This window comes from Bacillus sp. XB1 (assembly GCF_053557995.1).
Genome location: NZ_JBNRIL010000001.1, coordinates 289006 through 346306, shown reverse-complemented (window position 1 = coordinate 346306; position 57301 = coordinate 289006). Strand labels below are relative to the sequence as shown.

Genomic DNA, 57301 nt, shown 5'->3' with positions numbered 1-57301 from the left:
TTGAGCGTAGCGCTTTTAATACTTCAATTGTATCATCATAGTTTCGAACATCATCTTCAAAACCTAGGTTCAGATTAGCTTCTACTGTATCTAACCCATTTTCTTGCAAGAGGTACGTCATAGCTTTACTAAACAAGCCAATTCCTCTTCCTTCATGATTCGCTAAGTAAAATAAAGCACCTGAACCATGTTCTGTAATCATTTGTAAAGACTGCTTTAATTGGAATCCACAGTCACAACGTTTACTACCAAAGATATCACCGGTGTGACAAATACTATGCATACGAATTAGGGCATCTTCAGAATTCTCAAAATCACCATATACAAGTACACTAGATTGCTGCATATCAGCTAAATTAATAGATGAGAGTTTTTCGATAATTCCTTCTACACTATTTGTAACCTCACTACATTGTAACCAAGAATACCATTGAAAAACTTTAGTCTCCCCATATAAATTAATTGGCAATTTGATAGGGCCTACTAAATAAATATCCTTTCCATCTTGATGTATAAATTGAATTTTATCTTCTAACATATGAATTGTATCTGTTGTAACCATTAGGTACCTCCTAGTATAGAGAATCTCTAAAATTCTCTTCCATTGTTATATTTTTTATTGTTTAACTTACACAACGTAAGTGTTTTTACAGATGCTATTCTTTTTTCTCTCAGCTTATATGCAATATGTATCATTACAACTTTGGCCATTTAAAGAAAAGAGTTTTAGTTACATAAAACAACTTAGTTATTTTATGTAAGTGAGTATACATTCGTAATCAATTTACGTCAAGTAATTAATTATAAAAACATTTGTTACTAATAGTAAGATGTTATATAATTTATTTTAGGAGGTGAAGGAAAATGAATGATTCTACATTATGCCCTCGCTTTGAAAAAGGAATGAAATTTTTTAGTCAACGATGGACAGCACTAATTATTTACCAACTTTTTTCTGGATCTCAGCGCTTTTGTACACTTGAATCTTCTCTTCCTGTTAGCGGAAGATTACTTTCAGAAAGATTGAAAGAATTAGAACTAGAAGGAATTGTCGAACGTAAAGTCTTTCCTGAGACACCAGTTCGTATAGAATATTCTTTAACTCAAAAAGGATTTGCTTTAGAAGCTATTATTCGCGGAATAGAAGAATGGTCACAGGAATGGATAGAACTTGAGGAATAACATAAAAGCTTTTTCGTATATAGTTTTAAGTAATCAAATTACAGATACCTATTATTAAAACGCTAATTTTTCAAGCATTTATGAAAAGCTAGCGTTTTTTAATAAATAAAATGTAAGAAATAAAGCAAGGTGATCAAAACGATCACCTTGTTCCCTTACAGATTAAAATAGTGTTTTAAAATCTTTTATTCATACATACTCGATTAATAAAAAAAACGAATAAGCTTTTTTATTAATAAACAGTTTTATTTTTACAATACAGTTAGCTTCCCCTGCTATTTGCGGACAGTAAGACCACCACTGATTAAATTTCTATTTTATTACATTCGAATATTACTTATGAAATTTCACACGCTCTTCAAGTGGTTGGAATTCTTTTTCACCTGGTGCAGCTGTTGGATTACCAAATGGCATTTGTGCAATTAGTTTCCAATTAGCAGGGACATTCCATTCTTGTTTTACCTCATCGTCAATTAATGGATTATAATGTTGTAATGATGCCCCTAATCCCTCTGCTTCTAAACCTGTCCACACGACTAATTGGTGCATACCTGATGCTTGGTGTGACCAAATTGGGAAGTTTTCAGCATATGCAGCAAACTTTTCTTGAAGCGATTTAACGATAGCCTCATCTTCAAAGAATAATACTGTTCCATAACCAGCTTTAAAAGAATCCATTTTTTGTTGCGTTCCTGAAAAGTCTCCATCTCCAACTACTTTTCTTAATGTTTTAGTGGTAATATCCCATAATTTATCATGAGCTTCACCAAATAATACAACTAATCGTGCAGTTTGAGAATTGAAAGCGGATGGAGTATATTTCACAGCAAACTCCACGATTTCTTTAATTTTTTCATCCGATACTTGTACCTCTTTATTAATCCCATAGTAAGTACGTCTTTCTTTCAGTGCAGTATAGAAATTTTTTGTCATAATTCCGTTCCTCCTAAGTTTTAATATTCTTCAAAATGATACATCTCGAAGATAGTATGCGTTTAAATGAGTTCATTTTTGAATCATTGAACTTCCTAGCACCCATTGCCAGTCATTCTAAATCTAAACACACTGCTTCCTTCAGTTTTCCTAAAAAAAGCCTTATAACATCATTCATAAAATCTAATCATCATTCGGTACTATTTTACCCATTCTCTATTCATGTATCCTGCTTGTTTCATATTTACACAAATATGAAATGTAGCTACTTTAATCACCAAATTTCACATTAATTTAGAGCATCTTCAATTACAGCAATTTCGCTCACTCGAACAAAACGATGCAATTTAAAGAACATTGCAAAATTAAGTACTACCTGTAAAAGAACCCTCTTAGCCGACTATAAGAAAAAATAATAAAAAGCCAAAAACGAACAATAATATGTTCATTCTTGGCTTTTACTTAACCATCACATTTATTTTTACTATTGCTTCAAATGATTTTTAACTGCCCTTATTACCAATTCGTGATCTTCTTCTGGTGGTAATCCTGAAACTGTTATCATTCCAATAACCCCTACGTTTTTTATTCTGATAGGAAAACATCCACCAAACGCAGCGTATTCTGAAGTATCTAAAAGATATTTTTCATTATAGGAGACCCCAGTTATTTCACTTTGTATCTGCATATAATACGAGCTACGATCATGCAGGGAAACGACTCGTTTTTTACGCTCAATCCATTTCGTATTTTCCTCATTTGTCCCTGTCATCTTGAAATGAAATAATTGCACACCATTTTTCGTTATATCAACAGCAATCAATTTCCCCTCTTGCTTTGCTGTTTCAACGATAAATAAACCTAGTTGCAAGGCATCTTCATTTGTAAAAGAGGAAAATTGAAGTGTTTCCTCCTCTTTTAAAATTTGTTTACTTATTTCATTCAAATTTGAAGTACTCATATCTTTAACCTCCATAATTGTTTTATGCCACACCGACATTTTTTCGAAATTATTAGGCCATATAATACAACCTTTTAATCAATCTGATTCTAAATAAACTACTGTAACATCTTTGATAACTAGTAGTACCGTAAAGCTTGTTTTCTTCTTACTGGTGCTATTATGAATGACATTCAAAGTTATAAAAAGTACTATTCTACTTATCCCTATCTTACAGAGACTATTATGAAATATATTTAACATCTTAAAAATGTATGTACTAAAGAATAATATTTTTAATCACTAACTTTTTTGATCAATCGTTATAATCCAATTTCATCAAAATTTTTATCAATTATTACACTATCCAACAATAGGAGGAAACAAAGATGGATGAAAGTATATCCAAAAGCTGAAAAGCAGTTGAGTCCCTTGAGGGAATAGTTATAATTCACTACGTATAGAAATAGACATACAAAAACGCCATCCTTTCCTATAATTCTAAAGAAAGAATAGCGTATTCTTTTCAAAAATGAGTTCTTTTATTGAGAAACTTTGATTCTATATCATACATAAAAGGGCAACCAGTGCTAAAACAGCTGGAAATCCTTGTTTCACAATAATCGATTTATTAGATGTGAAACCTCCGAAAATAGCTGCTATCACCACACAAATCACGAAAAATAATTGGACCATATAACCAATTGGATTGAGCCCAAGTACAAGTCCCCAAATGAGACCAGCCGCTAAAAATCCATTATATAAACCTTGGTTTGCAAACATAATGGCTACGTTTCGATCTCCTTCTAAATGCTTCGGTAATTTGAAAGCACGTTTCGCTACTTTTGAATCAATAAAAAACATTTCAAGGATCATGATAAGCAAATGTTCTAATGCTACGATCCCGACTAAAATAGCTGCGATTATTTCCACACTATTCTGCCCCCTACACTCTCTATTCTTTAATATTCTCTACATTTTTTTGCATCTGTAATAGAACATGAATAAGTATTTTTCGTTCTTCTCCACTGATATTTACGAACATTTCCTTCATAAAATGTTCCTTTTCTTTCTTGTTAAAATATTAATTGATGTATCAATTATTGATACATCAATTAATATACATCTCTCTTTTTATTTTTGCAAGTTTTTTTGCTCAATTGGTTTTATTTTGTTCCAGCAACTTTAAACCAATTCAAAACATCAGTTCGCATTTCTAGAAATCATAATTACTTTAAGTTCATTCTGACAATCATATTTAACTACATATATAAAAGAATTGAGTTATATCTCCATCAATTTATAAAAATTAATTTTTTCTAAAAACAGATACTTTACGTTTTTTATAGTAATAAAAATCATTTTTGTTTCAGAGGCAATCCATTTTGTTAGCTTGATGGGCATAGGATAGCACCCAGATGACGAACCAATTATCTTTCAAGAAGACAGCTAGAAAACTGGATTTGGTACAGGAGTTGCCTACTTCCCCGATTCAGATGGTACTAATTTAGAGCTAATTGCTCCAAAAGGTCCATTTAGACGTGAATAGTTAAAATAAATTAATACCGAAACAGCCACCTTCTGCCTGGAAGGTGGCTGTTTCAAGTTGATAGAATGACTAAAAAAGGACAAACTCTCCAATGTGAGAAGTTTGTCCAAAAAGTTTTTCGTGTTAACTATTTTTACACTAATAGCAATAATAGTGAATTAGAATAATGATTTAATACTTGCTAAGACAGTAAGTACACCTACAATAATAACAAATACGTTACTCATTTTCCCTTTGTATTTAGCTAGTACTGGAACTTTTTGAATCGCATACATCGGTAATAGACATAAGATAGCAGCAACTAATGGACCGCTTAGAGAATCAATAAGTCCAAGAATACTTGGATTTGTATAAGCAACAAACCAGCATGATAATACAACAAAAGTAAGGATTACTGTCTTAATTGTTTTTTCTTCAATATCTTTTCCACGTGATTTACCGAACTTAATAATCATGTCACGCATTACTTCAAATGCTCCGATATAATGGCCAAGGAAAGACTTTGTAATAGCCACAAAAGCAATAATTGGAGCTGCAATAGTGATTACAGGCGAATTAAGCTCATTAGCAAGATATGAAAGAATTGATAAGTTTTGTTCTTTTGCCATTTTTATATCATCTGGAGTCAAGCTCAATGCGCTACTCCAAACGAAGAACATAACAACAGCGAATGTCATGATATAACAAACCTTTTGTATTTGCGCACATTTAGCATCAGTGGCTTCGATTCCATACGTAGCTCTCTGTTTCACAACAAATGATGAAATCATAGGTGAATGATTAAATGAGAATACGATGATTGGTAGAATCATCAATATCGTCCCAAAATAGCCTGTTCCTGTTGAAGCAGTTGAAACAGCTGAAAAACTAAGCATTGACGTATTCCACTGTGGAATTAAAGATATTGCGATAAAAAGTAGAGAAACTATGAAAGGATACACTAACATACTCATTACCTTTACAGTAATATCTTGACCAAAATTTAGTATAGCGATAAGACCAAGAACTAATACAAGTGATAAAATAGCCCTTGGAGGTTCTGGCATGTGCAATTGATGCACGATAAAACTACTTGCAGTATTTGTAAGCGCAACCGAATACATTAGTACGATTGTATAAATTGAACCGAAATATACGATGTTAAAAATGATACTCGCTTTATTTCCGAAATACTCTCTAATTGTACCTGTGATCCCCTCATCAGCAGAATTAGAAGCGTATATCATTTTAGCAAGCGCCCTATGTGAGTAATACATAACTGGATATGCAAGTAATGTAATTAGTAGTAAAGATAATAAACCACCTGAACCTGCATTAATCGGTAAAAAGAGCACCCCTGCTCCAATTGCAGTTCCAAATAGACTGAGTGCCCATGTAGTATCCTGCTTATGCCACTTTTTCGGATCTGCATATTGCTCATTTTTTCGTGCGGTATTTTCAGCTTGAACTTCTATTTTCTTTGCAGTATTCCCGTTCATATAATAACTCCCCCTTGTATCTATTCCTACATCTCTCTTTACACCTAACAAATATTCCCTTTTCGGAAAATGAATTCCTTACAAGTTGCCCCACTTTGTATGTCCTTCATCATAATGAATCCAAATTGAAACATTCGCTAGTTAGCGTCCTAATATAATTGTTAGCGTTCACAAAAAAGTTTACTCGTAATATCCGCTCTTTATATAAAGACCTCTTAAGAGAACAATATAGAATAGACTTCATAAATACGTTGCAACATTTCTAATAACAGTGTATTACTTTAATGGTTTCTCTTTTTTACTTTTAACAGTAATTTTAGCTAAACCGGCCTCTCTTCATTTGCGAGGCATTTCTTTCTCAATTCTATACATTACCTTCATAACTTCGGTAGCACTGATGATATTGCTTACACAAGCCACTGAAGCACATTACATACATTTCGCCTCTAATCACACACCTTTCTTACTAGTAATCGCATTTTTTATATTTTCTCCAGAGATAATAAAATTTCTCTCGACGCCCTCATTATAACGTGTATATTTATAAAATTAATATTTTTATATTTTCAGAAATATTAAAGTGGAATAATTTTATATGGATAATATTTTACAGTTAGCATGTAGCCATTGTTTTTATCGCTTAAAGCTGAATTAGTTAGTAAAAAAATACAATAATACATTGTTTTTCTAGGTTACTCATTATAAAGATACTTATATCCCCTTTATCAAAAAATTTCATTTTAAACACAAAAGATATTCTAATAAATAATTAATGTAGGTAAAAAGAAAAAATTCCAAAATAAAAAAAAGCCAAATTTTAGGATATATATTATTAATATTGAATTCATATACATTTTAAAAAGATACACTGAGTAAAAAACAAAAAAGCTGCCCCATATGGACAGCTCATTTACATAATTATCGTTATCAGGAATATCTCTATGTTTGTAGTGAATCGTTTTTACATCATTTCCTTTTATGCGAAAAGTAATTGTGTCCTCTCCATAAGGCGGATTGTGTGCACCCTCAAAAGTTTAAATTTTAAAATCCCTCATTAACTAGCTCTTTTATCGAGTTTAATTTTGAAGAAAGCTCGATAAACCATTCTTCATCCCCTGTTAATAATGCAAGATCTATAAGATAAAGGATTTGTTCCTTATTTATTACCTTTGATTCAGGGAGTTTGTTAACGTGTTTACTAAAGAGTAAAATCGCTTCGTTTATTGTGTACTGGCCGTCACGTTTCACAATACTAACTGTAACTATATCCTCTACATCATCAAGTGATACAATATAACCAACTATTAATTCACCTTCATTTGATATTCCACGAACCCAATCTCCTACTTTTAAAACATGATTATTATTTGACATCATACCGTTTCACCTTCCTATAAATATTTTTTGTGACGATAAAAAAGATATAAAAACAATTATACTGTAATATTTTTCATTACATTTAAGTGTTAAGAACTCACGGCTATATAATAATTAAGCCGCTTAACGCTCTTGATTGATAAGGTCAACAACTTCTTTCATTGTATAATTCTTTAAGTATTCACCTAGATGCTCTTCAGCACCTAAGAAAATAGCGAAAAGAACTTTTCGCATGTTCGAACCTACAACACACTGATTGTTTGATTCTGGACACTTCGGCTGCAAAGCACCTTCAGAGGTTATCTGATAAATATGCCAAAGATTAATTTCATCTAAATCGCGAGCGAAAATAAAACCGCCACCAGTCCCCTCTTTCGATTGTATAAACTTATGTTTTTTTAACAAACTTAGTACTTTGCGAATGCGTACTGGATGTACACCTGCACTTTCTGAAATAGCATTACTTGTTGACATCCGATCTGGCTGTAAAGCTAAATAAGTTAAACTGTGTATGGCCAAGGTAAAGTCGCTGTTCATGATTTTCCTCCTACGATCAAAAATATTGTTTCTCATATATTAACTGTAGCCATAAATATTACAGATAGGTTAGAACGTTAAAACATATAGAATACTTCTTGCCATAAAAAATTAATTCTCTTATATTCTATCCGGTCCCACCTATATCTGATAACTTCATTTAGCTTTTTAAGTTGAAAATAAAATTAAACACTCCACTGTTTCTTCACTTGTTCTTCTGCCAACTGTTTAATTTTTGTCCAAATCGTATCTTTACTCACAATAACATTTGTTTGATAATTTCTATCATTATAATTAACTGTAACACATACTTCAATCATCTTCTGCTTCCTCCTTTCAAAAAACTTTTTCTAAAAATACTACTTATTAATTGGCCAATTTTTGCAATTCAATGTTCAAAAACGTTCGAACGCTACGTGGTAAAAATTTACGAATTTCTTCCTCATTAAAACCAATCTGCAATCTTTTCTCGTCCAGCATAATTGGGCGTCGTAACATTAGTGGATGCTCAATTATTAATGTATAAAATTCATTTAGCGAGAGCTCATCAATATTTATATTTAAGTCCTGAAAAGTTTTGGATCTAGTTGAAATAATTTCAGTAGCCCCCTCTTCAGTTAAACGAAGAATCGATTTAAGCTCATCAACTGTCATAGAATTTGATACGATGTTTTTTTCAATATAATCAATTTGATGCTCTTCAAGCCATGCTTTCGCTTTTCGGCATGAGGCACAGCTTGCTGTTGTATATAGAATTACCATATTTAACTCACTCCTTTAATGTTATGAAACGTACATTTTAAACATCGGTTATTGAAATGTATTAAAAAAAATTACAGTTTAGAATCAAATACAAGCAATATTATTTATTCGAGAATATTTAATTTATCTACATTTTACAGACGATAACAACTCACTTCTAAAAACTATACTGTAATTTTAAACTTTACAGTTCTATAAATCAAATGTTAAGTCTTGGATTCATTCTATTAACGTATAATAGGAGCAGTTGAGACAATACTTGCCTCAACCGATTTTTATATCTCTTTATAATTTTTTGCAGTAATGACTGTTTCAAACTCAAAGGTTTCGGGTAGATGATCTGCATAAGAATATTCAAAAGTTCGTCCATCCGTTAAATAAGCTACTTGTTCAACTCGCATTAGGAAATCCTGATTTGTTAAGTTCATAAACTGCTTTTCCCTATCATCTGGGCGAATTCCTTTAACCCTGACAACAGATGTCCCTACTTCAAGACCAAGTTTATTTTGAATATGTGAGTATATCGACTCCTCTAAAACAGAAGCCTCAACACCTGGGATAACCGAAATTGGCATCCATGTATGCTCCATAATCGTCGGAATGCTGTGAATGATGCGGAGGCGAATGATTTTATAGACGAAATCACCGATTGAAACTCCCAATTTCTCAGCAACTACTTCATCAGCCCCAACAATCGCAAACTCGATAATTTTACTTTCTACCTCACTGCCGTATACAGCTTTCGTACCCGTTAAAGTTTGAATCATTCGTGCCTTTTCCTGTTGACGCCAATCTTGCACCACTGTTCCACTTCCGCGCCGGCGGATGATATAGCCCTCTCTAACTAATAGATCCAGCGCTTTCTTAATAGTAAGGGCTGAAACACCAAATTCTTCAGCAAGGACGGGGCTACTCGGAATTTTTTCGTTGATTTTATATTCACCGTCTAAAATTTGCTGTTTAATCTTTTGATAAATGCCGAGGTATTTTACTTGTGTTGATCCGCTTGCCATTTCCATACCTCCTTTATACTGCAAACTCTCTTCTATTCATTCAAATGTAAAGCCTCAAGTTTGTAAACTGAAGGTGATGGGGCAGCAAATCCATTTTCTAAGATTTCAATATTCGTTACCGCTTCTTCGTCTTTCACAAGTTTTGGTGCACCATTTATAATTGTTTCATACGCGGCATCATAGAAACGACCGTAATCACCAAGTGGCGTTTTAATTTGTTTTTCAATCCAGTCACCATTTGCATTACGATACTTAGCAACTCCATAGTACATCGGTGAATCTTCACCAAACCCTGCACTCTCAGGCATAATCCCCGCTTTCAAATCATTTTCCTGCTGATCTTCACCATATTTAATAAATGATCCATTTGTTCCATGGACGATAAAGCGTGGATAATCTTTTGCTACGACATGGTTCGTTTTCAGCTTAATCTTCAACTGATTTCCGTAATGTAAACCAACATCGAAATAATTATCAACCGCACCTTCCATTTCATTATTACGAATATCGTATGTCACCGTATCTGGACGGCCGAATAGTGAAATCATACGGTCCATCGTATGAATACCTAAACTATAAAATGAACCTTCTTCTTTTGGAGCTTCATGAGTGATTGAACCAGGACGGAAATAATCAATATGTGATTCAATCTCAATAATATCACCAAGGAATCCTTGTTCAACTACTTGCTTCACAGCTAAAAAATCACCATCAAAACGGCGGTTTTGATAAGGCATAACTACTACACCTTTTTCTCGTCCTAAAGCTAATAATTCTTTCGCATGTTCCACTGTATCGCAAAATGGTTTTTCAACGATAACTGACTTTCCAGCAAGTATAACTTTTTTCGCTAATTCGTAATGCGTATGTGCTGGCGTACAGACCGTCACCACTTGAATTTCCTTGTCATTCAACAATTCGTCCAAATCAGTAGTGAAGTAAACACCTTTTTCCTTATATGGAGCCGCTAATTTTTCATTTATTTGACGTACAAAAATCGTTTTTATTTTTATATTATTACGCGTGTTTACATAAGGTAAGTGATAGCGGTTAGCTGACTTTCCAAATCCAATAAAGCCCATTGTTAATGTCATATTTTTCAACTTCCTTGCTCATAAATTTTCGTTTCTATATTTATTATATAATTTAATTATTAAAAGTATATAGTTTTAACTTTATAATTATATATTAAATAAAAAATCCACGATAAAATTCGTTCTCACTATAAGTTATGGACCTATAAAGTGAAACTTTAATCAGTGGGGCGATTTATTCTCTACTGATTATTTACCCGTAAATACCGGGATGAAAAGGAGCGTAATGAACATGGCATATACTACTATATCTATGGAAATTTTCGGATCAACTGAACAAGTATGGCAATTAATCGGAGGTTTCAACTCCCTTCCAGACTGGTTACCTTATATACCTAGCAGTAAATTAACTGAAGGCGGTCGTGTACGTCATCTAGCTAATCCAGATGGTGAAACAATTATAGAACGCTTAGAAGTATTCAATGATAAGGAACGCTACTACACGTATTCAATCATGAATGCACCGTTCCCGGTCACTAATTATTTATCTACAATCCAAGTTAAAGAAGGTACTGAAAGTAACACATCGTTAGTAGAGTGGTCTGGTACGTTCACTCCTGTTGCGGTTAGTGATGAAGAGGCAATAAATCTGTTTCATGGTATATACAGCGATGGACTGAAAGCATTGCAGCAAGCATTTCTAGATTGATTCATGTAATTGATTGAGACGAAAAAGTTAATTAACAGTCAAACATTCGACTTTGTGGTTAAGTTCATTATGAAAGATAAACAAATACAAATTTCATGCCTGCTTGTTAATGACAAGAAATAAAAAATACTACCTCCAAATGGAAGGTAGTATTTTTTTATTAATCAGGAAAAACAATTAATCCCTCTTCTTTTTCCTCCTGTTTTAAATCTTCTTCTGGGAATGTTACAGTTGAATTTTTATCCCCTGTTTTTTTTGTTTCTTCACCTGGAAATACCATAGAATCATTGGTAGTCAAATCACTATGAAAACCAAGGTTAGACAAAATCGCTTTTAAATCTGGTAAAACCCCTATTTTATCAGATGATGGGTCATTAGACTTTGTGCCTGTATTAGGATTACTTAAAATTGCTCTCAATTCTTTTGGTGTATATGCCTTACCTAAATGTTCTTTAGCAATCCCTTGAATTGATACAGCAGCCCCAGCGATTATAGGCGAAGCGCTAGAAGTACCACGGAAATTAGAAGTATAACGATTCATTATACTCTGATCTGTAACTTTTTGTCCTTTACTATTTTGATTTTGATATGTATCTAATGTGTCAACATACTCTCCCCAACCATATACATCAATTCTACTACCATAGTTAGAGAAACCTAAACGTTTATGAGGAACTCTTGCAGTAGATGCTCCAACTATAATAGCTCCTGAATCTTTAAAGTCTGGACTATTTCGATTTAAAATCTGTTTACCATTACGGTCTTTAAATTCATCTAAATCAATCCCACCATTACCAGCTGCTTCTACAATAATAATGCCTTTATCTGTACCTTTGCGAATTGCGTTAAATATACTCGGGTATACTTCTACTGGTAAAGGGTCATCTCCATATCCATCATATTTAAAGGATTCCTCTATTAATAAAACATCTCCAGCCTGTAAAGAATCTACGGCACTTAAAATAGCATCTCTTACATCGATTCTCCCATTATCTCGGATCACTGAAATTACTTTTGCCTTTGCTTTTGGTGCAATCCCAATGTTCCCAATCCGATTGTCAGCTGCAGAAACAACACCTAGAACTGAAGTACCATGAGAAAGATCATTACTCATTTTTCCAGACATAAATTCAATATTTTGACCGACTAAATCTTCATGATTTAATAACCAGCCTTCTTCCAAATCTACAAAAGTTGCTCCTTGACCATCTCCTCCTTTAATTCCCCAAGCATAAGGAGCATTAATTCCTAAAGGTGCCTCTTCAAGATATCCCTGTCTCGAAAATCTAGGTTCATCATAAGGATTGACTGATAATACAGGCAATCTCGAGCTAGTTGTTGTATTTATACTCTTATTAGAACGAACTAGTATTTTACTAGAATTGTCATTAGCAGCATATACTGTATTTGTTACAAATGTCGTACCTACCCCAGCAAAAGTTGTAATTGCAAGTGATGATATCAACATACCTTTAAAATTTTTCATCTTTCCACCTCTAGTTTTCTATTAGAATTAACATATTTAATAATGTGTATGAACCGAAAAGCTTTTTATCTTATTATAAAAATTAATAGATTTTTATAACTTTTTGATTTACATAAAAACTCCTTTCATTCTTGTAATTCAATGTGTATATTTCAAAATAACAAACTAACTGTAACTATTATAGTTACACCTTTATTGATTTTCAACTACGAAATATAAATTTTTAAAAATAAATTTATATTACTTTAAAACAGAGCTAACCTTTTACGCATATAAAAAAACAAAATATCTGTGCAAATTACAGCGGTGAATAAGTTTATAGACTGCAAAAAAACAAGAAAAAGCAAAACACTAAGTGCTTTGCTCCTTATAAAATTCCTTTTAACTTTTCACCAATTAACCTCGCTACATACTCATAGCCTTCTGGTCCAAAGTGTAATCCATCTTTTTCACCATTTTCTACAAATCTTTTATAATCCCGTTCTTGAATCATTTCAGCGAATACGTTTAGAAAATAACTTCCTGTTTCCCTCGCCACTTTCTCCACCACGTCTGCATACTGACCAAGCACTCTATTTGTTCTATTACGCTGTCTTTCTTCATCAACTGGTGCAGGACTAATCAGTAGTACTTTATCTGATGAAATATGGTTCACAATCTTCTCTAAGTTTTCTTTATATGCTTGTAATGACACTTGAGAAAAAGAAACTGCATCATTCGTACCAAGAAAAACTGTTACGAAATCTGGTTTATATGATATTACATCTTCTTCAATCCTATTTAACGCATCGAATGTATTATCCCCTGGAACACCTGCATTCACTACTTTCCACTTCGGAAACATCTCTTGCAAACGTGGTGTTAATCTCGGCATTCCATCAAAAAATGTTTCATCAGCTGTAATACTATCTCCAAAGCATACTAACGTTTTCATTAAGCTACTCTCCTTTTACGTATGAAACAACTTTCCTTCTATTGCTTTTATATATCTTTCAGCAGAACGTTCAACTGCCTCATCTGCATTTTCTTTTACTACTCGATGAAAAGCATTGTATAAACGATTAAACTGTAACGGCTTCACTCGGTTCACCATTTCTTCCACTTTTCTCGCTGGTAATGGAATTAAGTTTGGATAGCTATACATAAAACTTACCCACCGCTCATCCGCTACAACTTGAATAATATCACCTGTTAACAAAATCCCTTTTCCATCATTACCTTCTTCCCAATGCAATACAGAACCACCACTAAAATGTCCTCCAAGACGATGTACAGTAATCCCATCCGCTAATTGTAAAGACTCACCAGACCAATAAATAATACGACTACTTGGGCGCATCACCCATTCTTTATCATCTTCATGTATATAAATTGGTACATCAAATGTCTCTGCCCATTCTACTTGCGTTGAATAATAATGAGGATGAGACAATGCAATCGCATCTAATCCACCAAGCTCTTTTATTTTCGCAATTGTCGTTTCATCTAAATACGTAATACAGTCCCATAGTAAACGATATGACTCTGTTTTCACTATAAATGCCGTTTGACCGATCGCAAATCCTGGTTTTGTCGTAATACTATAAAGTCCATTTTCCTCTTCGATTATTACATTTTTATATGTATCATCTGTTTGCAAATTTTCTAAAGTCGTCCAAGACTGCCCTTTCGGATTCACATACTGCCTTTCTTCATCACAAATATGACAACTCACCGGTTCATCTACACTCGCTGCATACTGCACGCCACACGTTGTACAAACGAAATTTTTCATCATAATTTCCCCTATCCCTATATTTTTATTAAGCTGATTTTTGTTGATAATGATCTACTTTTTTATTTTCAATTAATAAACTTATAAAAGTAAGTAAATAGGCAACTGTAACCGATAATGGAATTACAGTAAATCCTTTTTGGCTTCTGCAACATTCATCTCACTATCTCCCCCAAAATATTTGTACTAAAAAGTCACCTCAACCTCACCCATCCAATAACGCCAAGCTGCTAAATAATCTTCTAAATCTTTCGGGTGGCGCCGTAAACATGTATCTATACGCAAATATAATCCTATGACTATTTCTTCATATAAATCACGGTCATTTTTATGAAATACACATTGTTTCATCGCATAACCAATCGTTTCTTTTGTTAAATCTTCCGGAGTTAAACAGAACGCATAAATTAAATCATATATAGGATCTCCTAACACTGGTAAAGGATCAATTACACCGTGCAGTTTATTCTCTTGAAATATAAAATTATGAAATCCAAGATCACCATGCAATAAAAATGGCTGATTTATTCCAGTCCCCCTACTTGGACTATTTGCTAACTTAAAAACCGTTCTATACTCTTCCTCACTTATGTAACGTCTTACATTTTCATGAGCTTCCATCACATTTGTCGTTAAAAATTCATTCCAAGATTGAACTGGGTTTTCTTTCCACCCCCAGCCATCAATCTCTGTAGCTACTTCATACTTATTGATAACTTCCTTTACAAGTTTACTAAGAACACTCCGTTTATGGCCTAGTTTGCAAGAAGTTGTGCCCTCAAGGAATGAGTAAACAATATAGCGATTTAAAGGTTCCTTATATAAAAGCTTTGGAAATAATTCGTCCTTTTTATAAAACTGAAGAAAATAAGCTTCTTCACGTATGACATCCGATTCATTCAACTTTATAACGTATTGTTCATCTAACAAATATATAGTACTTGTCGTTCCCCCGTTTAATGCTTTTACGCTATTTGGATAATGTGAAATAACTTTTTCCTTAACTAGTTGTGCAGTGATTATTGAAATGTCCATTCTCTCACCCTTCAACTCCGAATATTTCCTTAATTCAAAAGACAACTTTACTATTATTTGACAAACATAAAGGAATTCCTCCTGAAAATCTTAATATAACAAAAAATAATTTTATTTCATTTCAGCTGATTCCTTCAATATTCCATCATAAAGTTCATTCCATTTATGGTAATGCGATGTGATTTCTTCACTCCAAATGATCTTCATTTAATCTAGTAATTTCTATTGAATTATCTCTTTCTTTTAACTTAAGAACCAAACTTTCTACACCAAACACTTCTGTAAACGTATGACTACCTACAATTAAATTAATTCCTTTAAATTTCGCATGTTGCACTGTATATAATGTTTTTTCACCTGTTATGTACGTGTCACATCCTTTTTCTAATGCACGTTCAATCAAATTTGTATTATTTCCTGCACCGGTTAAGATTGCAATCCGTTTTACTGGTTTATCGTGATTTCTCCAGCTCTTCACTTTCTCTTCCATTTTTTCTTCAAGTTTTCCAACTAAGTTTGAAAAAGGAATGGCTTCTTTATATTCTCCTATTCCTGGTAGTTCTTCTTCCTCATAGGTTGAATATTCCAGTATTGTATCTATCCTAATTTCGTTAAATAACGATGTACACGTGCCAAACTTTACAAAATCTAACGGCAAATGAATCCAAAAATGATTCATTTCATATTGCTTCAATTTCTCAATACAAGCCTCTTCCATACCAAATAAAAAACTCCACGGCGCATGATGTGTAACTATCATATCGACTCCATTTCGATACGCTTCTTCAATAGTTTCTAACGTTAAATTTGTTGTGTAACCGATTTTGTGAAATTCATCTTTACTTATATAAGTAAAACCATATTCATCATCGCCATATTTATGAAGATGCTCTCCAAATAGTGATGTTATATGTTCATTAAATTGCTTTATATTCATTTTTATTTCTCCTTTCATTTACTTTTATATTTCATAAATAAGGAAATACTAAATTACAACGTTACATACATATAGGAGGACAATATGAAACCTGAATTTTTAAAAGCTGTACATGATGCAATCGGAAATGTCGAACACATTCATATAGAGGAAAGCGGTGCTGACAGCTTACTTATTCATCATGATGATGCACAGCAGTTACAACAAGTTGCTAAGGCGTTAGAAAATAATAATTTCCGCTCCGCTTTAAGAACAACTGGAAATGCTTCGTACATTGAAGTATTGAACAGATAATGAAAGTCCGGATGTATTCCGGGCTTTCTTTTTATCCCGCTATTCACCGGGCAGTAAGACCCCCACTGATTAAAGTTTCACTTTATATTGAAACTTCAAACTCTTTCACATACACCGCTGTTCCAGCAATATCTATTTGTAACTTCTCGTTTTCTATCCCTTTCGTTACATAAACAGTTACACGACCATCTTTATTTATTTCCTGTCCTTGCTCAACGATTAAACTCAATTCATGTTCAAAACCTTTCTCTAAATACTCCGCATAATACGCTCCCATTACACCTGAAGCTGTTCCTGTCACTGGATCTTCAATCGTCCCAGCGTAAGCTGATGAAAAATGACGGCCGTGCATTTGTGCTAGTTCATCATAAGTTTCTAGACAAATTGGGTGAATAGAAGCATTAGGTATTTCTTTTAATACTGATGGAAATGCAGCATTATTAGGTTTCATTCTCTCACATGCATTAAGATTTTTAATCGGTACAATTACAGTCCAATTACCAGTACTTCCATATACAATCGGTAAACTTACATCTAAATCATTTATTTCTAAACCGATACTATGAGCTAATTCTTCTGTTGAACCTGTAAATTCTTTAAACTGAGGTGCTGCCTGTCTCATTTTAATAAAGGTTTCTCCATTTTCATTTACACCTATTTGTATCGGTAAAATCCCAGCCTTCGTTTCAATCGTAAGGTTACTTTTCTCTTCTAATAAACCTTTTTCGCGCAAGGCAAATATCGACCCTACTGTCCCATGACCACATAAATCCATTTCAAAACCAGGTGTAAAATAGCGCATTCTTATATCTCCTACTTCTGAGGAAAGAACAAAAGTTGTTTCGTTATATCCAACTTTTTCAGCAATAATTTGCATTTCCTCTTCCGTTAATCCATCTGCTTCTAATACAATACCTGCTGGATTTCCCTTATTTGGTTTATTCGTAAATGCGTCGTAATGAAATACGTTTATAGTCTTCATTTTCTTTTCCCCTTATTTGTCCATTTCTTTATTTTTATAATCAATAAGAAAATCGATCTAACCAACTTTCATAATCAGCTTTTTGAAATGGACGGATAATGAGTCTATCCGTCTCTACTTCTAATAACGATAGCTTCATTTAATTTCATCCCTCGAAATATTAATTGAATTTTCTTTATTATCTTACACAAAATACAAAATCTAGTAAATCATTATGTTTTTGATACATAAAAACCCAGTCATGCTTTATACATAACTGGGTTCTCCATCGTTTCATAATTTTCTATTTCACAAGAACTGCATCTCGTAATTCCCTCTTCAACACTTTTCCTAAAGCGTTTTTCGGTAACTCATCTATGAATACTACTTCTGGTATTTTATAGCTTGCTAATTTCTCTTTACAATACTGAAGAATACTTTCTTCTGTTAATGTTGTTTCGCCATCCTTCACAATGTAAGCTCTTGGAACTTCTCCCCAAAAGTCATCTGGAACTCCAACTACTGCAACTTCTAAAACACCATGTATTTCATGAATAACATCTTCTACCTGATCTGGATATACGTTGTCACCACCGCGTATAATAACGTCTTTATATCTTCCCATAATATGCAGGAATCCATCATCATCTATCATGCCAGCATCGCCCATGTTAAACCAGTTATCTTTTACTACCTTCTTTGTTGCCTTTTCATTATTCCAATATCCTTTAAACATGTATGGACTTTTCACATGAATCTCTCCAACTTCATTTGTTGTTAGTTCATGTCCTGTTTCCGGGTGAACAATTTTCACCTCTACATTTTTCAAGGTCTTTCCTACAGAAGACATCTTTTCTTTTCCCATCATTGGATGCCATGAGGTTACAACCCAACCTTCTGTACTACCATAGCCTTGCACCATATATATGCCTTTTTCCATATATTTTTGAATGAGTGTTTCTGGCACTTTTGTACCACCGCTTTGTGCTACTTTAAAGGTTGAAATGTTACGTTCTTTTTTATTTAGTTCATCAAGCATGTAACTATAAACGGCTGGGAAAGCAAGCATCGTAGTAATTTTCTCTTCTTCAATCTTATCCCAAATAAGAGCAGGATTCGAATCAGCTAAGAAGATCATCGTAACGCCATGATAAATACAATTTAAAATAGAAAGCACGCCACTCATATGAAACAATGGATGCACAGATAAAAAGCGTTCACCTGCTGGGATTTCTCTTTGTCCCGCAATTTCAGCAAAATAATGATGTAAGTTTTTATGTCCAATTACACATGCTTTTGCCTGTCCAGTCGTTCCTGATGTAAACAAGTAAATGGCATCGCCTTCTTCATGAACTTCTACGTTCGGTTCTGTCGTTGGCTGTTTTTGCAACTCTAATTCAAATGAACCAAAGCCTTCTTTTGTTGTTTGAATTACATAAGGAATTTCTTTAACAGCATCAACCTTTAATAACACTTCACTAAATTCTTCATCAATAACTAACACTTTTAATTTCGCTTCTTTTACAATCGTTTCTAATTCATAAACAGTCAGCTGATGATTTAGCGGAATAAATACCGCTCCAATTTTTAAACTTGCCATCATAACGCTTGGAAATGGGTGATTATTTTTGCATAGTATTCCTATACGATCTCCTCTTTGCACACCATTATGTAACAAATAATGTGCAAACTGATTTACTCGTTCATTATATTGCTGAAACGAATATCTTTTCTTCCCCCCTACAAGCGCTTCCAAATTTGGTGATTGCATTGCTCTTTTTTGTAGTAATTTTTGCATCGTTCTCAAGTAAAACTCCCCTTTATATATGTTAGGTTTTTTATTTTACCAGATTAACTATTAATTTACTAAAGATTACACTTAGTGAATATAAAAAGAATATAAAATAGCCATTTACTTTACAAGTAAATGGCTATTTTTCATTATATATTAGAATACTTCTTGTTCATCACATATTGCACATACTCAGGTGCACTTTTATCAATCTCTTCATCACTTAGTTTATATTCTGCACCATATAAATAAAAGGAAGGTATAAATTCCATACCTGTGTATAAGCATGTAGCTTGGAATGGTTTCGTCAACTCATCCATTGTAATTCCACTATTTTCATAGTCTTTTTCTAATCCACCTATAGAAATAGCTACACCAAATTCTTTCCCCTTCACTTTATCTCCTTTAGATCCGTACGCAAATCCATATGTTAATACATCATCGAACCATTTTTTTAATAATGGTGGTGAGCTGTACCAGTAAAGCGGAAATTGAAATATATATCTGTCATGTTCTACTAATAACTTTTGCTCTTCTTCAATATTAAACTCCCAATTCGGTGCCACTTTATACAATTCATGCACCGTAATTTCATCCGAATATTTCTCAAGTTCTTCAATCCATCTTTTATTAATTTTTGATTTTTCAATATCAGGATGTGCTACAATTACAAGTGTTTTCATCTTTTTTCATCCCCTTTATAAATTATTCAACCCTTTACGTATTAGTATGAATGAGTCACATATAATTGAAAAGTACGTACTTTAAAGTGCTATAGGAACCTTAAAGTACCTGTGGAGGTGTTATATGAATCAAAATGATAATTGCCCAATTGCAACAACACTCGATGTAATCGGTGGAAAATGGAAAGTTCATATTTTATGTATTTTGTCGGATGGAAAAATGCGAACAAATGAAATTAAACGAGAAATCCCAAACATTACACAAAAGGTTCTTACACAACAACTTCGGCAACTTGAAGCTGATGGGATTATCTATCGTACCGTATATCAAGAAGTTCCACCAAAGGTTGAGTACACACTAAGTGAATATGGAAAATCTTTAATGCAAATAATGGATAATCTGTTTGAATGGGGAAAAGATCATCAGATTAAAAGATTACATGACTAAAAAAGCACTATATACTTTGTTTCATCCTCTACGTTCATATTTTTTATTTCTATAAAGTTTATTTTCATCATTTTTTAGCTAACTTGTTTTCTTAGATTGATGGACGTGACCCCACATCCATCAATCTAAAAAGATACAATTAGAAAAATGAGATTTCTATAAAGTTTCGCATATAAACACTACTTCCGCCTTATTAAACGCTCGCTCTACTTTTTCTAATCTCAATTGTACGTAAGCTATAAAGAAGCACCCCTAAACCGAGAATTTTTTCATTATTAGACACATTAGAACCTAAGGTAATAGTAGGTACATTTAAACCCATGAACCTTTCACTCCATTCTATAGGCATATAAAAAGATACTCCTTAAAAATAAAAAACGCTATTCTCTCTGTAAAATCATAGAAAAGAATAGCGCTTTTTATTTTGAAATAGAAATCATCATTTAAACTAAACATGCTAATATTGATTTTGTGCGATTGTCAGTTACCTCATAATAAATTTCTAATCCTTTCCGAGTACCTGTAACCATTTTAGCAGCTTTTAGTTTAGATAAATGTTGACTAATTGTACTTTGAGGCATTTGTAAATCCCCATACATTGTTGTTACATTAGTAGGACCTTTTGCAAGCATTATTTTTACTAAAGATAGACGAACTGGATGCGCCAATACCTTTAACACCTCAGCGATTTCTTGAAACATTTCTTTTTTTTCTTTCATCTTATTTCTCCCCTTTTATATACATATTTATGTTATCCATATATATAATTCGAAGGTATATACGTTTTTGTGTCCGTCATTTTAAAAAAATATAAAAAAACTTTAATCCGAAACTAAAGGATTAGCTTAACATAATGTCTCACCATTAATGATGAATAGGAATCTCATTATAGAAGCAGCAGTTTTTATACTACAACTCTACATTCAACTAACTAAAACCAATGAAAAAAAGAGCAGATAGTCTGCTCTTTTATGATGCCTCCTTATGTTCCGTGGAATGTTTAACACTCCCCAGTCTCTTTAGTTTATTCCACCCTACCGCTACTCCTCGAAGCGATGAGAATATAGATTTAATGACAACATAAGTCATAAATTGGCGATAAATAAAACGTTGTAAAATTAACCATGCCAATGGTTTTGGGTTCTCTTCCTCTAATTTAAATGCGAACAGAGAAGCGAGAAGATCCATTATAAAGAAAACAAGATAAAATCCTAAAACTTTTAGCGGATTACTACTAAATAGTCCTATAATCATTAATATATCTGCAAAAGGAGCAATGAATTGCAGCACATATTGGAATAACCACATATTAGGCAGTGCAATAAATCCTAATGTTTTATGCTTTGGATTACATAACGCTTTTCGATGTTTCCAAAGACATTGAAGTGTACCATATGACCAACGATACCGCTGTTTAATGAGACTTTTCACATCTTCAGGTGATTCCGTAAAAGCATGCGCTTTTTCTTCATATACAATTCTATGCCCTTGACGTAAAAATGTAATAGTAAGATCCGTATCTTCTGCTAACGTATCTTCGCTTAAATATCCAGATTCAACTACATTCTTTTTGCGCCACGCCCCAATAGCTCCTGGAACTACTGTAATACAATTTAACTCATCAAAAGCTCTACGTTCTAAATTAAACCCTGTAATGTACTCAACATGTTGCCAAGTAGTTAACAAATTCCGTCTATTCCCCACTTTGACATTACCTGAAACTGCAGCTACATTCTGATTTTCAAAGTGTCTAACCATTAGAGAAATGGCGTCTTGCGCAATAATAGTATCCGCATCTAAAGTGACAATGATTTCTCCTCGCGATTGTTGAAACCCTAGGTTCATTGCCGATGATTTCCCGCCGTTTTCTTTCTGAATGAAACGAACTTTAGGGTGTTTATAAAATGTTTCTTTCATTACTTTTGACGTACCATCTGTCGATCCGTCATCCACAACAATAACTTCAAATTCTCTATAATTACTATCCAAAATTGAGTGAATTGTCTTGGCTATCACCTTTTCTTCATTATATGCTGCTATGACAACACTAACAAAAGGTTGATAGGACGAATTAATATAGCGAGATAACGTTTTTCTTTTCTGCTTCCATGCAAAATAAATTAAGAATAAAAATCGAAAAATCCCTAATCCAATAGCAATATAAAAAATAGTTGTTAATATATGCTTAAAGTATCCTGCCCCTGAAAAGACAGCTTTATTGTAAAGCAAATATTGCTTCCCCTCAGAAGAAACAGGAGGCATGATTTCATCTCGTTCTTTATTCATTAAATCTGAAATTGTTACAAAACTATATCCATGCTTTTTTAGGTCTTTAATAATAATTGGGAGCGCCTCTACTGTATGTGTACGGTTCCCTCCCGCATCATGGAGAAGAATAATATTTCCCTCTCCCTTATAAATGGGATTAAGAGCACGCTTTACTAATTCATTTGTTGATGGTATTGCCCAGTCTTCGGGATCAACTTTTTCCGCTACCATTGTATAGTTCATATTTTGTGCACGTAAAATAGGCAATATTTCATTTGATGAATCCGGGTTAGCATCCGCTTCATATGGCGGTCTAAATAAAATCGTAGAATGTCCAGTTACTTCCTGAATTAAACGTTGCGTCGTATTAAGTTCTACTTTCGTTCGTAGTAAAGACGTATCTGCTATGTTAGGATGCTTGAAAGTATGATTGCCAATTTCATGCCCTTCATCGTATATTCTTTTTACAATACTAGTATTTAGTTGCGCGTTTTCACCAAGTACAAAAAAAGCAGCTTTTATTTGATTCTCTTTTAATATATCTAATATTTCTGGCGTATATTTCGGGTCTGGTCCATCATCAAATGTTAATACTACTTGTTTCCCATTTGGTTTTCCATATCGTTGCACTTCATATGCAGATGGTAAGGATTGATATACTTCATCTGTAATATAATCATCTTTGCCTACTTTAAAATCTCTCAATCCATTTTTTCTTTCATTCTCAATCTGTAAAATTTCACCTTGTCCAGAATAATTCACTTCATCTAAACTACTGATTTTATGTAATACATTAGGATTTTTTTGTACCTCAATAGGATTTTTTAAAACTTTCCATATTGTAGGATCTTCTGCTCCTAATCTCCATAGCGCAAACCCCTTTGCATGATTGTCCATTGCGATTTTCACTTGATTATAAAGAGTAACACCGTCTAAGAACCAAGCAGTATGTTCTTTCTCTCCTGTTTTATATCTAAAATACGGATTTCCACTCACCTTATCCCATTGAATTTTTATATTTGAATCATGAGCCATTGCCATAACTTCTGAGAAAGTCATAGACTTTGCAGCTTCTTTACTATTTACTTCCCAATCATATCCATAGTTACCGAAAGCAACTATAAGTTTATTAGACGGAATATTCAGTTCTTTCAATGTATGTTGGAACCATTTATTTGAAGCAATTGGTCCTGGTTCCCCGGCTCCATAGTGCTCATCGTACATCATTACAATCATTCGATCTATTATTTTTGCTAACGCACTATAATCAAAAGCCTTATCATTAGCTGGAACATCTTGTGTAACGAGCAAATCATGTTCATGAAATTCCTTAGTAAGTTCTTTCATAAAATTTGTTAAGTTTTCTTTATCACTTTCAGGTACGGACTCAAAGTCAATATTAATACCTGAAAACTGACTCTTTTTAACTTCGCTTACTAAATTATTAATAAATTTCGTCTTCACATCATTCGGCGAATTCAGTAACTTATGGATAAGCTCACTATCAGGGCCAGAAGCTTTTTCTGTATAGTTAGTAAGTAACGGCATAATCTTCACATGATTTTTTTTTGCTAGTTTTACAATCTCAGGTTTTATCTCACTTCTAATCGTTAAATCTGCTTTTAAATGATACCACTCTGGTACTAACGTAGTTAATGAATCGATATTTTCTTTTAAAGAAGCGGTACTATTTTCATCCCAGTTTACATAAAAACCATACACTTCTTTAGGATGTTTACTATCCTTCGGCGGATTCACCAAATTTTTATTATCCTTCGTTTCGGTATTTGGGTTAAATTCTTCCTTCTTTAACTGCTGATCACTAAGTTTTTGATTAATTGGTACAAGTTTAGTATCTTGTTGTACAGCGGTATTCATATTTGGAATTTCTGGTGTTGAAAAAATACTTTGAAAGAAAAAATAAAATACAACACTTACACTAACTATTGAGATACATAGAAACCAAATAAAGGCTATGTTTCTCCTTCCTTTCGGATCATAAAAAACAGGTTTTTCTTTATCTTGTTGAATGTTTTTCTCCATTATATTTTTCACATACTCCTTCTTAATAGAACTATAGAATATTAAAGTGCAACTTTAATCAGTGGGGGTTTTGTTCACCCCCCACTAATCATCAGCCCTCACCAATCGGGCTGCCCAGCAAATAGCGGAATAAATCCTTTTAGCTTTGAAATGAATCTCTCACTTCCATATTCTATTGATTCTTCTTTTCATTCCCTTGCTGGTGGCCTCTATTTTCTTGTTGAGACCCCCTACCATTGTTCCCTTGCTCGTTTCCGTCATTTTCTTTCTGGGATCCTCTTCCATTGTTCCCTTGCTGATTCCCATTATTTCCTTGTTGAGGATTTCTTCCATTGTTCCCTTGCCCATTTCCATTATTCCCTTGTTGAGACCCTCTTCCATTGTTCCCTTGCTCGTTTTCGTTATTTCCCTGTTGAGATCCTCTTCCGTTGTTCCCTTGCTCGTTTCCGTTATTTCCCTGTTGAGATCCTCTTCCGTTGTTCCCTTGCCCATTTCCATTATTCCCTTGTTGAGATCCTCTTCCGTTGTTCCCTTGCCCATTTCCATTATTCCCTTGTTGAGATCCTCTTCCGTTATTCCCTTGCTGATTCCCATTATTTCCTTGTTGAGCTTCTCTACTGTTATTCTCCTGTTGATTCCCTCTATTTTCTTGCTGAGATCCTCTTCCATTGTTTTCTTTTATTTGCTTCGATGGCTGTTCCTCTGTTTTCTTTTGTTCTTTCTGCTCTTGCTTTTCATATTTTTTCTCTTTTACAGGAGACAAATCGAGTGTTGCATCAGGAGATGACTCCGGCTGTGATTGCACCTCTTCTTCGTTTTCCACCGGATTAGACGGGGTGACAGGAGGCGTAAGTGATTTGTTCTTCTCATTCTCTTGCTTTATATAGACACCTGTGCCAATTCCAGCTTTTCTAGCATTCTCTCGTATTTGCATTGTGCTACTTTGATATTCAACTGTAATATGTTTTAGCTCATATTCTTTCTTTAATTCTTTCATTGCCTTTTCCAAAAGTGGTTCTAGTGCCTTGTCCTTTGCAACAGCTGTTAGCATAACTTGCTTATCATTCGTTAAATACTTATCCTCTTGACTTTGATTTATAATAGTACGTATTACTTCTTGTAATTGTTTATTTTCCCATTGCTTCAATTCTTTTAAAATACGCCTTCCATCATCATTACAAGCCTGCAAATCTATAACACGAAAATCCTTCGTTACGCTCACCTCTAAACTTGGATTTATATCAACTGAGACGTAAGCAAATACTTTTTCTTCTGGTTGGTTGTAGAAAAACAAAACTGCAAATAGAAAACAAGCAACAAGTATTGATGCAGGCTTTAAAAAGAAAGGAATCGAAAAATGCGATGCTTTTTGTTCTTGCTCATCAAACGAGATTTCCTCCCCGATTATGCAAGAATCCCCTTTTCTTTTACACGTAATAAACTCTCCATTTGGTGTTAAAACAACTACGCTATGCTTTTTTATATCCATCACAATTCCTTTAGTCATCATGCTTTTCCCCTCTTATGTAATCCAGAATATATGTATAGTTGTTTGCAAAAATAATACACATTGCAATAATGTATTTTCTATGTCGTTCCAACGTTTTACGACTTACCCTAACACGCGGTTCAATCTGTTTAAGCGGTAACTTTTTCTTTCGGAACAGCTCTTCCATCATTTCCTCTTCTTTTATAATAATTTTCACAATTTCTATTAATTGCTCACGCGTATCACGATGCTTAGGAGATTCTTTAGCAAGCTCTGAGAATGTAATTTTAAACTCAGCTAGCACACTTTGAAAATGAAGAATTTCCTCCTTACGGTTACTATTTTCCATCTCTTTCATATACTCCGTAAGCGACACTTGCATTTCTAACATTTCCTCTTGCTCATCTTCTTTTAAAAAGACAAAGTTATGTTTAGACTCCTTACGTATATAGTCAATTACATCTCTTTTTATAAGAAGATCAGCAAACGCTAAAAAGGATTTTCCTTTTGTATAGGAATACTTTTCAATTGCTTCGTTAAACGCAAACAATCCAATGCTATATTCATCATCCTGTTCTGTAATATATCGGCGGCAGACAGATGAGATTGATTTTCTAATAAAAGGTTGATACTGTACGATAAACGCTTCTTTATCTTCTTCATTATTTTGTATGTTACATACGATATCTTCTATTTTCGGTTTTCTTAAGATCTTCATTACTAAACTCAACACTTGTAATCTCCCAGCCTCCTTCAAATAGCAAAATGGCCACTACACAAGTGACCATTTAACCAGATTTTCTTGGTACTTTTCTTCGGTCTTGTTTTCTTGCTGTTAGTTATATTTTTAGAGTCTAACGTTTTCTTAATGATTTTTTCTTTTCTCTCGGCACTACAGTTAAGTTTGTATTTTTATCTACTTTCTTATTTTCTACCGTTCGTTTTGCTTATTCTTTTTCTATTTTATCTGCAATCCTTGAATAACTCTCCTCTATATAATTGGTAATTTCATCCTTTTACTTTGGATGCCCACTTAATCTAGTAATTTTATTAATACTTCTATATTCTTTCATAGTCATTTTTCTTCTATTTATTTTTTCCACTATACATATTCGGAGGAGTACAAAGTTTTATGGGGGTCAAAAAATATTTTCATAAAAAAATACATATTTATTTCAAAAATAAAAACCATCAATTTGAAAAAGGGTAATCAAATTGATGGTTTTCTTATAGTATCTATTAAATTAAGTTGGATTCTCATCATATCTAAAAAAAGTACTAGCTATCCTCTGCCGCTTTTCTCCACTTTTATCTTTCTTGGTTATCATAATATGTCTTATCTGCGTATTTTCTATCATTTCCTTTTAGATAAGCTAAAATTACTTTTGGATTTTTAAATAAAGTCCAGTCTCCATATGTATCAAATCTTCTGCATGAAGTTATCATTCCATTTTTAATAGTACCGAATTTCTTATTATTTTTCTTTCCCCACTCTTTTAAACGTTTTGCGAAATCTGCATCTTCTGCCATAAGCATGTTTTCATTAAATCCATTGATTGCCATAAAGTCTTTTCTATAGCACCAAAAAATCCCTACAGATATAGCTCCGTACTTAAAAAGTAAAGGGATTATGATTAACATTGCGGAGAGAAATATTCCTAAAGATATTCTTTCAAACTTCCCATTCACCCCACCACCAATGTATTTACCTGAAGCTAAATATTTATCTACATTAAACAACATAGACTCTGTCATTATCGTATCAGCGTCTATAGTAACGATTATTTCTCCACTGGCTATTTTAGCCCCTGCATTTCGAATTTTAGATAAGTTTTTATCGTTATTTTTCAATGTAATACAATTATAAGATTTTGCTATTTCCTCTGTTTTATCTGTACAACGATTTAAAACAACTATAACTTCCGTTTGCTCTTTATATGCCTCTGATGCCTTTGCAATTGAATCTAAACATTTTCTAATGTACTTTTCTTCATTATGCGCAGGAATTATAATAGAAAACTTCACATCTTTTTTCAAATTAACTCCTAAAGATTCGTTTGTCTCAGTCATAATATTCCCCCCTTATTTTATAAGGTAAATATCTGTTATACATAACGTATATTAAAATTCAATAAATTATATGATAGGAACTGCAGGTAAACTATTACTTGAGTATTAAAAAACAAAAACGTTATTCTTTCTAAATAAGCAAAATTACTAGAAAGAATAACGTTTTTTATTAGTTACATTAATATTTTATTCGTTGCTTTATTTCTTCAAAACGAGCATGTATAATTTTTCTGATATCTGGATGATTCTTATATAAAGTAACAGTATACATGATGGAAGATGCAAGAATAGTAGACCATATTAATCAACCTCCAGCATGAGAAAGAACTTTAATTATTTCACTCTTAAATTCTTCCTGTCCGTCATGAAATGTATAGCTGAGTAGTTACCTTATTTTTAAAAAAACATTCTGATTATTTCTTTTTCACTTCTTCTACAAATTCCCATGTCTCTCCGTTATCTTTTGATTGATAAAGTGCACTACTATCGCCATTGTAGTCTCCATCTGCCCCTTGTCCAACTAACATATTAAAAACCCCATCTTTCTCATATGGCATACTAGGAGAATCAAAAGGACTTATTGTGGACTGTGTATGATCTAATTTCACTTCATGCGGCGGATATTCTACCTTTTTGAAAGATACTCCCCCATCATCTGTGCGATATAACTCTCCTTCATTACCAGAAGGCCTAATTGCTCCTAAAAACCCAAGTTTATCATTTATAAAAATGATTCCTGATACACTACCAATCCCCCCATTAAATGGGTCTGGATTGATAACCTCCCATGTTTTCCCTTCATCACTAGTCTTGCTTAATGAATAAAAGGCGCTCCCTAATGCTTTATCTGTCATATTTAGTTTATAACCAACTTCTTTCGATAGGAAAAACTGTTCTTTTTCATTCTTTAAATCTTGTTGTTCCTTCTCTTTAAGCATATCTTCTTTTGGAGGCGTCTTTGATTTACTCCAACTTGCGTCACTTATTAAATTATATCTAGCAGGGACTAGCTCTTTCTCTTTTCCAGGGACAAATATAGATACAGTATATCCAATGATATCAGAAGCTGCTTCTTTAACACTCTGCCTCTTACCATCCTCAGTAATATTAATAATTCCCTCTGTATTGGATCCCCAATTTCTTTTTCCATAATAAATCAACCCATACTTACTTTCATTCCATTTTTTGACCGTTTGCTTAACTGGGATCGCCTTAACCGTTTTAATTAAAGGTTCTACTAATTTATCATCATTATAATCAGGCTTTGCATATCCATCTCGTATTATAGTAATATCTTCTGATTTCTTCTTATTATAAGAGATTAAATAAGTTTCTTCTTTCCCATCAACATTTTTCCCATAAACAAATGTATCAAACGCTGTGATTGTTCCATCTGAATGAAATGTAAGATCAAAATCAGTTGCCATATACAATTTCTTTGGCAAAGGATATTTTTTATTTATATCTTCAAAAATACCTTCTACTCCAGATTTATATATATTATTATGTTTAAGTTTAACTGACCTTTCATGTTTTAACTTTTCTATAAACCATGCCAATTTGCCATTGTAATTTATTGCACTTTTATAAATCTGCATCCCATAAAATGATGTAATTGCAACAATAATGATAATAGAAATGGATCTCCATGCTATTGAATTTGTTAATTTTTTAGATTCATATTCTCTATTTTTTATCACCCGCATTGTAGTAAATGTAGTTATGGATATAAAAAGTACTATACATAATAACAAAATGTAAATATTATAATTCATTCTTCCGTACTTACAGTATAAGGCCAACTCATAGCAAAAGATCCCGTATACAATTATTAGTATTGGATTTGTTACTAATGACAGAAGTATCCTTTTTGTATTTTCTCTAAATATAGAAACCACTCCTAATTATATGAATTACTGATATTAAGTATACTTTATTGTAAAGTAACAAAAAAGCTATTTAATCTTGCCGCAAAAAATACAATAGACATATGAATATTATATTCATGTTAAAAAGGCCAACAATCCAAGATTGTTAGCCTCTACTTCCCATATTCGTATCTTTTATCACTTTACTTCCTTACAACTGGAATCCACATTTCACCAAACACTAAGCCGTTTCTTTTCCCCATCTCAACCGTCGTATTTGGTCCACCAACATAAGCAAACTCATTTGCATCTGGTAAAGCTTGACCGAAGGCGATGCCAGTCAACTTATTACTTAACTCTTCAGCTGTTTTGTCTTCCCCTTTTACTACTAAGTATTCTCCCCTCGGAAACTGAATCACTCTAGATTCTTCTTCTATTTGTGCTTCTGTCATGACACCCGCATAATACATCATTTTGTTATTCACCGCTTCGCTCACAGAAAAAATGTATTCATTTGTCGCTAAAGCTTTTAAAGTGTCCAGCCTTCCATCTTCTTTAACAGCCGACCAAAAGTCTTCCTTTTCTTTATTTATTCCAGCAAAGTTTGTGTATTCACTCTTAATTTCAGTTCCAATACCTAACACAATAAAGCTATCTTTTTCTTCTATAGTATAATTTTTCATATTCAAAACCTGCCTCTTTTTTTATTAATCAAACGATTTATCTTTTCATCTGATACGTTTATAATACCTTTAAACCATGTCAAAAAATGATACTGTTTAGGAGACCAAAATGAAAAAAGTTGAACGGATTAATACAATTATGCGGTATATCAACAACCGCTCTCACTTTACAATTTCTGAAATTATACAAGAATTTAACATCTCACGGTCGACAGCTATTAGAGACATTAGAGAAATTGAAGCTATGGGAATGCCACTGGTCGCTGAAGTTGGGAGAACGGGTGGATATTTTGTTATGCATAATTCTATCCTGCCCGTTGTTCGCTTTACTGATAATGAAGTGAAAGCTCTTTTTATTGCCTTTATGGCTACGAGGAATCAACAACTTCCCTACCTAAAGAGTCGTCAATCTTTAGCCGAAAAACTACTAGGACTCATCTCAGAAACCCAGCAAGATGATCTCGTTCTTTTAAATCAACTCTTGCTTTTCCAAGGGACTAACCCTCATAATCCCGATCTACTTGAGCTTTCTGATCTCCCCCATCCTATGTTAGAAAAACTCATTCAAATCCTTCTTTTGGATAACCATTTATTGATTACTATGAAAGAAGATGAAGAAATCAAGACTTATCCAATTTATCTATTGCACCTTTATCAAGAAAAAAGCCATTGGATCATTGAAGGGTTTGACTTAAAAAAAGAAAAGAAGATGATGTTTCCTGTCGATGATCTCATTAATATCGAACCATACACGACGAACAAAAGGCTAAATAAGAAAAAGATTTTAGAAAAACTAAGTAAGAAGGACGAAATAATCAACTTGGTACTTGAACTTGGACCAAAAGCAATTGCCCAGTTCAAAAAATACCATCCTTTAAAAATTTCAATATCTTATACTAATCCTTACCAATCTACAGCCATTTTAAAAACTTTTATCAATGTTAACAATCCCGATGAAGTGACGGAAATAATAAATTGGCTGCTTTTTCTAGGGAAGGATATTAAAATCAAAGAAATACCCGATGAAGTATTAGCAGATTTACAAAAACGAGTGTGCTTATACATTCCATAAGCAGTGAGCCTCAAATATTAAGCTTTATCACTGGATAATTATCCTATTTTTAAATACCATTTCATTTACTACAATGAGAGCATGATAAATAATAAAAGCACGGAAAATCTCCCGTGCTTTTCTAAATATATATTATTCCTGAGGGTTTCGTTTATCACGTTTCTTACCCTAACTGACGTTTAAATGCTTTACTGGCGAAAAAGTAAGAGATGACCATTATACCTACGCACCAAGCGAGCGCAATCCAAATATCGTTTCCAACAGTTCCTTCATATAAAAGAGCACGAATCGCATTCACGATTGAAGTTACAGGCTGATTCTCTGCAAACACACGAACAATTTTTGGCATCGTTTCGGTAGGCACAAAGGCCGAACTAATAAATGGAAGAAAAACTAGCGGGTACGAGTAAGCAGTCGCCCCTTCCATAGACCTCGCTTTCAATCCTGGAATGATAGCTAGCCATGTTAGCGCCAGCGTAAACATCCCAAGTATCCCAGCTACCGCGAGCCAATCTAGAATATTAGCACTGGAACGGAAACCCATTAAGAGTGCAACAAGAATAACCACCACGATAGTAAGTACATTAGCAACCAGAGAGGTTAGAACGTGAGCCCACAATATCGATGAGCGCTTAATAGGCATCGTAATGAAACGTGCCATCAGCCCACTCTTTACATCCGTAAAGAGTCGCACGGAAGTGTAAGCTACACCGGATGCGATAGCCATTAGCAAAATTCCCGGCAATAAATAATTAACGTAGTTTTCCGTTCCAGTTTTTATTGCGCCGCCAAACACGTAGACAAATAATAGCATCATCATAATCGGTGTAATCGCTACTGTAATAATTGTATCCGGACTGCGCATAATGTTACGCATTAAACGACCTAGTAATACACCTGTTTTACTTTTCATTTACATCTCCTCCTCTTTGCCAATGATCGCAAGGAATATTTCTTCCAATGTCGGTTGCTTCTCGATATACTCCACTTTTGCTGGCGGGAACATCTCTTTTAGTTCAGTAAGAGTACCTGTCGTAATAATTTTTCCGCCATGCAAAATAGCGATACGGTCTGCCAGTTGTTCTGCTTCCTCCAAGTACTGAGTCGTAAGCAAAATAGTTGTACCGCTACCAGCAAGTTCCTTGACTGTATCCCACACTTCGATTCGCGCTTCAGGATCAAGTCCAGTCGTTGGTTCGTCAAGAAAAATAACTGCTGGCGCCCCAATCAAACTCATCGCGATATCAAGCCGGCGCTTCATCCCACCTGAATACTGATCTGCCCTTTGGTTTGCCGCATCAGTCAGGCTAAATCTTGCAAGTAGATTGTCAGCAATTTGAGCGGGACTGGAAACACCACGTAGCCTAGCAATCATTATCAAGTTTTCCCTCCCAGTCAGCATACCGTCTAAAGCTGCGAACTGCCCTGTCAAACTGATACTTTGACGAACATGATTTGGTTGACGCTGTACATCAAATCCGCAAATACTTACTTCACCGCTATCTTGCTTCATGAGTGTCGAAAGGATGTTGACCGTTGTCGTCTTTCCCGCTCCATTTGAGCCTAGCAGCGCGAAAATTTCTCCACGCTGCACCTCAAAATCTACCCCTTTTAAAACTTCCTTGTCTTTAAAGGATTTTTTCAAGCCTTTTATAGAAATCGCTGCATTACTCATACTTTTTTCCTCCCTATAAAAATGTTTTGCGGAGATAATTTATTTACCTCTATCTATTTAGTACCACTGATATTCTGTACCACTTAGTACCAAACTAAAAATATAACTGAATAGCTATGGTGGCAATTCATATGTGTAACCAGCTAATCAGTCGGTATTACTTATTCCATTTATTTTTTTCTCAATTTCTTCATAATACTTTCATTCAAATCTTCACGATACTTGGAGACGTAAGTTTTAGCATTTGCCACTAGTTCGTCAGCAAAGGAAGCCACGTCATCCCCAGTAATGTCAAGCACTTGTCTTCCTTCTGCTGCACCAGCTTCAAACAAATCGATTAATTCATACTGTATGTGTAACATATCCATCCCGTTACCCGCTGAGAAATTCCACATGTAGTTTTGAATTTTCTTAAATACAAATTGGTAGTCCTCTGGCAGAGCCTCAACTCGTGCCATCATCATTTTGTACTCTTTTTTATCACCAATTAACTTTTTGAACATTTCTAACATCTTATTTTCCTCCTTTTTTATAAAACCGAACAAGAAATTCCCAAAATATCGGCCGGAACGTTTTATCTTATGAACCTATTTTGACTTCAAGACGTTAATTTTTGACGATACAAAATCCCATTTTTTCCAAAACAATTCAAGCTCCTGGCGACCTTCTTCATTTAATGAATAAAACTTACGAGGCGGCCCCATATCTGATGGTTTCTTTTCAATATTCACAAGCTTTTTCTTCTCTAATCGTACGAGGATAGTATACACCGTACCTTCCACAACTTCGGTAAACCCAAGGTCATTCAGGTGGCGGGTAATCTCATAGCCATACGTTTCACGGCGACTAATGATTTCCAGTACACACCCTTCCAGTGAACCTTTCAACATTTCAGTTAAATTTTCCATATCCTGGTCCTCCTTTACCCCCTATTCTGTCTGACTTATATTCAGTATTACAGAGTATTAAGGCGAATTTTTTACTGAATAGCTTTTGAGTAAAGCCACACTATTCAGTATTACTTATTACAACTACATTGTATGACTAAGTAGTTGTGGATGTCAACTTTATTTTCAAAAAAATTAAAAATCCGCTTTACCCTAACCGGATACAGCCTCCTTTTTTGTTGTAAGGGCCATCAAACTAGTAAAACAGAGCTGATTCAAAGTGTAATTTAAATCAGCTCTGCTTTATTGTTTTCATACCGTTATATCTTGTTTTTTCACGATACAAATTGTTTCTCCCTACCATTCCCATTGCATATAAAGCATAAAGGCAAGTGCGGTCAGAGAAAATTTCCAGAGATTATCCGTACATGATACGAGCCCCAAAAATACAATTCTATTAGAAATCTGTTCTCTATATTCTCTTTTATTTTATTTCTGATAGTTGATTAGCAACACTATCTAAAAATTTTTCTACCTTTTCTTTTGATGTATCCGGCGCATGATAACCGATCGTAAATGTAAGCCTTCCATTATAAGAGCTTGCTCCCATTGAAAAGAATGGTGCATACATAATAGGTGATGTCATATACCCGTCCTCAGCTTGAATTTCACCAAACTGAATAGGTTCCTCAGCGATTACTCCCAAATTTGTCAGTAATGGCAACGCCATCCCCATCTGTACAGCCTGTTCATATTGCTGATTATACATTTCCTTCACTGTAGATAGCTTCATTTCTGCCAGTAACTCCATTCCTGCTGCTGAAGAAAGACCTGGATTTTGAGACTTTATTTTATCCATTGATTGTTTAACTCGAACAAGAGTCTGCTTAAATGTTTCATCGTCTTCCATTTTAATCACTGGCATTTCCATACCGGATAAGTTGCAAATAGCACCAGTTGTATTATTAGGCAGATATCGACGTAAATCAATTGTCAAGCCAATCATTTTTTCTGCAGTGCGAGGTTCTGCATACACAGTGAAATGTGATAAAGCTCGGAAGTATGCAGTCATGATTACATCATTCAAGGTAGCCTGTTGAGCTTTTGTCCATTGGGTTAAACGTAGAGTTTGCTCATGGCTCAATCGCCGTACGGACATTTGGGGAAATTTATTTTTGTTAGGTTGAGATGGAAAAGACCATAACGATGCCTGTTGTTCTTGGTTAGGACGATACGCACTTTTTATGTCCGATATTCCAGCGTATTTGAATACATGTGATTGATCTCGACAACTCTCATTTCCCTCATCAAATTCCTTTATAATTTGCTTCTTAGACCGTCCCAATGAAAGGTGAGTATATATCATTCCAAGCAATTTAATATATTCCTTGACTCCTGCACCATCTGAACATAGATGAGACAATTTCACAACTAACATATCTGTTGTAGTGCCCCGTAATAATTTCGTTTGAACCATAGGCCCCTGAATACGATCACCAGGTTCCTTAATAAAATCTATTGCCATTATTTCAAGTTCTTGATTATTTCCTTCTGCAAAAAAGCAAATAGATGAGTTAGTGTCAGATGAATGTTCCTCCCAGTAAGGAATATCATTTTCTACAAACCGGCTGTTCAAAACTGGTTGCAATTGCAACGTTATCCTTACTGATTCTTCAAGTATATCCTTTGATATACCTACAGGAAAATAAAGAACTGCATTAATTTGTTGATCTGCAGAATAAAGACCTAATACATAATTCATTCGATCTTGTGGTGTTACTGAATACTTTCTTTTCTCCATAATTCCGTCCCCCTTTAGGACTTTTTGTATAACCCTATTTTCCATATGCTTATAATTTTTCTAGTCATTTTTCTTCAAGAGCTAATAACGCTTATTTTTCGAATTTTTAACGAAATCATCTTCTCCGTATTGGTTTCATTCTTTTTGCAGGTGATATATTCATTATTTTATTGTTATTAACACTGCCTAACCTCACAATAAAACCAAACAAGAATAAATTAAGTTTACATATACGTAAACATTTTATTATAACATCTATAAATTATCAATATAGCAAATAAATCATTTTTATGTCTGTCAATAAAAAATAATATATTCAAGGGCCACTTCATCATAAAAGATTGATGTGCATGTAAATGTACCCATATCACTTTCAAAATAAGAATGAGAATTTTTTCAACAAAATAAGCTGCAGTTATTGATTTTACAGTAAGAAAAGCCCCTCCATTTTGAAAATGCGCAATCAAAATGAGTAGGGCTATTTCCAATTTAAATTTTATAAAAGAATGATTATCATAAATAATATTTTACTTTTTAGTCTACCTTATTATTTTCAATCCATTTTCCTAATAAATGAATGGATTTTATTCATATAATTTGAGGTGGTATCGTTGGTTTTTAAAAATAGAAAGCTTATTTTCAAATCAAATGAAAAAGAGGTAAAATTATAGATATTCATGTAGAAATTTCGTTTTGGGGATACTTAAAATCTTAAGGTGATGGGCATGTGGTGTTACACTTTAAAAGCTTTATAAAATTTATAGATATAGCGATTTTCTTTATTAATAATCATTTGTATGTACGTTTACTCACACACATACAAATGATTTATAAAGCTACAATTAAGTGAAAACATCTTTTCCGTTACGATAACATCATAGCCATGTCTTCTGCTGCATTTGTAATTAGTTTTAAACCAAATGTTTCTTGTAATACATCAAGCACGCCAGGTGAAATAAATTCAGGAGCCTTTGGACCGATGCGAATATCTTGAATCCCAAGACTAAATAGCCCGAGTAAAATGGCAACCGCTTTTTGTTCAAACCATGATAGCACAATACTTACTGGCAATTCATTCACTTCACATTGGAAAGCATCAGCTAATGCAGCCGCTATTTTCACTGTAGAAATGGAATTATTACACTGTCCTAAATCAATGTAACGCGGAATTTCCGTACCAGGTACAACACCGTAATCCACATCATTAAAGCGGAATTTCCCGCAAGAAGTTGTTAAAATAACCGTTTCTGGCGGAAGTGACGTTGCTAATTCACGATAATATTCTCCGCCTTTTCCCGGTGCATCACAACCGGCGATAACAAAGAAACGCTTTATTTTCCCCTCTTTTACTGCATCAATAATTTCTGGAGCTAATGATAATACTGTATTATGATGAAACCCTGTCACTAACTGTTCATCCGACTCCATATGTACTTCTGGAAGTTCTAGTGCTTTTTGAATTAATGGTGTAAAATCATTATTTTCAATTTTTTGTACACCTTCTAAACCTGCAATGTCATATGAAAAGAATCGATCAGAGTACGAGCCTTTAATTGGCATAACACAGTTCGTTGTAGCTAATATGGCACCAGTAAATTTTTCAAAAAGGCGTTTTTGATCATACCATGCCTTACCGATGTTTCCTTTTAAATGTTTATATTTTTTCAGCTGCGGGTATCCGTGTGCTGGTAGCATTTCAGAATGCGTATAAATATTAATGTCTTTTCCTTCTGTTTGCTTTAATAGTTCTTCTAGTGCAAATAAATTATGACCTGTAACTACAATTGCTTTACCTTCTACACGATTTTGTGTAATTTGTACAGGCTCTGGCACACCAAAATGATTCGTATGTGCCTCATCTAATAATTCCATCACCCGTAAAGCTGATTTCCCCACTTTCATAGCCATATCAATATGCTCTTGTTCGTTAAAGTTAGAATTTGTTAATGTCATATATAAAGCTTCTTGTGTTGTAGCATCTACAAATGCATCCGTATATCCTAGCTGAGCAGCATGTGTGCGATAAGCTGCAATTCCTTTTAGCCCAAACACAATCGTATCTTGTAAACTCGCAATCGTTTCATTCTTGCCGCACACACCCATTACTTTACATCCGCCTGCTGGCGTTTGTTCACATTGATAACAAAACATATCATCCCACCCTCTCCCAATCATTCATTACACCTTAAGCATAATACCCATTGAAAAAAAGTGATGTGATATCAATCACAATAATATATAAAGATTTGTGACAGTTCATATTGTTGACATAATATTTTTATTGACACTAAAAAATATGCATTAGTGTACACACATCTTTCGATACTTTTAAATAGCTAATTAATTTGGAGAAATATATACAACGAAAAAAATTTTTGAATCCCATGTACAAATAGTTGCAATTCATCACATATGAAATAGATATAAAAATACGCTCTTCTTTCTATCATTCAATAGAAAGAAGAGCGCATTTGTCATTTTAAGGAACTATCATTTTTTATTAAAGTCTTTATTGTAAACCTTTTTATTTACAATACATTTACATTATCTTAACATTACTTACATTATTTATATGATATATTTATATAGAAGCTACTTAAGAAATTTCATATACATTTTATCTTTATGATCTCTTATCTAATCAATAAAAAGATCATGTTATATTTTTATAACAGGGGTGAATTACGATGACTGAAACTTTAAAAACACTTATAATGCTTGATGCTACTTATGTTGTTATAGCAATTATGACAGTACTAGTATTTGTATACTTGGAATTAAAATCTCAGTAATATATGCTGACGTAATCAACAGATTCAGCATTTAAATATAGTTAGAAGAAAGAGAGGAGAAAATTATTTCTCCTCTCTTTTGTATTTCTACAATTTCTTATTTTAATAAATCCAATGTATGTAAAAGTAATCCTTTGTTCCCTACTTCTCCATGACCAGGCACTACTACATTTATATTTCTATATCGCTTCAGCACATTCTCAATCGATGTAGACCATTCATTTACATAAGCATCCGCAACGTTTCCTAAATCTTTCGCGGACGTAGATTTCACTAAACAGCCTCCAACTAAAATATTGTATTGCGGTAACCATACGACAATATTATCTTCTGTATGCCCTTTCCCTGGATAAAATGTTTCTACTTTCATATTTCCAAACTTCAAATTTGTAACGGTTTGTAAATCTCCAAGCGGTTCTTCATATCCATTTTTCTTTGCTAGTTCTGCAGTTAATGCTGTACTATGCGCTTTAATGCCTCTTTCTTTCAACGTTTTTATTCCGCCAATTCGATCAGCGTGCGCATGTGTAATAATGACATCCGTTACGCGCTTCTGAAATTTCTTTTCTACCATTTCTATTAGTTCCTTCGTTAATTTGTCATCCCAAGAAGAATCCACAAGTACTAACCCTTTAGAAGTATTAAGAACTAGACCGTTCGAAGGAACTGCTTCTCCATTAAAAGAACCTAACTCCGTATGAACCCATACATTCTTGTTTAACTGAGATATTGAAATGGTTCCCGTCTCATTTTTTATTACTGTTTTCTCTACCTTTTGTGATGCTTGTACAGAAGAAATTGTGCTAACAAATTGAATTGTTCCTAGTAAACCTACACATAATCCTACTTTTAACAACGTATTCTTTTTCATGTTATCAACCCTTTCTTTCAAGCTAAATAGTTATTACCTATATTAGACAATTTATCTCAAATGTTTGTTCCATATAATTGGACACTTTATTATCGCCGCTTATGTAAATACACGCATGGTGCAGTAAAAAAGATCACCCAAATGGATGATCTTTTTTATAATTTATCAACATATTGCTTCGCTTCTAGTAAGGAAAAACCAAAAGCTTCTCTTACTCTCTTAACTGCTGTAACTTTTTTGCCTTCTTCTACAAGCTGGCGTAGTTCTTTATTAATTTCAGGTTCTCTTTCTACAATTCTCATTTCTTTCGTAATTAATTGTAATCTATCTTCAATTCTCTTTAAACGCGCATCATTTTTCTTTTCAATTGTAGCTAATTTTTCAGCGATATAAATGAAACCAAAGGCTAATATTAGTATAACCATCCAGAATTCCATGAATGTTCCCCCTTACTAACTTTCATTTATTTTATTTCACTAACTTATGTAAATTTTACCACAGGACACATTTACTGTATAATACCACTATATCAAACTGTTAATAAAACCTATTATTTTAGGGGGACGCTTTATGAAAAGATTTTTAAATACGTTACTTCAATTTGTAGTTCTGTCAATCGTGCTACATTTATTATTTGATATAGTTGGTTGGCTTGTTTTCAATGCACCAATTAAAAACAAACAAATCATTATTTCTTTAATAACAATCTCATGGGTTATGTACATGTACCGAGACAAATTTTTTCAAAAGTTCACTTCAAACTAACTAAAAAAGAAAACACTTCATTGGTGAGGTTGTAAAAACGTTATCCTTATAATGAAAATAAAGAAGCTGTTCCTTCCAGCTTCTTTATCTATATAACATTTTTCGCAACAATTTTTATATGTTCTGGTGCGATAATCTCCGTTATACTTTCTTGGAAATCTTCCCGCAACATTTCTTCCAAATGTTCTAACTGCACTTCAACATGTGTGCATTCTAAATTATGTATATTTAACAGTGCATAATGATCTTTTTTCTTAATTACTAAATATTGATTTTCCTCTGTCACAAGTACAGAACCTAATCGGACTCCTAATAAGCGTTGATCATCAAACTTCATAATTACTTCTCCTTCCCTCATATAAACAAAACTACAATGAAAATAATTACATTTATGGAAAAACACGCTTATTTAGACTATATCATAATTTACTAAAATAGAAATATCTTTTTCTGTTTCAATAAAAATCCCTATTTTTTCATATATTTCGATACAAAAAACTTTCTCAACATTAAATTTGAATTTTCAGTTTTTAATTCCGTAAAAATCTATTATAATAAAGTTAATAAATGTTTGACCTCTCCTAATTCATGTACATATGGATGATCAGTAGTTATCGCTACTGATCTATTTTTTTGATTTCAGAAAGTACATACGCTGCATCCTTTCCTACACCACAAATAAGTGCGGAACCCCTTTGAGATTGCCATGGTAAACCGATATAATACAATCCTTTTACTGGACTGATTCCCTTTATATGATTAGGAAATCCTTTCTCATTCACTGCCTGTTCAATTTCAATCCGATTATAATTTTGAACAAAACCAGTTGACCATATAACGCTTTCTGCACTATAAATATCACCATTCTGAAACATAATGTTATTTCCTGATGCACTTACTACTTTTTCTTGCAGTTTGATTGCTCCATTACGAATAAGTTTCTTACCTTCAAAACCGAAAATAGGGTCCTTTCTCTTCTGAAACCATCTTCCCCTCTTTGTATTTATTTCAGCGTACAATAAACCCACTTTTTCTAGCAGATTAAAAATACTTTTTCCAAAAAGTTGTAACGGTAAAAACGTTAAAGGATGACTAATAGACACCGTAACTTCATGAGTCTTTGCCAGTTCTACTGCAATTTGCATTCCTGAATTCCCACCACCTACTACTAGTACTTTTCCCTTAGGAATTTGTGATGGTGATTTATATTGTGATGAATGTATTTGAAAAATATGTGATGATAGATTTGCTGAAACTGAGGGAATAAACGGTTGCTGAAAAGCACCTGATGCGATAATAACTTTTTTCGTTTGTAAAATTTCTGTAGGAGTATGTAATTCAAATATTTCTTTTTCTTTCTTTATTTTTAGAACTTCCGTTTGTAATTGTACCGGTAATTGAAAATGTTTTGCATATTCTTCTAAATAAGTTGCAATTTCATCTTTATATGGAAATTCATTTTTTTCACCTATTAACGTCATACCCGGCAAGCTACTGTAAGACCTTGAGGTAAAAAGCTGCAAAGAATCATATCGATTTCTCCATGAATCACCAACTCGTTTTCCTGCCTCAAGTAATAAAAAATTATACCCTTCTTGCTTCAAGTAATATCCCATTGTTAATCCAGCTTGACCCGCCCCAATAATAATTAGATCTTTCATTCTAATTCCTCCTCTTCTTAAACGTATGAATACTTGTTCATATATTCATACGTTTCCATAATCATAACATTTTCTTTTTATATGATTCAATATCTACTCAAAATAAAAAAGAGCAGTTTACCATAAAGTAAACTCCCCTTCATTCTATCTTCCCAGTCTTTAGCGCCTGTGCCCAGTCATATCTTTCTTGTTGAACAGCCAATCCAGCAGCTTCTTCCCAATTATAAGGAACTGAAATTTGTTCAATTGTCCATTCTCCCAAAACCTTTTCTATCACTACATATTTTGCATGCGGAGTTCCTGATTCCATTTTATGCATAACAGGTAACTCATCTTTGTATGCTGGAAGTCCTACACTTCCTGGATTTATAATGATCTTTCCGTTCGCTAAATAAACAACTCTAGGAATATGTGTATGACCACATACTATTATTTTTTGTTCTATATTTTGGAGTTGATCCATTATATTTTTTTCATTCTTTAATATTGCACCATTCTCATTCATCTCTTCTAACAAATACACTTCATCTGAAGTTGGCGTACCGTGACAACATAACATATCGTCTACAATAAATTGTGAAGGATGTTGTTTTAACCAACCTATATGATAATTTGTTAATTGATTTTGAACAAAAGTTAGTGTAGCAGATTGCTCTTGTATAGGTTCCCAAAGCATGCGATCACAATTGCCTTTAATATGTATCATCTCGCTACTCATTAATATTTCAATTGTCTCTAAAGGCTCTAACGGCCCATACACACTATCTCCTAAATTTATTATCATTTCGACCTTGCGACGTGTAATATCTTTTAATACCGATTTTAAAGCGTGACTATTTCCGTGGATATCTGAAATTATAGCTATTTTCATCTTAATCCCTACTTTAATATATTATTTATAAACATCCGCAGCCAATTCCCTCAAAACTTCTACATTCACTACTTCAAAACAACCATTGTTTTTCTTGATTATATTTTTATCACAAAAGAGATTCAAAGTACGTAATAAATGCCGATAACTCGTTCCTAACAACTCCGCTATTTCCGTTAAATTCCCACTAAACACAATTCTATTTTCATGCTGAACTGCTCGTTCCCCTGCTGCTAACATGTAACTCGCAAGTCTATTTTCAAGCGGATACAATAAATTAATTGTACTGTTTTTGGAAAGTCGGTTTAACTTATGTGCTAATGATCCGCAAATACATCTTAAAAATTTCGCATCATGAAATAGCTTATTTCTCACTTTTCCTAATGGTAAACCAACACAATATGAATCTGCCATTACTTGTACATTTGATGTAATCCTTTGGGAATGAATTAACTCCACATCTCCAAGTAACTGCAAACTATCATAAAAACACAGTAATACGGATTTCCCGTTACTTAATGTGTTAAACGCTTTCGCTTTTCCTTCAACAAAGAAATATAAATAATCTATCTCTTCATTTTCTCTACAAATAAACTCATTCTTTTTAAAAAATATAAGTTCCATATATGGCTTCATATCATGACTAAAAAATGAATCAATATTATTTTTCTTCATATACTCTGCTAATTTAATAGAATTACATACTTTCTTCATAGTTCCCCACCTTTACAACTCATCCCCATTGTAATCAAAATTTTCTTCTTCCACTATGACATATGTCATAACAATACACAATTTCAGCATGATACAGTCATTACAAATATGAAATACAAAGGGGATATTACATTGTATAACTTTCTTTCTGTCTTTATTGGTGTGCTCATCGCCGTTATGCTTCCACTGAATGGGATTTTATCTGAGTTAATTGGCAAGTACACAGCAAGCGTGGTCATTCACCTTGTCGGTTTAATTGCAGTTATCTTCATTTTAATCATAAACAAAAATAAAATTCGTTTCGATAAAAGTATTCCACTTTTTTTATATAGCGCTGGAGCGATTGGAGTATTCACTGTTCTTTTTAACAATATAAGTTTCTCCGTCCTTGGTGCTTCTATTACGATCGCATTAAGTTTACTCGGTCAATCTATTGCTTCCATCATTATCGATCATTTCGGCTTATTAGGAATGAAAGTTGCAAAGTTTGAAAAGAAAAAACTAATTGGATTATGTTTCATCTCTTCTGGAATTATAATCATGACAATTTATTAATGGGGGCAAGAAAATGTTATATATTACGATCGCTATTTTAGCTGGTGTTTCTATCGTCGTTGCTAGAATTATTAACGCGAATTTAGCAAAGGAAATTGGAAACTGGGAAGGCACATTTTTCAATTATATTACTGGATTATTTTTCTCTATGTTATTTTTAATTTTCAGTTCAGATTCATTGTATATCCCTATTCATACGTTGCAATCTATTCCTATCGCCGTGTACTTAGGCGGATTAGTAGGCGTTATCGTTATTTCATTATCCAACTATATTACTCCTAAAATATCAGCCTTTTATTTAACATTACTCATCTTTATCGGACAATTATTTGCGGGGACTATTATTGATTTCTTCCTGACAAATGAACTCTCAATTGGTAAAGTTATCGGTGGCATTTTCGTATTAATTGGGCTCACTTACAATTTACTCATAGATCGCCCGATAAAAACTGTGAAGCATAACCAAGTTCAACTATAATACTTTACGCTTACCTATCATATATTAATAGAAAAGCTCTTCACACGAAGTAATAGAGAGGAGAAAATCCTATTAAAAAAAGTATTTTATTGCTAGGTAGCGTATTAATTATTTGTGGAATTGTATGGTTTGTAAACTCGGGAAAATCTATTCAAGATCTCTATACTGCAAACAAACCGAAAAAGAAAGCTACTATTATTTCAAGCTCGCGAGATCCAAATGAGCCCCCTGTTTTTTTAGGAAAGCAGGAAATAAAAGATATACATGTAGAATCAATTAAAACAAAAAAGGATATCTTTCTCACAAAAACAGATGAATTAAAAACATTTATTAACAGTATGAATACCGCAAAAAAAGGCAAATTAACATTGGATGAAGAAGGATCAGATTTAATAGATTGTGATATGTGGATTACTTTCGAGGATGGAACTTATAAAAAATATTTCATATGGATAGTTGATCATCACAGCAGCGAAGTGATGATTGCTCAGCAAGATACTCCTGATGATGTAAACCTTACGTACTATCAGTTAAACGAAGATAGTTCAAAAAAAGTTTATAATTTATTTAAAAAAATTATTTAAATGAAAAAGTCATGAGCACACGAACTCATGACTTTTTGCACTATATATACTCCGGGAACACTCTACAACCCTTTTCCTGCTCTATATCATGACCAAAGAAAACAATTGGTTTCTCTTTCGCCACAACTTCTTTTAAACGTTTAATTGAAGATAAAGCTAATTCTGGATTAAATCCTGCGAACGGCACTTCATCTTCAAAATTCTCTTTCGTGTACGATGCATCAATCGTTAATAAAACTGAACCGGATTGCTCCGTCTCAATGAATAGCGACTGATGGCCTGGAGAATGACCTGGCGTATACAATACTTGAACACCTGGTACCACTTCATAATCCCCTTCAATAATTTTGTAGTTCAAATGCGGTAATATACATTCTTTCATATATTCTTCTCTATGAAGTGCTGCCTCATATTCGGTTCGCTGCACAATAATCGGTGTATTTGTAAAAGCACCGTTTCCTCCTGCATGATCAAAATGTAAGTGAGAGCTAATAATATATAAAAGGTCGTCTGGCTCATACCCTACACGCTTTAATATAGTCACGATTCTATCTTCTTCAGTCATTTTCGGTAAAATCTGTCCTTCAACAAATGTACCGTTAAAAAGCCCTTCATTATTAACTGCACTTTCTGGCATACCTGTGTCTACTAAAATAGGACCTTCTTCCGTCTCCAAAAGATAACACCACACCGGCAAGTTTAATAGTTTCCCCGGTGTTAACGCACTGTTAACAGACGAATGATCCAACATGCAACGACCTGCTGGGATGAAATAAAGTTTCTTTACTGTCATTATGTATCCACCTTTACATTTAGTTTTGGATAAAGTAATACAGTAAAAAATTCTTCTTTTTAGAAATAAACTCCTTCTAGACTATCAGTACAGCTTGCATAAAAAAAGGGTATTTTTTTACATAGCAATATTTCACCATCTATAATATAGAAGTAAAGGATTCTTACTTTAAATGAAACATTAACACCGATTAACGCTGAAAACTTAAAGAAAGCACATACACTACTTGAAAGCGGGCACACCATTGGGAAAATCGTATTAGAGAAATTTTAATCATGATAGTGATAGGTAGTATGTGAAATTATATTAACGATTTTTCGAATATATCTATCACAAATCAAATTATATCAACGATTCGACAAGTTATATCGATTTATCGACAAATAACAACAATAAGAAAAGGCTGTTCCAGATGAACAGCCTCTTCTTTATTTACTTGAAATCTCTTTATTATTTTGAACGTCTAACGGAGCTCGCTTTCCTATTCCGAAAGCATAGAAACTAATTGTAACGATAGCTAAGAAAATAATACCTACAACTAATGAAATGCGTGTATCATCGTTAAACCACATTCCGATTAATACCATAATTAAAAAGGCAATTGTTAAATAGTTTGTTACAGGAGCAAATGGCATTTTGAACGGATGATCTTTCATCTCTGCTCCCTTTTCTTTCCTAAAACGAATTTGACTAATTAAAATGACGAACCATGGTACCATACCAGGAAGTACACTCGCACTATATACATATACGAATAAGTTTTTCGGTGCGATGTAACTTAAAACAACACCAACCGCCAGACCGATAATTACGCCAACTGTACCAAATAAAGGCACACCATTTCCAGAAAGTTTCGTGAAATATTTCGGTGCTTGTCCATTTACACCTAACGTATACAGCATACGTCCAGCACTATAAATACCACTATTACAACCAGACATTGCTGCTGTAATAACAACGAAGTTAATAAGGCCAGCTGCTGCCGTAATACCAACCTTCGCAAAAGTTGCTACGAACGGGCTACCAATTGTACTTAATTGATCCCACGGATACACAGTTACAATAACGAAAATAGCACCGATGTAGAAAATTAAAATACGCCAAATTGTACTTTGAATCGCTCTTGTAAGTGTCTTCTTTGGATCCTTCGCTTCACCAGCAGTAATACCAATTAATTCCACACCTTGATACGCTCCAACTACAAGTGATAATGCAAAGAAGAATCCTGAAAAACCACCTGTAAAGAAACCGCCATTTGACCAAAGATTAGATATGCCAATCGCTTCTCCGCCGTTACCAATTCCGAAGAAAATAAGGCCAAATCCTGCAATAATCATTAATAGAATCGTAACGATTTTAATCATCGCAAACCAAAATTCAAATTCACCAAATGACTTCACAGAAATTAAGTTAGCTGCACCAAGAATAACCATTGCAATTATACCTGGTATCCAAGCTGGTAAATCCGGGAACCAATATTGCATATACGCTCCAACCGCGATAATTTCTGACATCCCAACGATAACCCACTGGAACCAGTTACTCCACGCTGTCATATAACCAGCTAGTGGATGAATATACTTATGACCGAATGTCGCAAATGAGCCTGTACTTGGCTCCATATACAACATTTCTCCCATGGCACGCATGATGAAGAAGATGAAAATACCTGCAATTGCATAAGCAAGCATTACTGACGGACCTGTCCATTTAATTGTGCTGGCTGATCCCATAAACAAACCAACACCAATCGTTCCGCCTAAAGCAATCATTTGAATATGACGTGCTTCTAAACCTCTTTTCAATTCTTTGTTTGCCACTTCACTTCCCCCTCTTAGATGATTCATAGCCGCATTTTAACACAAGATGCTTTCCCCTAATTCCTTTCGGCCCTGAAAATGATGAAGCAAACGTCATTTTACACTAGCTTTAAAGCTATCCTAAAATCGTTTTGTGCTCCTAATAAAATTCTCAGAACCTTTCATCTTCCAATATTCTATAAATCTTAAAATTACTTACCTTATATTAATTCATTAATCTGAAAAATTCAATTATTTTTTCAATAAATTATTATACATAAGTCTGATTAATTTTTAACTAAATTAACAATAAAATACATCTATTCAATATGATTCCGACATGTATATTATTACAATATAAATAAACGAGGAGATGCTATCTTCCTCGGTTTCATATCTCAAATACTTCAACCTTTATAGTTGATAACGTAATTTCCCACACATTCGATTCATATACCAATAAGGAATTTAATATATTAATAAACTACTAACTTCTTTACTCCAGCCAAATTTTGAGGCAGAAACCTTTCTGCCTCAAAACAACGGGATAAAATATAAAAGAGTCTCATTAAAAAATGAGACTCTTTTACGATTTCATATTTAAATCGATTTCGAAGTTTGCTTACCAAAGATAAATACCCTAGTAAACACTGCCATTATAACTACTATAACCAGAAAATAAAGTGGCATCACCAGTAACGAGCCCGTATGCAATTGACTCATTCCCCAAATTGTCATCGCTACAATTACATAGTATCCTAAGCTAAACAACGCTCCAGCTGTACCAATGACATCTTGAAAATCTACTAACGCTAAACTTAAACAATTAGGTAACGCTACTCCAATTCCTAATAGCAATATAAACATCGCTATTAAAAATACAACCATATATATTACATTCGGATTTGATCCCACAAACGTAATAACAGATAAAAGGATAGCTCCTCCTGTCATTACAAGACAACCGATATATATAATTTTCTCTGGTTTATAAGTAGCAAGTAAACGTTTTGAAATTTTCGCTCCAACAATAGAAGCAGACGCTACAACAATTCCTAGAAAGCCATACATACTAGGCGATAACTGAAAGTATTCAATAAAGATAAACGGCGCTTCTGCATAATAGCTAAATAAAACACCATTTGCTCCTCCAATTAACAGCCCATATGTTACCACTTTTGGATTTGTAATTAACCTCTTCAAGACTGAAAATACATTTATTTTATTCGTTACTGAGCCCGTTTTTGTTTCAGGAAGAGAAACAAACGTATACAGAAAAATACCGATACTCATAACTACTAAACTTAAAAATACTATTTTAAATCCAAACATTTGATCAAGAAAGCCACCAATTAACGGTCCTATCGCTGGTGTAAAAGCAATGACTGCTGAAATTTGAGCAAACATAACATGCCTCTTATGCCCTTCTACACTTTCACGAAGAATCGTTTGCGTCACAACTGATCCTGCACTTGCTCCAAACGCTTGAATAAAACGACTTACCAATAAAACTTCAATGGAATTTGCAATAAAGCACAAGAAACTCCCAGCGCCATATACGACAATTCCAAATAACATTGCCCGGCGACGGCCAATTATATCTGATAGCCATCCAATAAAAAATACACCTAAAGCAAATCCAGCAAAATACACACTAAGCGTTAACTGCACCTCATTATTACTTACATGTAACGCCTTTGAAATGTCCGGTAAAGACGGTGTGTAAATCGTTTCACTAATTTGCGGAAATGCGACAAGAACAATCATTAACAAAAGTGATGGTACTGAGACTTTTTTCATTTTTCATACCCTCCTATAACTTTGAAAATCTCAGAAATAAAAAGACTTTCCTTAGCTACGGAACAGGAGGGGCCATTATAGAAATCCGGTCATAAAACAACAAAGAAAACACCTCAATTACGTATGTTAATACTTATAGGAGGGTAATATTAACATCGATTTTTAAATATGCTTTTTCAATTATATTACATATTGCGTTTCTTTTACTAGTGCTCAACCTTGAAGGATTGTTAAAAAGATAACTTGATGCATTCACCTTTTTATGGAATAATTAGAAATAGTTTGAATTCATAAACTTAATTATTAAACGATAGACTAGCATATTTTAATGTCACAAGCTTACAAACAGGAGGACTTTCGTAATGATTGAAATTTTAAGGACAGTATTAAACTTTCTAATTTCTCTATTCTCAGGAGAATTACCAATTGTATATTATGTATGGATTATTAGCCTATTCCTAATTCAAATAACCCAATCTACTCTAAACTATAAACTCTTTAACAAGAAAGACAATTTCAGCACTTATATATTGGAAGGATTACTTGCTTTTATTATTTTATTGTTTGGAGGAATATTAGTATCTAAGTTACTTGCTTACATAATAGACGATCCTACTATTAGTATGACGAATTTAACACATTATTTTGTTTCTCTTATCATATTAACTATATTTGTTGTAATAACCTGTGTTAAAGACTTTATAGAAACATCTATAAAGAATAAAAATATCTCTCTTTTTAGCTTTTTAGTAATTTCCTTCATAACAAGTCTACTTTCATTCAAGTTTTTATCACCTTTAATTGAAGGTTCTTTTTCTCTTTCTAAATCTTTTATCACCACTTTAATCATTCTTGTAACTATATCAATCCCTCTATTAATTTCCTTAGAGGATAAGTATGCAGACGAAAAGGAAACGGAAAATTTATAGTTTCTCATTTACATAAAAGAAAGAGGGAGCTCCCCTCTTTCTTTTAAATCATCCCTTTTAATATCAATCCTAAAACTGACATTATTATCGCACTAATAATAATTCGCAAAATCCAAGTAGTGTTTGTACTTATTTTTTCTAATTGCTTATTGATTGTTGCTATGTCTTTTTCATTAATAGTGGTACGCGTTTCTAAATTACGAATGTCTCTCATAATTTCTTTTTGCTCCGCTTTTAAACTGTCAATTTTAGCGTAAACATCTTCCATATATCCACACCCTCTATTCATCTTAATAGAAAAATCTATATATATTATGAGACAACCCTCTTACCTGTGAATACATTGCGTATATCTGCGTACCAAATTATTTGTACAATCTAATTGAATTACTCACATGTTTCCATTTTTCTATTTATAAATTAGCGTTAAGATATATTAAAATTAGAAAAGGAATCCCTTGTTTATTTAACAACAAACAAGGTGCAATCCACCATTCGGGAGCACCTACGATAATTTCTATTGTTTTCATATTTACAACTCAATATAATCAGTATGATTTTCTGAAGAATCCACTTTTTGAACTGCTTAAAGTATACTAATATGAATACGAAATAGCTGTATTGATAAACTCTCTAGAACAATAAATATACTGGCTGAAACGGATCTATATCCAATATTTTTTCCAGTAACATGAATGGTTATTTCTGATAAATGCGTTTGTATATCATTGTTTTCAAAAATTTCATCCTCAACCTTTACAATATCTGCTTCACAATCTACTTCTTTAAAAGTTTTCAATAATTTTGTTTCCAATATACTACAATCAAAATTCTCATCTTTTATTACGGCAAATTTAACTTTCATATCGATTTCCCCATTTTTAACAAACTAAAATCACTAAATCAATATAAATATATATTATCCTATTAAATAATTCAAAATATATGTTTCTTATAAATCACTACTAAATATCAATTCTAAGGATTTAGATAAAAAAGAAAACAAATAAAGTGAAATTCTAATCAGTAGGTGGTTTGTCCATTCCCCGCTGATTATTTAGTTAAACCAATCGGACATTTAAGAGATTAAAAAATTACTCTTTCAATCACCAAGCTAATTAATAGATAATCCCCCTGTGCTCAGTGATTCAAAAAAATTTTTATTTTTAATTCATAGCTTCTGAGAACTTTTTGCTTTAATATTGATAAGTCGCTTCTTACATTCTGTAATATTGGAAATAACTATATAGTAAAACAAATTAACTATTAGGAGTGCTATTTATGTTTGATATACTTCGTCTCTTAATTATATTTCTCATTGCTATCTTTTTATTTTTCTCCATACTAATGGAGTTTAAAAAACCTCAAAAAAGTGTATTTTGGTTTTCAATTGAAGTCTTATCTCTTCTAGGGATTATAATGCTTTTTAAAGATTTTTTATCAAAAATATAACTTATTCCACGAATAATGACGTGTTTCAATACAATATCTTTATCTTTTGAACGATCTTATTTCTTAACACGGACTCTACCTCAAGTTGTCTTTTCTTTATAAAAAAATAGCCTGCCTATTTCCGTAGGCAGACTATATCTTTATTCCTCAATACAAAAGTATACTTTCTTTTTCACTCAAACTTTATGTAATGATACAGATTCCAAATAAATTATTGTCTTTTCTGTATTTTTATCATTGATTTTTTGTTCATAAATTCGTAACACATATAGATAAGTTATCATGCTAAAATTAGCTTATTCAAAAGAAGTTATTCTTAATGAATCGATAATTTTTAATACCCTGTTTAAAGCCTCGCCCCCCTGCGAGGCTTTTTCCTATTTAACTAGAGTAATGGTTATCAACTGTTACTATGCTGCTACGGATCCTACTTTTAGCTATTCAGTATCAGCACACGTAAAATTCTTTCCTCCATCATTTGATTTACAAACTGTATTTATCGATTTTTCGGTTATTTTTTCACTTTCATTAGAAACTTGCTCTAAATTCATTCGATATAATTGTTCCGGATTTTCTTTTGAATTTCCTTCAATATGAATTGTACGATTGAACATCTCAGCCGTGAAGCTGCTAGATGTATTTATCATTTTTACTCCATTATTTTCACCTACATAGCGTTCAACTACTCTTTCGGCTTCTTTAAGTTGTTGAGATGTAGGATACGGTATAGATTCCGCTAAAATAACTACACCTACTAAATATGTAATATACAAACCACCTGCAATCAAGATAACTTTCTTTACTGTTTTATTAATCATGCTCTAACTCCCTTTTCTTATTTATCTATTAATATATATAATTTACATCAATTTCTTTTTAATACATAACATTCGTTTTACATTTTATAAAAAGCACCTCTCTTACTAATTTTCAATTTGATAATATCATTTTATTTATTGTTTTTCAATAAATAATTATTATTAAGCGTTTTGTTTTTACTGTTTTTTATTTTTGATTCAATTTAAAAACAAGTGACTTATTTAAGTCCACTACATCATCAGCAAGTTTGAAAATTTGTTAATTAATAAAATAAAAAGAGCAACTATATGTAGTCTCTCTCGTTCTATCTATGTAGATTAGTAGTTTAACTTCAGCACTCACTCTATTCAAGAATACTTTACTGAATATTCAATCTGATGATAAAATTGACCTAATTAATATTTTCTTCCATCACTGTATAAAAAATTACAATAAAAAAATAGCACTCTCACAATTAAGTAAACGTAAACTGTTTCTTCTATCTACTTACTATTTAAGGTTAATAATGATATAACCTGATTTAAAAATTCGACTTAAATTCATTGATGAATGGAGAGGTTTATATGAAATTAAAAGACAAAGTAGCAATCATAACTGGTGGTGCAAGTGGAATTGGCGAATCTACTGTTCGTCTTTTTATCAAAGAAGGTGCAAAAGTAGTTATTGCTGACTTTTCTGAACGTGGAAAAGAACTATCAGATGAATTGAATGCACATGGATATAATACGTTATTTATTAAAACTGATGTAACAAAAGAGGCAGATATTAAGCAGCTAATTCATGAGACAGTAAGTACATACGGTAAATTAGATATTATGTATGCCAATGCCGGCGTTGCTGATGATGCACCAGCAAACGAATTATCCTATGAAAAGTGGAAAAGAACTATTGATATTAATTTGTCTGGGGTATTCCTTTCTAATAAATATTCGATTGAACAATTCCTTAAACAAGGTACAGGTGGTGTCATCGTTAACGCTGGTTCGATTCATAGTTTTGTTTCATTACCTACCCCAACAGCATACTCCTCTGCAAAAGGTGGTGTGAAACTATTAACTCAAAATTTATGTACTGCCTACGCTAAATATGGAATACGTATTAATGCGGTGTGCCCCGGTTATATTGACACCCCTTTACTTGGTAGTGTTAATCCTGAACAGAAAGAATATTTAGCTTCACTTCATCCACAAGGCAGACTTGGAACACCAGAAGAAGTCGCTAAAGCTGTCTTATTTTTAGCAAGTGATGATGCTAGTTTTGTTAACGGTACAACACTTCTTGTTGATGGAGGCTATACTGCACGTTAATTTAAAAATTTTGAAGCACCCTAAAAAATGTATAGTCTTCAAAAAGAAAAAGCGCCATCACAAGTGACGGCGCTTTTTCTATGTAAGAGCAACTAGAAGGTATCCTTCTAGCCTACTCCCATTTATAAGTCCAAAACTGTTCAAGTTGCAGCCATTTTAATGTTGCTGCATCTTTGTTTTTTATTTTTGCATGCGTGTCTTCAAGCATTGCTTCTGTTTGTGAACGGTGCGCACCTAATGCAGTTAATTTATGATCAAATACTTCACTAATGTTATTTACAACATCCGGTTCTCCCAATACTGCTTCACGATTTTTCGTAATCGCAACAGCATGAATAACTGGGCGCTCTTCTTTTGGCATACGTGATACAGCGCGAACGACAGCGCGGCCAAATGCATTATGATCTGGATGTACACCGTGCTCTGGATAAAATGTAATAATTCGAGATGGATTTACTTCTTGAATGATTGCTTCAATTTTGTCAGCAACGAAATCAACATCTTCAAATTCTAACGTTTTATCATGGAAGCCAAGCATTCTTAAATCTTTAATACCCATCGCTTCACAAGCATCTTTCAATTCTTTCTTACGGATATGTGGAATCGTTTCACGGTTAGCGAATACGTTCTTACCCATGTTACGTCCCATTTGTCCTAGAGTACCACATGCATACGTTACAGGTACTCCTTGATCTGTTAATAAGCGAATTGTTCCTCCCGCAGCATATGCTTCATCATCTGGATGCGGAAATACAACAAGTACATGTCTCTCCATAAGTTTCCCTCCTTCTTACTTAAATGGTGTTAAGCTTAACTCAAGTGCAACTGCTAGACGACCTAAATTATCATGTCCAGCTAATAATAAACGCTCTTGATCGTCTACTTCCCAGTGCGTAATACCTTCAGCATATACCCAACCGTGATCCATTTTCAAACCAACTCGGTATGGATTTGTTCCAGTTATCTTCCCGCGTTCAAAACGGATAATCGCATTTCGAATGAAAGCACCAACTGTCATCATCTTTTCATTTATGTGTGATGCATACGCTCCGTTTGTCGTTTCTAAATGAATATATACATCTTTATTTACAAAACGTTCAATTTCATTTTGAATAAGAGAACTATCTTTTACTATTTCCATCGGAATTCACCTCTTTAAACCATTTTACGCAAAAATAATGTAAATTGCTATCTCTATATTAGAGGACAACGCTCACTTTTCCTAATAATTTGCACTGTGTTTTTTATATTTTTTATATGATATGTAAAAAATACATTTTTTCCTTCACTTTGTTAAATAGTTTTCTTTCTTTTTTGAATTTGCTACAATATATTTTATCCCGTATTATTGCAGCGAGATACATTTCGACAATTGAATACATAATTTAAAGAAGGTGACATGATTGGAACAGTCAGCACATGAAGTAGCAAATTGGCAATATTATTTTGCAATTGCCGTATTTTTAATCACGTACGGATTTATTATTTCTGAGAAATTGAATCGTGCTGTAATCGCACTATTCGGTGCTGCTATTATGATTATTTTTGGAGTTGTAGATTTACATACTGCTTTCACATCACATATTCAATGGGAAACGATTACCCTTTTAATTGGGATGATGATTCTCGTACATATTACGAGTCAATCAGGCGTCTTTGAATTTGTGGCCATTAAAGCGGCAAAAGCAGCTGGTGGAAAACCGATTCGCATTTTATTATTACTATCCCTATTAACTGCTGTCGGATCAGCATTTTTGGACAATGTAACGACTGTTTTATTAATCGTTCCTGTTACATTATCCATTACACGTATTTTAAAAGTAAATCCTGTGCCTTATTTGATTTCAGAAGTGCTGTTTTCAAATATAGGCGGAACAGCAACATTAATCGGTGATCCACCTAATATTATGATTGGATCAGCAAACAAGCATTTAGACTTTAACGCCTTTTTACTTAACTTAGCTCCAATCGTAATTATTATTTCTATCGTGACACTTGGCATTATTTACTTCATGTATCGTAACAAACTAAAAACAACACCTGAACAAATCGAAAAACTAATGGCATTAAAAGAAAAAGATTACATTAAAGATCAAAGCCTCCTTTTAAAATCTATTTCGATTTTAGGACTAACTATTTTAGGCTTCGTACTTCATTCGATTATTCATGTAGACGCTGCTGTTATCGCGATGACAGGCGCTACACTTCTTATGTTAATCGGCGTGAAAGAACATGATATTGAAGATGTATTTGCCCATGTTGAATGGGTAACCATTTTCTTCTTCGCCGGATTATTTGTTCTCGTTGGCGGGTTAATTGATATCGGACTTA

Annotated in this window: 59 protein-coding genes and 6 pseudogenes (2 of these 65 running past the window's edge); 14 read left to right on the top strand and 51 right to left on the bottom strand. The window is 33.3% G+C overall.

The window, feature by feature from the left end; genetic code table 11:
- Positions 1–562 carry the 5' portion of a GTP cyclohydrolase II gene (locus ACK1U5_RS01700; protein WP_000258865.1) on the bottom strand. The gene continues 176 nt to the left of window position 1, outside the view, so 562 of the gene's 738 nt are visible here — the first part of the coding sequence; it begins with the start codon at positions 560–562; the stop codon falls past the left edge of the window.
- Between the two features lie 302 nt (positions 563–864).
- On the opposite strand from ACK1U5_RS01700, the gene ACK1U5_RS01695 reads away from it, so the two are divergent.
- Positions 865–1182, top strand: a complete 318-nt coding sequence (locus ACK1U5_RS01695; protein ID WP_001000104.1) for a winged helix-turn-helix transcriptional regulator — start codon at positions 865–867, stop codon at positions 1180–1182.
- 333 nt (positions 1183–1515) lie between these two features.
- Here the strand turns inward: ACK1U5_RS01695 and ACK1U5_RS01690 are convergent, their stop codons facing one another.
- The 3 genes from ACK1U5_RS01690 to ACK1U5_RS01680 all read right to left on the bottom strand — a co-directional run bounded on the left by ACK1U5_RS01690 (position 1516) and on the right by ACK1U5_RS01680 (position 3988).
- Positions 1516–2115: a nitroreductase family protein gene (locus ACK1U5_RS01690; RefSeq protein ID WP_113710644.1), complete on the bottom strand. Its 600-nt coding sequence runs from the start codon at positions 2113–2115 to the stop codon at positions 1516–1518.
- A gap of 484 nt (positions 2116–2599) precedes the next feature.
- Positions 2600–3115, bottom strand: a complete 516-nt coding sequence (locus tag ACK1U5_RS01685; protein WP_002061924.1) for a heme-degrading domain-containing protein — start codon at positions 3113–3115, stop codon at positions 2600–2602.
- A gap of 501 nt (positions 3116–3616) precedes the next feature.
- Complete coding sequence (locus tag ACK1U5_RS01680) at positions 3617–3988, bottom strand: DUF1304 domain-containing protein (protein WP_069605308.1); 372 nt, start codon at positions 3986–3988, stop codon at positions 3617–3619.
- A gap of 481 nt (positions 3989–4469) precedes the next feature.
- Here ACK1U5_RS01680 and ACK1U5_RS01675 point away from each other — a divergent pair.
- A pseudogene (locus ACK1U5_RS01675) lies at positions 4470–4604 on the top strand (VOC family protein); the annotation flags it as partial.
- A 158-nt stretch (positions 4605–4762) separates the two neighbouring features.
- Here the strand turns inward: ACK1U5_RS01675 and ACK1U5_RS01670 are convergent.
- The 8 genes and pseudogenes from ACK1U5_RS01670 to ACK1U5_RS01635 form a co-directional block, all read right to left on the bottom strand.
- The gene (locus tag ACK1U5_RS01670) at positions 4763–6082 is read right to left on the bottom strand and encodes an aromatic amino acid transport family protein (protein ID WP_001014190.1); all 1320 of its coding nucleotides are present in this window, start codon (positions 6080–6082) and stop codon (positions 4763–4765) included.
- 920 nt (positions 6083–7002) lie between these two features.
- Positions 7003–7116 (bottom strand): annotated as a pseudogene (locus tag ACK1U5_RS01665) (DUF3888 domain-containing protein); the annotation flags it as partial.
- 7 nt (positions 7117–7123) lie between these two features.
- Positions 7124–7459 (bottom strand): IDEAL domain-containing protein, encoded by a 336-nt coding sequence (locus ACK1U5_RS01660; protein WP_000987462.1) that lies wholly within the window; start codon positions 7457–7459, stop codon positions 7124–7126.
- A 123-nt stretch (positions 7460–7582) separates the two neighbouring features.
- On the bottom strand, positions 7583–7996 hold the full coding sequence (gene saiR, locus ACK1U5_RS01655; RefSeq protein ID WP_001083465.1) for an Rrf2-family transcriptional regulator SaiR: 414 nt from the start codon (positions 7994–7996) through the stop codon (positions 7583–7585).
- A gap of 185 nt (positions 7997–8181) precedes the next feature.
- Positions 8182–8316, bottom strand: coding sequence for a BA3454 family stress response protein (locus ACK1U5_RS01650; protein WP_000573532.1), 135 nt, complete (start codon positions 8314–8316; stop codon positions 8182–8184).
- 46 nt (positions 8317–8362) lie between these two features.
- Positions 8363–8758 carry a transcriptional regulator SpxA gene (spxA, locus tag ACK1U5_RS01645; protein ID WP_000236189.1) on the bottom strand — a complete coding sequence of 132 codons (396 nt, stop codon included), beginning with the start codon at positions 8756–8758 and terminating at the stop codon, positions 8363–8365.
- 275 nt (positions 8759–9033) lie between these two features.
- The gene (locus tag ACK1U5_RS01640; RefSeq protein ID WP_069605309.1) at positions 9034–9771 is read right to left on the bottom strand and encodes a GntR family transcriptional regulator; all 738 of its coding nucleotides are present in this window, start codon (positions 9769–9771) and stop codon (positions 9034–9036) included.
- Between the two features lie 32 nt (positions 9772–9803).
- Positions 9804–10865, bottom strand: coding sequence for an oxidoreductase (locus tag ACK1U5_RS01635; protein ID WP_000176644.1), 1062 nt, complete (start codon positions 10863–10865; stop codon positions 9804–9806).
- Between the two features lie 232 nt (positions 10866–11097).
- Here ACK1U5_RS01635 and ACK1U5_RS01630 point away from each other — a divergent pair, with 232 nt between their 5' ends.
- Positions 11098–11514, top strand: coding sequence for an SRPBCC family protein (locus ACK1U5_RS01630; RefSeq protein ID WP_000332044.1), 417 nt, complete (start codon positions 11098–11100; stop codon positions 11512–11514).
- Positions 11515–11674: 160 nt separating this feature from the next.
- On the opposite strand, the gene ACK1U5_RS01625 is transcribed toward ACK1U5_RS01630, so the two are convergent.
- The 6 genes and pseudogenes from ACK1U5_RS01625 to ACK1U5_RS01600 all read right to left on the bottom strand — a co-directional run bounded on the left by ACK1U5_RS01625 (position 11675) and on the right by ACK1U5_RS01600 (position 16746).
- Positions 11675–13000, bottom strand: a complete 1326-nt coding sequence (locus ACK1U5_RS01625) for a S8 family peptidase (protein ID WP_069605310.1) — start codon at positions 12998–13000, stop codon at positions 11675–11677.
- A gap of 367 nt (positions 13001–13367) precedes the next feature.
- Positions 13368–13934: an SGNH/GDSL hydrolase family protein gene (locus ACK1U5_RS01620; RefSeq protein WP_000855202.1), complete on the bottom strand. Its 567-nt coding sequence runs from the start codon at positions 13932–13934 to the stop codon at positions 13368–13370.
- A 15-nt stretch (positions 13935–13949) separates the two neighbouring features.
- Positions 13950–14777: an MBL fold metallo-hydrolase gene (locus ACK1U5_RS01615; protein WP_080481918.1), complete on the bottom strand. Its 828-nt coding sequence runs from the start codon at positions 14775–14777 to the stop codon at positions 13950–13952.
- A 25-nt stretch (positions 14778–14802) separates the two neighbouring features.
- Positions 14803–14919: pseudogene (locus ACK1U5_RS01610) on the bottom strand (DUF7010 family protein); the annotation flags it as partial.
- A gap of 41 nt (positions 14920–14960) precedes the next feature.
- Positions 14961–15809 (bottom strand): phosphotransferase, encoded by an 849-nt coding sequence (locus ACK1U5_RS01605; protein WP_069605312.1) that lies wholly within the window; start codon positions 15807–15809, stop codon positions 14961–14963.
- A 187-nt stretch (positions 15810–15996) separates the two neighbouring features.
- On the bottom strand, positions 15997–16746 hold the full coding sequence (locus ACK1U5_RS01600; RefSeq protein ID WP_001022450.1) for a Nif3-like dinuclear metal center hexameric protein: 750 nt from the start codon (positions 16744–16746) through the stop codon (positions 15997–15999).
- A gap of 84 nt (positions 16747–16830) precedes the next feature.
- On the opposite strand from ACK1U5_RS01600, the gene ACK1U5_RS01595 reads away from it, so the two are divergent.
- A complete protein-coding gene (locus ACK1U5_RS01595) occupies positions 16831–17040 on the top strand; it encodes a hypothetical protein (protein ID WP_000801651.1) in 210 nt (69 codons plus the stop codon).
- 82 nt (positions 17041–17122) lie between these two features.
- On the opposite strand, the gene ACK1U5_RS01590 is transcribed toward ACK1U5_RS01595, so the two are convergent.
- From ACK1U5_RS01590 to ACK1U5_RS01575, 4 genes and pseudogenes are all read right to left on the bottom strand, one after another.
- A complete protein-coding gene (locus ACK1U5_RS01590; protein WP_000849316.1) occupies positions 17123–18022 on the bottom strand; it encodes a PhzF family phenazine biosynthesis isomerase in 900 nt (299 codons plus the stop codon).
- A gap of 46 nt (positions 18023–18068) precedes the next feature.
- Positions 18069–18161 (bottom strand): annotated as a pseudogene (locus ACK1U5_RS01585) (GNAT family N-acetyltransferase); the annotation flags it as partial.
- Between the two features lie 144 nt (positions 18162–18305).
- Positions 18306–19799 carry a class I adenylate-forming enzyme family protein gene (locus tag ACK1U5_RS01580; protein WP_080481919.1) on the bottom strand — a complete coding sequence of 498 codons (1494 nt, stop codon included), beginning with the start codon at positions 19797–19799 and terminating at the stop codon, positions 18306–18308.
- A gap of 143 nt (positions 19800–19942) precedes the next feature.
- Positions 19943–20476 carry an NAD(P)H-dependent oxidoreductase gene (locus tag ACK1U5_RS01575; protein WP_000855231.1) on the bottom strand — a complete coding sequence of 178 codons (534 nt, stop codon included), beginning with the start codon at positions 20474–20476 and terminating at the stop codon, positions 19943–19945.
- A gap of 124 nt (positions 20477–20600) precedes the next feature.
- On the opposite strand from ACK1U5_RS01575, the gene ACK1U5_RS01570 reads away from it, so the two are divergent.
- Positions 20601–20924 (top strand): winged helix-turn-helix transcriptional regulator, encoded by a 324-nt coding sequence (locus tag ACK1U5_RS01570; protein WP_001072981.1) that lies wholly within the window; start codon positions 20601–20603, stop codon positions 20922–20924.
- Between the two features lie 193 nt (positions 20925–21117).
- Here ACK1U5_RS01570 and ACK1U5_RS01565 read toward each other — a convergent pair whose 3' ends face one another.
- From ACK1U5_RS01565 to ACK1U5_RS01525, 9 genes and pseudogenes are all read right to left on the bottom strand, one after another.
- The gene (locus ACK1U5_RS01565) at positions 21118–21273 is read right to left on the bottom strand and encodes a hypothetical protein (protein WP_002098201.1); all 156 of its coding nucleotides are present in this window, start codon (positions 21271–21273) and stop codon (positions 21118–21120) included.
- Positions 21274–21367: 94 nt separating this feature from the next.
- Positions 21368–21643, bottom strand: coding sequence for an ArsR/SmtB family transcription factor (locus tag ACK1U5_RS01560; RefSeq protein ID WP_000660066.1), 276 nt, complete (start codon positions 21641–21643; stop codon positions 21368–21370).
- 250 nt (positions 21644–21893) lie between these two features.
- The gene (locus tag ACK1U5_RS01555; RefSeq protein ID WP_113710642.1) at positions 21894–25235 is read right to left on the bottom strand and encodes a glycosyltransferase; all 3342 of its coding nucleotides are present in this window, start codon (positions 25233–25235) and stop codon (positions 21894–21896) included.
- A 172-nt stretch (positions 25236–25407) separates the two neighbouring features.
- Positions 25408–26745: an anti-sigma factor domain-containing protein gene (locus ACK1U5_RS01550; protein ID WP_009326664.1), complete on the bottom strand. Its 1338-nt coding sequence runs from the start codon at positions 26743–26745 to the stop codon at positions 25408–25410.
- Positions 26735–27457: an RNA polymerase sigma factor SigI gene (sigI, locus tag ACK1U5_RS01545; protein WP_002098197.1), complete on the bottom strand. Its 723-nt coding sequence runs from the start codon at positions 27455–27457 to the stop codon at positions 26735–26737. The genes ACK1U5_RS01550 and sigI overlap by 11 nt, the downstream gene beginning before the upstream one ends.
- A gap of 575 nt (positions 27458–28032) precedes the next feature.
- A complete protein-coding gene (locus ACK1U5_RS01540) occupies positions 28033–28794 on the bottom strand; it encodes a glycosyltransferase (protein ID WP_000140998.1) in 762 nt (253 codons plus the stop codon).
- A gap of 178 nt (positions 28795–28972) precedes the next feature.
- Positions 28973–29167, bottom strand: a pseudogene (locus tag ACK1U5_RS01535) (hypothetical protein); the annotation flags it as partial.
- A gap of 40 nt (positions 29168–29207) precedes the next feature.
- A complete protein-coding gene (locus ACK1U5_RS01530) occupies positions 29208–30692 on the bottom strand; it encodes a WD40/YVTN/BNR-like repeat-containing protein (RefSeq protein WP_023901655.1) in 1485 nt (494 codons plus the stop codon).
- Between the two features lie 173 nt (positions 30693–30865).
- Positions 30866–31345: a GyrI-like domain-containing protein gene (locus ACK1U5_RS01525; protein ID WP_044795316.1), complete on the bottom strand. Its 480-nt coding sequence runs from the start codon at positions 31343–31345 to the stop codon at positions 30866–30868.
- Positions 31346–31454: 109 nt separating this feature from the next.
- On the opposite strand from ACK1U5_RS01525, the gene ACK1U5_RS01520 reads away from it, so the two are divergent.
- Positions 31455–32417 (top strand): helix-turn-helix transcriptional regulator, encoded by a 963-nt coding sequence (locus ACK1U5_RS01520; RefSeq protein WP_000755022.1) that lies wholly within the window; start codon positions 31455–31457, stop codon positions 32415–32417.
- Positions 32418–32580: 163 nt separating this feature from the next.
- On the opposite strand, the gene ACK1U5_RS01515 is transcribed toward ACK1U5_RS01520, so the two are convergent.
- The 8 genes from ACK1U5_RS01515 to ACK1U5_RS01480 all read right to left on the bottom strand — a co-directional run bounded on the left by ACK1U5_RS01515 (position 32581) and on the right by ACK1U5_RS01480 (position 40880).
- Positions 32581–33330: an ABC transporter permease gene (locus tag ACK1U5_RS01515; RefSeq protein ID WP_000837818.1), complete on the bottom strand. Its 750-nt coding sequence runs from the start codon at positions 33328–33330 to the stop codon at positions 32581–32583.
- The gene (locus ACK1U5_RS01510) at positions 33331–34092 is read right to left on the bottom strand and encodes an ABC transporter ATP-binding protein (RefSeq protein ID WP_448814761.1); all 762 of its coding nucleotides are present in this window, start codon (positions 34090–34092) and stop codon (positions 33331–33333) included.
- Positions 34093–34262: 170 nt separating this feature from the next.
- On the bottom strand, positions 34263–34604 hold the full coding sequence (locus ACK1U5_RS01505) for a DUF1048 domain-containing protein (protein ID WP_000891986.1): 342 nt from the start codon (positions 34602–34604) through the stop codon (positions 34263–34265).
- A gap of 75 nt (positions 34605–34679) precedes the next feature.
- Positions 34680–35000 carry a PadR family transcriptional regulator gene (locus tag ACK1U5_RS01500; RefSeq protein ID WP_000429488.1) on the bottom strand — a complete coding sequence of 107 codons (321 nt, stop codon included), beginning with the start codon at positions 34998–35000 and terminating at the stop codon, positions 34680–34682.
- Between the two features lie 463 nt (positions 35001–35463).
- Complete coding sequence (locus ACK1U5_RS01495) at positions 35464–36780, bottom strand: condensation domain-containing protein (RefSeq protein ID WP_069604675.1); 1317 nt, start codon at positions 36778–36780, stop codon at positions 35464–35466.
- 864 nt (positions 36781–37644) lie between these two features.
- On the bottom strand, positions 37645–38931 hold the full coding sequence (gene hcp / locus ACK1U5_RS01490; protein ID WP_069604676.1) for a hydroxylamine reductase: 1287 nt from the start codon (positions 38929–38931) through the stop codon (positions 37645–37647).
- A gap of 738 nt (positions 38932–39669) precedes the next feature.
- Positions 39670–40443 (bottom strand): BcII family subclass B1 metallo-beta-lactamase, encoded by a 774-nt coding sequence (gene bla2, locus ACK1U5_RS01485; protein WP_044584721.1) that lies wholly within the window; start codon positions 40441–40443, stop codon positions 39670–39672.
- Positions 40444–40598: 155 nt separating this feature from the next.
- Positions 40599–40880, bottom strand: a complete 282-nt coding sequence (locus ACK1U5_RS01480) for a hypothetical protein (RefSeq protein WP_061654639.1) — start codon at positions 40878–40880, stop codon at positions 40599–40601.
- A gap of 133 nt (positions 40881–41013) precedes the next feature.
- On the opposite strand from ACK1U5_RS01480, the gene ACK1U5_RS01475 reads away from it, so the two are divergent.
- Positions 41014–41208 (top strand): hypothetical protein, encoded by a 195-nt coding sequence (locus tag ACK1U5_RS01475; RefSeq protein ID WP_000819660.1) that lies wholly within the window; start codon positions 41014–41016, stop codon positions 41206–41208.
- A gap of 88 nt (positions 41209–41296) precedes the next feature.
- Here ACK1U5_RS01475 and ACK1U5_RS01470 read toward each other — a convergent pair whose 3' ends face one another.
- The 4 genes from ACK1U5_RS01470 to yeiL all read right to left on the bottom strand — a co-directional run bounded on the left by ACK1U5_RS01470 (position 41297) and on the right by yeiL (position 44454).
- Positions 41297–41545 (bottom strand): hypothetical protein, encoded by a 249-nt coding sequence (locus ACK1U5_RS01470; RefSeq protein WP_000666948.1) that lies wholly within the window; start codon positions 41543–41545, stop codon positions 41297–41299.
- A gap of 280 nt (positions 41546–41825) precedes the next feature.
- Positions 41826–42869, bottom strand: coding sequence for a flavin-containing monooxygenase (locus tag ACK1U5_RS01465; RefSeq protein ID WP_069604939.1), 1044 nt, complete (start codon positions 42867–42869; stop codon positions 41826–41828).
- A 139-nt stretch (positions 42870–43008) separates the two neighbouring features.
- On the bottom strand, positions 43009–43740 hold the full coding sequence (locus tag ACK1U5_RS01460) for a metallophosphoesterase family protein (protein WP_000684254.1): 732 nt from the start codon (positions 43738–43740) through the stop codon (positions 43009–43011).
- A 21-nt stretch (positions 43741–43761) separates the two neighbouring features.
- Positions 43762–44454: a transcriptional regulator YeiL gene (yeiL, locus tag ACK1U5_RS01455; protein ID WP_000754829.1), complete on the bottom strand. Its 693-nt coding sequence runs from the start codon at positions 44452–44454 to the stop codon at positions 43762–43764.
- 108 nt (positions 44455–44562) lie between these two features.
- Here yeiL and ACK1U5_RS01450 point away from each other — a divergent pair, with 108 nt between their 5' ends.
- The 3 genes from ACK1U5_RS01450 (at position 44563) to ACK1U5_RS01440 (ending at position 46071) form a co-directional block, all read left to right on the top strand.
- Entirely contained in the window at positions 44563–45009 is a 447-nt protein-coding gene (locus ACK1U5_RS01450) for a DMT family transporter (protein WP_002005482.1), read from the top strand.
- Between the two features lie 13 nt (positions 45010–45022).
- Entirely contained in the window at positions 45023–45487 is a 465-nt protein-coding gene (locus tag ACK1U5_RS01445; RefSeq protein ID WP_000965812.1) for a DMT family transporter, read from the top strand.
- Between the two features lie 89 nt (positions 45488–45576).
- Positions 45577–46071 (top strand): hypothetical protein, encoded by a 495-nt coding sequence (locus tag ACK1U5_RS01440; RefSeq protein WP_000901696.1) that lies wholly within the window; start codon positions 45577–45579, stop codon positions 46069–46071.
- Between the two features lie 40 nt (positions 46072–46111).
- Here ACK1U5_RS01440 and aiiA read toward each other — a convergent pair whose 3' ends face one another.
- Positions 46112–46864, bottom strand: a complete 753-nt coding sequence (gene aiiA / locus ACK1U5_RS01435; RefSeq protein WP_000216583.1) for a quorum-quenching N-acyl homoserine lactonase AiiA — start codon at positions 46862–46864, stop codon at positions 46112–46114.
- A gap of 165 nt (positions 46865–47029) precedes the next feature.
- Between aiiA and ACK1U5_RS01430 the strand changes: the two are divergent.
- Positions 47030–47137 (top strand): annotated as a pseudogene (locus tag ACK1U5_RS01430) (zinc-binding alcohol dehydrogenase family protein); the annotation flags it as partial.
- 155 nt (positions 47138–47292) lie between these two features.
- On the opposite strand, the gene ACK1U5_RS01425 reads toward ACK1U5_RS01430, so the two are convergent.
- Both ACK1U5_RS01425 and ACK1U5_RS01420 read right to left on the bottom strand, forming a co-directional pair.
- On the bottom strand, positions 47293–48684 hold the full coding sequence (locus ACK1U5_RS01425; protein WP_001284405.1) for an amino acid permease: 1392 nt from the start codon (positions 48682–48684) through the stop codon (positions 47293–47295).
- 579 nt (positions 48685–49263) lie between these two features.
- Positions 49264–50463, bottom strand: a complete 1200-nt coding sequence (locus ACK1U5_RS01420) for a multidrug effflux MFS transporter (RefSeq protein ID WP_000758012.1) — start codon at positions 50461–50463, stop codon at positions 49264–49266.
- Positions 50464–50825: 362 nt separating this feature from the next.
- Here ACK1U5_RS01420 and ACK1U5_RS01415 point away from each other — a divergent pair, with 362 nt between their 5' ends.
- Positions 50826–51392, top strand: coding sequence for a DUF5823 family protein (locus ACK1U5_RS01415; protein ID WP_113710640.1), 567 nt, complete (start codon positions 50826–50828; stop codon positions 51390–51392).
- A 43-nt stretch (positions 51393–51435) separates the two neighbouring features.
- Here the strand turns inward: ACK1U5_RS01415 and ACK1U5_RS01410 are convergent, their stop codons facing one another.
- From ACK1U5_RS01410 to ACK1U5_RS01400, 3 genes are all read right to left on the bottom strand, one after another.
- Positions 51436–51660, bottom strand: a complete 225-nt coding sequence (locus ACK1U5_RS01410) for a hemolysin XhlA family protein (RefSeq protein ID WP_000390462.1) — start codon at positions 51658–51660, stop codon at positions 51436–51438.
- Between the two features lie 318 nt (positions 51661–51978).
- Positions 51979–52257 carry a hypothetical protein gene (locus ACK1U5_RS01405; RefSeq protein ID WP_000865000.1) on the bottom strand — a complete coding sequence of 93 codons (279 nt, stop codon included), beginning with the start codon at positions 52255–52257 and terminating at the stop codon, positions 51979–51981.
- Between the two features lie 1024 nt (positions 52258–53281).
- Positions 53282–53662 (bottom strand): hypothetical protein, encoded by a 381-nt coding sequence (locus ACK1U5_RS01400; protein ID WP_069604936.1) that lies wholly within the window; start codon positions 53660–53662, stop codon positions 53282–53284.
- Between the two features lie 564 nt (positions 53663–54226).
- On the opposite strand from ACK1U5_RS01400, the gene ACK1U5_RS01395 reads away from it, so the two are divergent.
- Complete coding sequence (locus ACK1U5_RS01395) at positions 54227–54970, top strand: SDR family NAD(P)-dependent oxidoreductase (RefSeq protein WP_069604715.1); 744 nt, start codon at positions 54227–54229, stop codon at positions 54968–54970.
- 112 nt (positions 54971–55082) lie between these two features.
- On the opposite strand, the gene bshB2 is transcribed toward ACK1U5_RS01395, so the two are convergent.
- Together bshB2 and ACK1U5_RS01385 are read right to left on the bottom strand one after the other, a co-directional pair.
- Positions 55083–55745: a bacillithiol biosynthesis deacetylase BshB2 gene (gene bshB2 / locus ACK1U5_RS01390; protein ID WP_000439483.1), complete on the bottom strand. Its 663-nt coding sequence runs from the start codon at positions 55743–55745 to the stop codon at positions 55083–55085.
- Between the two features lie 15 nt (positions 55746–55760).
- Positions 55761–56111 carry a YojF family protein gene (locus ACK1U5_RS01385; RefSeq protein WP_000407045.1) on the bottom strand — a complete coding sequence of 117 codons (351 nt, stop codon included), beginning with the start codon at positions 56109–56111 and terminating at the stop codon, positions 55761–55763.
- 262 nt (positions 56112–56373) lie between these two features.
- Between ACK1U5_RS01385 and ACK1U5_RS01380 the strand changes: the two genes are divergently transcribed.
- A protein-coding gene (locus ACK1U5_RS01380; protein WP_069604716.1) for an ArsB/NhaD family transporter crosses the window boundary here: on the top strand, positions 56374–57301 show its 5' portion. The gene runs 398 nt beyond the window's last position; 928 of the gene's 1326 nt are visible here — the first part of the coding sequence; its start codon is at positions 56374–56376; its stop codon lies off the right edge, out of view.

What these genes read in the sequence shown, in the direction of transcription:
- ACK1U5_RS01620 (WP_000855202.1), bottom strand. Translation starts at nt 13,934, where the DNA reads ATGAAAACGTTAGTATGCTTTGGAGATAGTATTACAGCTGATGAAACA.
- ACK1U5_RS01415 (WP_113710640.1), top strand. Translation starts at nt 50,826, where the DNA reads ATGATTGAAATTTTAAGGACAGTATTAAACTTTCTAATTTCTCTATTC.
- ACK1U5_RS01555 (WP_113710642.1), bottom strand. Translation starts at nt 25,235, where the DNA reads ATGGAGAAAAACATTCAACAAGATAAAGAAAAACCTGTTTTTTATGAT.
- spxA (WP_000236189.1), bottom strand. Translation starts at nt 8,758, where the DNA reads ATGGTAATTCTATATACAACAGCAAGCTGTGCCTCATGCCGAAAAGCG.
- bla2 (WP_044584721.1), bottom strand. Translation starts at nt 40,443, where the DNA reads ATGAAAAAGAATACGTTGTTAAAAGTAGGATTATGTGTAGGTTTACTA.
- ACK1U5_RS01475 (WP_000819660.1), top strand. Translation starts at nt 41,014, where the DNA reads ATGAAAAGATTTTTAAATACGTTACTTCAATTTGTAGTTCTGTCAATC.
- ACK1U5_RS01400 (WP_069604936.1), bottom strand. Translation starts at nt 53,662, where the DNA reads ATGATTAATAAAACAGTAAAGAAAGTTATCTTGATTGCAGGTGGTTTG.
- ACK1U5_RS01660 (WP_000987462.1), bottom strand. Translation starts at nt 7,459, where the DNA reads ATGATGTCAAATAATAATCATGTTTTAAAAGTAGGAGATTGGGTTCGT.
- ACK1U5_RS01640 (WP_069605309.1), bottom strand. Translation starts at nt 9,771, where the DNA reads ATGGCAAGCGGATCAACACAAGTAAAATACCTCGGCATTTATCAAAAG.
- ACK1U5_RS01580 (WP_080481919.1), bottom strand. Translation starts at nt 19,799, where the DNA reads ATGCAAAAATTACTACAAAAAAGAGCAATGCAATCACCAAATTTGGAA.
- ACK1U5_RS01540 (WP_000140998.1), bottom strand. Translation starts at nt 28,794, where the DNA reads ATGACTGAGACAAACGAATCTTTAGGAGTTAATTTGAAAAAAGATGTG.
- ACK1U5_RS01470 (WP_000666948.1), bottom strand. Translation starts at nt 41,545, where the DNA reads ATGAAGTTTGATGATCAACGCTTATTAGGAGTCCGATTAGGTTCTGTA.
- ACK1U5_RS01405 (WP_000865000.1), bottom strand. Translation starts at nt 52,257, where the DNA reads ATGAAAGTTAAATTTGCCGTAATAAAAGATGAGAATTTTGATTGTAGT.
- ACK1U5_RS01630 (WP_000332044.1), top strand. Translation starts at nt 11,098, where the DNA reads ATGGCATATACTACTATATCTATGGAAATTTTCGGATCAACTGAACAA.
- ACK1U5_RS01520 (WP_000755022.1), top strand. Translation starts at nt 31,455, where the DNA reads ATGAAAAAAGTTGAACGGATTAATACAATTATGCGGTATATCAACAAC.
- ACK1U5_RS01550 (WP_009326664.1), bottom strand. Translation starts at nt 26,745, where the DNA reads ATGATGACTAAAGGAATTGTGATGGATATAAAAAAGCATAGCGTAGTT.
- ACK1U5_RS01695 (WP_001000104.1), top strand. Translation starts at nt 865, where the DNA reads ATGAATGATTCTACATTATGCCCTCGCTTTGAAAAAGGAATGAAATTT.
- ACK1U5_RS01445 (WP_000965812.1), top strand. Translation starts at nt 45,023, where the DNA reads ATGTTATATATTACGATCGCTATTTTAGCTGGTGTTTCTATCGTCGTT.
- ACK1U5_RS01385 (WP_000407045.1), bottom strand. Translation starts at nt 56,111, where the DNA reads ATGGAAATAGTAAAAGATAGTTCTCTTATTCAAAATGAAATTGAACGT.
- ACK1U5_RS01480 (WP_061654639.1), bottom strand. Translation starts at nt 40,880, where the DNA reads ATGGAATTCTGGATGGTTATACTAATATTAGCCTTTGGTTTCATTTAT.
- ACK1U5_RS01595 (WP_000801651.1), top strand. Translation starts at nt 16,831, where the DNA reads ATGAAACCTGAATTTTTAAAAGCTGTACATGATGCAATCGGAAATGTC.
- ACK1U5_RS01560 (WP_000660066.1), bottom strand. Translation starts at nt 21,643, where the DNA reads ATGAAAGAAAAAAAAGAAATGTTTCAAGAAATCGCTGAGGTGTTAAAG.
- ACK1U5_RS01410 (WP_000390462.1), bottom strand. Translation starts at nt 51,660, where the DNA reads ATGGAAGATGTTTACGCTAAAATTGACAGTTTAAAAGCGGAGCAAAAA.
- hcp (WP_069604676.1), bottom strand. Translation starts at nt 38,931, where the DNA reads ATGTTTTGTTATCAATGTGAACAAACGCCAGCAGGCGGATGTAAAGTA.
- ACK1U5_RS01565 (WP_002098201.1), bottom strand. Translation starts at nt 21,273, where the DNA reads ATGCCTATAGAATGGAGTGAAAGGTTCATGGGTTTAAATGTACCTACT.
- ACK1U5_RS01395 (WP_069604715.1), top strand. Translation starts at nt 54,227, where the DNA reads ATGAAATTAAAAGACAAAGTAGCAATCATAACTGGTGGTGCAAGTGGA.
- ACK1U5_RS01690 (WP_113710644.1), bottom strand. Translation starts at nt 2,115, where the DNA reads ATGACAAAAAATTTCTATACTGCACTGAAAGAAAGACGTACTTACTAT.
- yeiL (WP_000754829.1), bottom strand. Translation starts at nt 44,454, where the DNA reads ATGAAGAAAGTATGTAATTCTATTAAATTAGCAGAGTATATGAAGAAA.
- ACK1U5_RS01450 (WP_002005482.1), top strand. Translation starts at nt 44,563, where the DNA reads ATGAAATACAAAGGGGATATTACATTGTATAACTTTCTTTCTGTCTTT.
- ACK1U5_RS01590 (WP_000849316.1), bottom strand. Translation starts at nt 18,022, where the DNA reads ATGAAGACTATAAACGTATTTCATTACGACGCATTTACGAATAAACCA.
- ACK1U5_RS01600 (WP_001022450.1), bottom strand. Translation starts at nt 16,746, where the DNA reads ATGAATATAAAGCAATTTAATGAACATATAACATCACTATTTGGAGAG.
- ACK1U5_RS01505 (WP_000891986.1), bottom strand. Translation starts at nt 34,604, where the DNA reads ATGTTAGAAATGTTCAAAAAGTTAATTGGTGATAAAAAAGAGTACAAA.
- ACK1U5_RS01465 (WP_069604939.1), bottom strand. Translation starts at nt 42,869, where the DNA reads ATGAAAGATCTAATTATTATTGGGGCGGGTCAAGCTGGATTAACAATG.
- ACK1U5_RS01575 (WP_000855231.1), bottom strand. Translation starts at nt 20,476, where the DNA reads ATGAAAACACTTGTAATTGTAGCACATCCTGATATTGAAAAATCAAAA.
- ACK1U5_RS01525 (WP_044795316.1), bottom strand. Translation starts at nt 31,345, where the DNA reads ATGAAAAATTATACTATAGAAGAAAAAGATAGCTTTATTGTGTTAGGT.
- ACK1U5_RS01570 (WP_001072981.1), top strand. Translation starts at nt 20,601, where the DNA reads ATGAATCAAAATGATAATTGCCCAATTGCAACAACACTCGATGTAATC.
- ACK1U5_RS01500 (WP_000429488.1), bottom strand. Translation starts at nt 35,000, where the DNA reads ATGGAAAATTTAACTGAAATGTTGAAAGGTTCACTGGAAGGGTGTGTA.
- ACK1U5_RS01625 (WP_069605310.1), bottom strand. Translation starts at nt 13,000, where the DNA reads ATGAAAAATTTTAAAGGTATGTTGATATCATCACTTGCAATTACAACT.
- ACK1U5_RS01635 (WP_000176644.1), bottom strand. Translation starts at nt 10,865, where the DNA reads ATGACATTAACAATGGGCTTTATTGGATTTGGAAAGTCAGCTAACCGC.
- aiiA (WP_000216583.1), bottom strand. Translation starts at nt 46,864, where the DNA reads ATGACAGTAAAGAAACTTTATTTCATCCCAGCAGGTCGTTGCATGTTG.
- ACK1U5_RS01650 (WP_000573532.1), bottom strand. Translation starts at nt 8,316, where the DNA reads ATGATTGAAGTATGTGTTACAGTTAATTATAATGATAGAAATTATCAA.
- bshB2 (WP_000439483.1), bottom strand. Translation starts at nt 55,745, where the DNA reads ATGGAGAGACATGTACTTGTTGTATTTCCGCATCCAGATGATGAAGCA.
- ACK1U5_RS01515 (WP_000837818.1), bottom strand. Translation starts at nt 33,330, where the DNA reads ATGAAAAGTAAAACAGGTGTATTACTAGGTCGTTTAATGCGTAACATT.
- ACK1U5_RS01605 (WP_069605312.1), bottom strand. Translation starts at nt 15,809, where the DNA reads ATGGACATTTCAATAATCACTGCACAACTAGTTAAGGAAAAAGTTATT.
- ACK1U5_RS01670 (WP_001014190.1), bottom strand. Translation starts at nt 6,082, where the DNA reads ATGAACGGGAATACTGCAAAGAAAATAGAAGTTCAAGCTGAAAATACC.
- ACK1U5_RS01420 (WP_000758012.1), bottom strand. Translation starts at nt 50,463, where the DNA reads ATGAAAAAAGTCTCAGTACCATCACTTTTGTTAATGATTGTTCTTGTC.
- ACK1U5_RS01615 (WP_080481918.1), bottom strand. Translation starts at nt 14,777, where the DNA reads ATGATGAAAAATTTCGTTTGTACAACGTGTGGCGTGCAGTATGCAGCG.
- ACK1U5_RS01460 (WP_000684254.1), bottom strand. Translation starts at nt 43,740, where the DNA reads ATGAAAATAGCTATAATTTCAGATATCCACGGAAATAGTCACGCTTTA.
- saiR (WP_001083465.1), bottom strand. Translation starts at nt 7,996, where the DNA reads ATGAACAGCGACTTTACCTTGGCCATACACAGTTTAACTTATTTAGCT.
- ACK1U5_RS01495 (WP_069604675.1), bottom strand. Translation starts at nt 36,780, where the DNA reads ATGGAGAAAAGAAAGTATTCAGTAACACCACAAGATCGAATGAATTAT.
- ACK1U5_RS01510 (WP_448814761.1), bottom strand. Translation starts at nt 34,092, where the DNA reads ATGAGTAATGCAGCGATTTCTATAAAAGGCTTGAAAAAATCCTTTAAA.
- ACK1U5_RS01685 (WP_002061924.1), bottom strand. Translation starts at nt 3,115, where the DNA reads ATGTCGGTGTGGCATAAAACAATTATGGAGGTTAAAGATATGAGTACT.